Raw genomic sequence first — 55830 nt, 5'->3', positions numbered from 1 at the left:
AAGCGCTAACTTTTACGTATCCTCCGACTTGGGAGAATTCGATGATGATTCCTTTTTCAGCTCTGCTCATTACATACTGCCATAAAACAAGAAGACCCCTGCAAAATAGCAGAGGTCCTAGTATACTCAATAAGTATTTTAGAAACTAAAGTATTGCTATTCAGCTGCAGGATTAATACCACCCATCGGCATTGGCGATGACCAAAATAGTTGTAAACGATGTAGGGTGGCAGTTGTGACCTTAAGATCGTCTTCCGTAACGACGCCGCCACTTATGTGGGCAGCATGGGCATCGAAAAGAGTAGAAATTGCATTGAATATCTCTAAACCACTTTCAGAAGCACGAACATGAAAAGACCTGCGATCGTGTGGTGAACGTTCCTGATTGAGATAGCCGTTTTCGACCATTTTCTTAACATTATAGGAAACGTTGGATCCCAGGTAATATCCACGATGTGTTAGTTCTCCTACAGAGAGTTCTTCATCGCCAATATTATATAGGATAAGTGCTTGAATGTTGTTCAGGTCCCGGATGCCGCGGCGATCTAGTTCACCCTTCACGACTTCAAGGCACTGACGATGCAAGCGCTCTACGAGAGAAATAGTTTGTAGATATGCAGCTTTCACGATGTCCTCACAATAACAATAGCTTTTAATAAATTTCGATTTATTTTATGCAATAGGCGTTAACGCCGAATTAACTTAGAATCTAGTTATTCAAAATAAAATCATGAAACACGATTGAAATTGTAGGTTTTTTTAGGTTTCTTATATATGAGTCAGTATTAATTTACTTGCTCTGATTGTATCCCCCTCCTAAAGTGAATTCATTCAGCGCTGATTTGAATCTCAAATTGCGGGCGCTTAAAAAATGCAGCTAAATAGAGGGAAAATCGCCCAGCTATGCTGCGGCGTTTTTTTTATGCCCGCGTAAATCAGCAAGAAAAGAGAATAATTCATACAATTTCCCAAAATGGGAACCACACATAAACGGGTGAAGCACATGACAATTGAGACAAAAAATCCGGAAACTCTCGTCTTGCACGCAGGTTATCGAAACGACCCTGAAACAGGTGCTGTCGCTGTTCCGATCTACCAAACGACATCCTATCAATTTGATAGTGCCGAACATGCTGCAAACCTCTTTGCGCTTAAAGAGTTTGGGAACATCTATACCCGTATCATGAATCCTACGACGGCGGTATTGGAAGAGCGTATCACGGCTCTTGAAGGCGCTGCCGCATCGCTCGCAGTAAGTTCGGGACAGGCAGCCAGTACACTAGCTATTCAAAACGTCGCCAAAGCAGGTGATAACATCGTTAGTACAACCGAGCTCTATGGTGGAACCTACAACCTTTTTGCCAATACTCTTCCTAATATGGGGATCGAAGTTCGTTTTGTAGATCCATCAGATCCGGAAAATTTCCGGCGTGCTGCGGATGAAAATACCAAGGCCTTTTACGCAGAAACACTTCCAAACCCAAGCCTGCGTGTTTTCCCGATCAAAGAAGTTGCAGATATTGCAAATGAAGTAGGTGTCCCTTTGATTATGGATAACACTGCTGCGCCGATCCTGTGTCGTCCTATCGAACACGGTGCCCATGTGGTGGTTTATTCTACCACCAAGTATATTGGTGGGCACGGCACATCCATTGGTGGGATGATTGTTGATGGCGGTAACTTTGACTGGGAAGCAAATGCTGATCGGTTCCCCCTCCTCACTCAGCCGGACCCAAGTTATCACGGGGCAGTTTGGACGGAGGCAGTTAAGCCCCTTGGACCTATTGCCTATATCATCCGTGCAAGGGTTGTTCTTCTGCGTGATCTTGGCTGTGCAATGTCACCAATGAATGCCTTCCAGTTTATCCAGGGCATGGAAACACTTCCGCTCAGAATGAGAGAGCATTGCCGTAATGCAACTGCCGCGGCTGATTTCCTGGCAAAGCACCCATCCGTTGAGCGTGTAATACATCCAAGTCAAATGCAAGGAACTGAGCGCGATCTGGCAGATAAGTATCTATCTGGTGGCCATGGTGCTTTGCTTGGATTTGAGCTCAAAGGCGGAAAAGAAGCAGGTCGTAAGTTTATCGACAGCCTGAAGATGTTCTTCCATGTTGCCAATATTGGTGATGCCCGCAGCTTGGCCATTCATCCTGCAACGACAACACATTCACAGCTAAGTGCTGAAGAACAAATCCTTACAGGTATTTCAGAAAGCTATGTCAGGCTTTCAATTGGTATTGAACACATTGACGATATCATTGCCGACCTATCCCAGGCACTGGAAGCTTCAAACAACTAGAGTTTAAAGCCTAATAAAAAAAGGGATCAGAATGTTACGACTTCTGATCCCTTTTTGATTTGATTATATGAAGTAACAGAATTACTTAAAAGTAACCTGATACTTGCCAAAACCGTCTTTACCTTCACCTAAATAACTGATGGCATCTTTGCTTTCCAGAATATCTTTGGCTGCGGGCGTTGTCTCAAAAGTAACTTTTACATCTCCCTCAATCGGAGCAAAATGCCAATTGCTGTCGGCGCTTGGGTCAATTTTTTTCTGATCAAAAATGTAATTAGCCAAAACGGTTCTGTTTTCATCCGGAGCTTGGATTATCACCGTCGACCCATCAAGGCCCGGGAAGTTTCCGCCACCATGGGCCCGGTAATTATTGGTCGCAACAATAAACTTGGCAGACATATCAAGGGGTTTTCCCTGGTATGTCATCTGATTTATCCGATGGCTGTTCGGGTTTACGATATCACCTTGTTTGTTGTAACGGGCGGGTTGGGTTAGATCGACGCTGTATTCTACCCCATCAATGACATCAAAATTATAAGAAGGGAAATCAATGTTAAGCAGCGGCTGTTCTTCAGATTTCTTACCATCGATCTGATTAAACGCCCCAGCGGACATCTCTAGCCACTCACGTACCTGAGCTCCATCCAGTAGTACTGCACGAAGAGTATTAGGATATATGTAGAGGTCCGCAACATTTTTTAGAGCAATCTCTCCCGCTGGTATATTGGTGTAATAGTCAGCACCTCCACGACCACCAGCCTTGAAGGGCGCACCTGCTGATAGGACTGGTATTCCGTCGTATTCGGTCCCTTTAATCAATTTTTCAACATACCATTTTTGAGAATTGGTAACGATCTGGATAGATGGGTCGTCCTGTACCAAGGCAAAAAATGAATTGATCGGTGCACCAGTTTGCCCGACGGCTTTGCGCATAAAGCTAATGGTTTCAGCGTGTTCAGTCTCGACGGCTTCAACAATTTGTTGGTCAGCTTCTACAAGGGGAAGCTTCTTTCGCCCATCTCGCTTGTAAATCCCTCGAGTTGAGCCGGAACCCTCGAGAACCGCCCATTTTCCGTTGGCATCCACGTCCAGTTTTAGATCGACCAAACCCAAGTGGCTTCCCCAAAAACCCGGCATTGTTGAGGCAATACCATTTATTGTTCCCTTGGCAATATCTACTCCATCTAGCTCTGCATAGGCGTCAGAGGGGAATACCTTGTGTGCATGACCAAACAGAATTGCATCCAATCCTTCAACTTTCGACAGATAATAAGTGGCATTTTCATCCCGTCCCTTGGCTGTTTCTACGCTCAAACCTGAATGAGGAACGGCAATAACAACATCTGCCCCCTTCTCTCTCATTTCCGGAACATAGCGTTTCGCGGTTTCGACAATATCGTGGGTGATAACTTTACCCTTGAGGTTAGCTTCGTCCCATTGGATGATTTGTGGTGGTAGAAAACCGATAACACCAATTTTTATGGAGTGGCTTTTACCATTCGAATCAATAACTGTTCGATCCAAGATAATATAGGGATCGTACAGTGGCTTGTCGTTTTCAGAAATGTTGTCGCCATCATCAATAAAAACATTTGATGAAACATAGGGAAAGTTTGCGTCATTTAAACTTTCATTCAAAAAATCCAGTCCGTAGTTGAACTCGTGATTTCCCAAGTTACCAGCATCATATTGTAATAAATTCATGGCTTTAAAGACGGGGTGTACTTCCCCCTTTTTTAATCCCCGCTCTTTGGCCATATAATCGCCAAGGGGGTTACCCTGGATCAGGTCCCCGTTATCAATAAGTATAGAGTTGGCCACCTCTTTACGGGCTTGTTTTATCAGTGTCGCAGTCCGGGCCAAGCCAACGGCAACGGATGGTTTGTCCTTGTAATAATCATAGTCGACAACGTTCACATGAATATCTGTTGTTTCCATAATACGGAGTTGGACTTCTGTTGCAGATGCTGTGCTCAATCCGAGCGCCAAAATACCAGCACTTGCGTGTAAATAATTTTTCATAATGCCACCTGTGTGTGTATGCGAGACTGGACAGTCTACTCATGAGATTGCTCAACAGCCAAGGATATATCTATGACAGATTATTTAAATGAAAATGACAACCTGACAGGTTTATAGTTATAATATACTGAAATTATTGATTATTTTTAACGTCTATAAAGAGTACAAAGCGATATAGAATAACCTGTAGTAATAGTGAACGCCCAAGTAACCCTTGCCCGTTTTGCGAAAGGGTAGATTGATCCGTCATCAATATTAGATTTCCCAATTCATTAAAGCCTGGTCCCTCTTTAATGACAATTTGTAGAGGTAGGTCATTGAAAATAATTAGGTAATAAGAATAGTATGCCTGTGGGGAGAGCCAAATGAATAAGTAAATCAGAACAAAACTAGCTATGAGATCTAAAAGTGGGATCGAAATTTTAGGGCTCGGAATTACTTTGCTAAAAGTACATGAGTAACTTGAATTATATAAGAAATGGGACTTGCAGGTTCCCAAGATCAAGAGTGTACCGGAAAGTACTATAGTCAACCCAATGAGCCCAAAACGTTCTGTTGCTCCCAGTGTGTAAAAGCTATCTCCTTCATATCCCTGAATAAGGTAGATCCATAGGTCAGGTGATAAAAGAAAAGCGACAAATATAGAGACCAAAGCTATAAACCAAGGGCTATTGCGGTATTTAATCAAAAGCTTTTCCTGTGTTTTGTATAGTGATGGCAAGGTTTAAAAATTGACGTTCTGATTTCCCGGATCTATTTAGAATATATAGCAATTCGTCGCTAGATAATTATTATTTGTTGAAATCCCCAATACCATTGACAGTTCTTTGCGACGATCTGCCCTACATTATGGTGCTTCCATCGTCTTGCAATTATTGAAAGTTCGGTAGATTGTAGCAAAAAACGAATCTCATCAGGAGCAGATCATTGAGCAGTAACTTTAGGCAGGATCTCGCTGTCCGCCCTCGCCGTATTCGCACGGATGCCTGGACACGTCGCTTGGTTGCAGAAAACCGCCTGTCAGTTGATGATTTAATCTGGCCTATTTTTCTGCAGGAGGATAATGGGACGACAGAAGTACCATCAATGCCTGGCGTAAAAAGATATGGACCAGATTGCCTGATTGAAGCTATTGGAAGCGCAGTTGAACTCGACATTCCTGCGATTGCCTTGTTCCCTTACAATAATCCTGAAACAAAAACTGAGGATTGTCGCGAGGCTTATAATCCAGACAACTTGATTTGCTCCGCGGCAAGATCTATTCGAAAGCACTATAAAGACATTGCCCTTATTGGGGACGTTGCTCTGGATCCCTATAATTCCCTTGGCCACGATGGCATCGTCAAAGATGGAGTTATCCTGAACGATCAGTCTGTCGAGTTACTTTGTAAACAAGCTCTGGTTCAGGTAGAGGCCGGGTGCGATTACGTTGGTCCCTCAGACATGATGGACGGTAGAATTGGTGCAATTCGTGATACTCTGGATGATGCAGGGCATACTTATGCTAAAATCATGTCCTACAGCGCTAAGTATGCCAGTGCTTTTTACGGCCCCTTTAGAGATGCCGTCGGTGCTACAGGTGCCCTTAAGGGTGATAAAAAAACCTACCAGATGGATCCTGGTAACAGCGAAGAAGCGCTTCGAATGGTCGAAAATGATCTGCAACAAGGGGCCGACATGGTTATGGTCAAGCCTGGGATCGCTTATTTAGATATAATCCATCGTATTAAAAGCACATTTGGTGTGCCGACAATGGCTTATCAGGTGAGCGGTGAATATGCGATGATCAAAGCCGCTTCAGCTAATGGGTGGCTGGACCACGATAAGGTGATGATGGAAAGTCTTATGGCATTTAAACGTGCTGGAACAGATGCTGTTCTCAGTTATTTTGCCTTGGAAGCAGCTCGATTATTAAAGTCGTAAATTTTCTTTAGTTTAAAAAAATACCAAGGGCATAGATGATTCTATGCCCTTTCTTGTTTAACGTGATACTGCAGCCCAAATAATACGACAAATATATCAAGAAAAAGTCCGGTAAGAATTCCAGGGTTTTTTGTACTGAATCGTTATTAAAATAAACTCTGAGTAAGAAATATTTATAAACTTAGGCGAACAATTCAGAATAATCCGTTGCTTCTTTTCGTCCGGGTACAAAGAGTAACAAGAGGCTAAATATTCCTCCGACAAATGGTACGAACATCCAAAGAACTGACCAACGCGACCATCCAATATGATTGATTCTATGGACCATCCAGCATGTTTGAAAACAAGCTGTGATGTAGAGCGTCAACCACTTTGTCCGGTTGCGTCAACCACCTTGGCCGCTTTTGATGCGGCTGTGATCTGACGTTTATTTACGATGCTTCAGGCATATTTTTCACCTTTTTGTTTGTGGTTTTCCGCAACATTTTTTTGAGATTTTGGGCGGCTTCCCATTGTCTGTAGCTGTCGATATTCATCTCAAGAATGGTTGAGTGGTGAACAAGACGATCGATTGCTGCAACGGTCATGGCCTTATCTTGAAAAATATTGTCCCATCCGCTAAAAGGTTGATTGGCAGCAATTGCAATACTTCGGTACTCATATCGTCTGGCGATCAATTCAAAGAGCACGGATGTTTCAGATATATCCCTTTGTGCATAGGTAATATCATCGAGAATGATGAGATCAAATTTATCGAGTTTTGCGAGGGCGTTTTCGAGCATAAGTTCACGTCTGGCAGCCTGGAGTTTTTGCACCAGATCACTGGTTTGCGTATAGAGCACACGGTATCCAGCCTCTATAAGAGCATAACCTACGGCGCATAGGAGATGAGTTTTTCCTCCCCCTGAATTTCCAATGGCAATCAGATTTGCTCTTGCGTCAATCCAGTCACCGGCAGACAAGGCTTCGACCTGCGCCTTTTTCACGTTAGGCAGCCGCTTGAAGTTAAAAGTGGCCAGAGTTTTTCCGCCCAGCAGGTTTGATGCGTTGAGATGGCGTTGAATGCGTCGCGTGTCCCTTTCGGCCAATTCATATTCGGCCAAAACGGCAAGGAACCTGGCTGCTGACCAGCCCTCCTTGTCGGATTGGATTGCGATATCTTGCCAGTGTTTGTGAAAGCTGGGTAATCGTAAGTCAGTTAGCATAAGAGGCAGCTTGTGCTGATCCACTTCAATGTTTGTCATGCCCGATCCTCCAACAGAGTATCAAAGACTGATAATGAAGGTTGAACCACGGGAATATCAGGAGGTAAATCCGTGTTCTTTTTTGTGATATTCAGCTTAAGTTTTTTTGCGCAAGGTAGCCTTCCTGCATTGATTTCTCTCGAAATCAGGTGCGCGACTTCGGCCTCACAAGCCTCTTCGTGCGCAAGGAAAAGTATCCCAACCATCTGACGACACGCATCTCTGCGGGACAACTTTTTCTGAAACAATGTCCAGGCCAGGGAGTACTCGGTTCTTGGAAAAATACTGTCACGATAAATAGAATTGGCGAGTGCCTGAGGTTTACGTTTGAGAGCATGAATGACGTGATGATAATTGATAACATGAATGCGGGGGCCTTTGCCGTGCCCCCGCTCACGAGAATGGCTGACGACATGAGTGCTGCCTAGATAGGCTTCTATCCGGTTATCGTAAATATGGACACGCAAGCGTTGACCAATTAGGCGAGAAGGGGCGCTATAAAAAACCTGCTTAACTAAAAAACCACTTGTTTTGGTAACTCTCGACACGACTTCAGTGTAATCTGTTGTTCGCCGAGGAGGTAACGCCTTGAGAGATTTCAACTCTGTTTGGATATCTTGGTCACGATGTTTGTTCCGTCTAGCAATCAGCTCGTCCAAAAATCGCCGATACTCATCCAAAGTGTCAAAGTCATTACTGCCACGCAAAATCAGGGCCTGCTTTATCGCAGTCTTAAGGTGACCGTGGTGAGATTCAATGGCACCGTTCTCGTGTGATTCCCCTCTGTTATTTCGACTGGCCTCCATACCGTAGTGCTCAACAAAAGCAGAATAACGTTTGGTAATGTCCTCCTTTTCCTCAACGCTCAAATTCCGAAAGGCCGCAGACAGGCTGTCGGTCCGGTGGTTTTCAGGAGCGCCCCCCAAGGACCAAAGCGCATTTTGTAAGTTCTCCGCAAGGGCTGTAAAACTCTCACCGCCAAGTACGACCCCAACATGTTCCCATCGGCTATATACCAGAACAAAATGATAGAGCCGATGCACCAAAGGATCTCCTGCAATGGTAATACTTAAGTCGGCTGCATCCGTGAAATCTGATTGGCCCATGTAACCCGGCTCAGGTGTTTGCCTGAAAATGATATCCTTTTCAGGGCCATTCAGAGCCCGCCATCCCCGAACTCGGCGCTCTAACGTGCGCTTGACACGGTCATCGGGAAAACGGAGCGGATAGAGGCTCTGTATGTGGCGCAACAAAGTAATGGGTTTGACCGAGTTGTCTTTATCCAAAATGGGAAGGATGTCCTTATCCCAGATATCTTCAAGCGGATCAGAAACTGTTCGCCCTCGCTTTATATTGCGTTGTGACGGTAAAGTCGCATCAACGTCAAATCGGCGGGCCGTGCGTTCGCTAAACCCTGCGCGGGCAGCGGCGGTTCGTTGACCATGAGTTTTTCTATCTGTCATGTAAAGTCTCAGTTGTTCATCTGTGATAAATTTATACGGCAAACAGGTTCCTCCAATTACATCTAGAGGTTCCTAATTTATCAACTCACAGCAGCTTGTAACTAACACCAAATTAAGCCTTGGCCGGTGGATCTGATTATCAAACGGGCACGCCCTTTTTAATGATCAGATCCACCGGCCAAGGTGGTTGTCGCAACCGGCCAAGGTTATTGTCGCTGAACACTGTGAAGACTAAAACGAATAAAATAACCCAGCTTCCTCCTAAGAATGCATTATTTTCGGGCGCCTTTAGAATGTTAAAGAAATCCTCGTTGGAGGCATACTGTTCAGCGTTAATAAATACCAGGGCAAGGCATATGAATCCCAGAAGGGTAGATCGGAAAAAGTAGGCCAATCGGCCAATTGTTTTTTCGTCACTAGTTACATAGATAACAGTTGGCAAAAGAAAAATGATTAAAGTTATTGTAAGCAATCCGATCATATCATCCCCCTAATTTTGATCGTGGCTTCTGTGTGGAAACTACCAATGAGGTATTAATTATGGGTGAAGTATACTTAAAATTGTATATGAATTAATAAGCAAAATATCTCATCAATTTTATTCATCTCTCTTACTGTAATTTAGTAACATATTGAGAAATATATAAATAAATACCGTTATTGACATGCAGTTTATTTTAGAACTATCATTTTAAAACAATTAATATAAAAATTTAAGCGATTATTTATGGGTAGAAACCTTAGTTTTGATGAAAAAGAAATCTTATCGGCGATAACGAATACTTTTCGCCAAAATGGATACGAAGCCACGTCGATTAAAGACCTGGAAAAGGCAACAGGACTGACATCTGGAAGTCTTTATAACTCTTTTGGTGGAAAGGAGGCCCTCTTTGATGCGGCCCTGAGCCACTACAATGACTTTGTTGTTAGACACCGTATTAGTCTTTATCTGGATAAAACTGAAGACCCCTTACAGGGTTTGAAGGATCTGTTCCATTCTCTTTTAAAAGAACCGGACGGGGAGTGTAACGGATGCTTGCTAACAAATACGGCTGTAGAATTTAATAATCGGTTACGCCACATTACTCAAGATTTGGATACAGGGTTTTCTTTGTTGGAAGCTGGTTTCAAAAGACAAATTGAAAAATGTAGTACGACTGGACAAATTCCAAAGCATTCTTCCCCGCACCAAGCTTCCATTCGGTTGTTACTTCTCTATCAAGGTATATTGGTCTTTGTCCGGGCGGGGCTTCGATTGCAAGAAGTAGAGCAAACTCTCGATCAAGAAATTGATACCATTATCAGAGGAGATTTTGCGCAAAAATGAGCTCCAAAAGCGAATATTCAGAATATATACTTGATGTGCTTTCTCCCTTGGGAGAAGTCAGCTTGGGACGATTTTTTGGCGGTACTTCTCTAAAATGTAACGGTAAACAGTTTTGTATGATTATGAAGAGCAGTCTTTATTTTCGTGTGAACGACATAAACCTAAATGCCTACCTTGAATACAAAGCCGATCCGTTTAGTTACCTCACCAAGAACGGATGGGTTTACGTTAGGAGCTATTATGAAGTTCCAGCAGAGGTAATTGACGATGAAGCCATGTTGTTATCCTGGGCTGAATTAGCCTTAGATGCCGCTCGGGATAAAAAATAGATTCATTTTATCGTCTATGCATCTGTATTTCCACTAAAGGTCCGGCGTAATTTTTGAAGGGTGCTTTCTTTTCCAAGCGCCCCGCCCAACTGTTTAAGATACGACTTGACCTGAGAGCTCATTGCCACCCTTCCGTCGTTAATGAAGCGTTCGTGGTTTTTCTCTATTTCACTGAGATCATAACGATAATTGACCATGATCCCTCCTGCTTGACTTATGCCCTTATCTGAACGATCCCCTAACCAATTAATTTGATTAAGTTGGGCGCCATTTTTCAAATGAAAACGTGCGACTGGATCTAAAGCACGACCTTTGGAATCTTTTTCTAAGAAATAGGCGACGCAAAGCCGGGATAGTGGACCGCGCAGTAGTTCGGAAAGCTCTTTGTTTTCGAACCATTCCAAATCCTGAAAGCAAAGAAAAATTGCAGTTTTAGCATCCTCTGCGCCCGTTTTATATTTTAGTTGCTGCATTTCTTCTTTAGTAACGCCATCTTGGAATAAATTGCTTTCCAAATCAGCTAACCAGGATCTAAATCCGGGTACGGGAGACAAAGTGGCAAAACTTGTTATCCAGGGCATTTCATGAGAAAGGTGCTGAACAACTTGTTTAATTAAGTGTTCGCCAAAACTAATACCCCTCAGCCCTTTTTGAGTGTTGGTAATTGAATAAAAAATAGCTGTATCTGCGTCCCGGGGATCCCCTAACGGAGCGTCTTCATCCAATATTTTCTGAACATTGCTAGCTAATCCTTTAACCAAGGCAACTTCAACAAATGCAAGAGGCTCATCTGGCATTCTGGGGTGAAAGAGTGCGTAACAGCGCCGATCAGAATCAAGGCGGTTCCTCAGATCTCCCCATGAGGTGATTTGGTGAACAGCCTCATAGGTGATCAATTTTTCCAGCAAGGCGGCCGATGTGTTCCAGGTCATTTCGACAAAATCAAGAAAGCCTGTATCGAACCAAGAGTTCAGTAACTGTTGTAAATCTCGATCAAGAGCTTCCAGGTAAGGATCCTTGTCCTTGAACTTTAAAAGATCTGTTCGAAGATCCACTAAAAACTTAACACCATTTGGTAAGGCATTGAATTGAGTGAGGAGTTTTAGTCTTTCAGGAGAGGAGGATTGACGTAGATGGTAAGCGGCGATAACACGTTCGGCGTCATTTTTTGCAGACAAGTATTCATCTGCTGCCTGACGGATACTGTCTTCATTGGCGCAGAAATCTTCAGCTAAAAGTTTCAGGAAGCTTTTTTTACCGCCAATATCCAGTTCAAGATATGTGCGCCCCAATTCAGCTGTTCGCATTCGGGCAGAGACATCCCCTCCTCGACCACTCAAACAGTCACTCATCATGTGTTTTAAGTTTTTAGGGCTTACAGACGTATCTGAACGATTGAGACCAAGGCTTCGCGCCGCACTCTGAGCAATATCCCGCCAAGCGCTTGAAATTTGAGACAAAGCACTTTCTTCCGGCGGGGTTGTATCCGTCATAATTCACCTCCAATGGCTGATATCCATTAAATACCTTTGATACCAGCCATTATTATTCAAGCGAATTGTTTAAAATATATCAAGACTTACGCAATTTCGTCACAATAGTTTCACATCTGTTACGACAGTATCGGCTTCATCTTAACCCTGATATTTAATTCACTATGATGGAGTCAACTCTGGAAGTCCTATTGTGACGTTCTCTTTTATAACCTCTGGGTCGTAAGCTTTTCGAGAAAAGACCTCTTTTACCATGGGTGTAAAGAACTCCAGAGTTTCTGTGGGGTAATCCGGATCAAATGAACTTTGATCCCAACGTTCACAAAAATCAGCGCATGCCTGAAAGCTTGGGTGATCCTTAAATTCTTCCCGGGCATTCTTGTCCCAACCATAATGGTGTCCGTAAAAGAACATTTGGAAAATGCCGTGATGTTCGACAACCCAGGATACTTCTTCTCGTACAAATGGTCGGATTACTTCAGCTGAAAACCGGTCATGATTTTGGGGTGCTAAACCATCTCCGACATCATGGAGTAGAGCGCCAACAACCCAATCAATGTCTGCGCCTTCTCTGTAAGCACGCGTTGCTGATTGCAAACCATGTTCAAGGCGTGTGATTTTATAACCCGTAAGCGAATCTTCACCTTGGCTTTTTAATTCAGAGAGTACTCTGTCAGCCGTTAGGGCGAGGTATGGTTTTTCCATTTCTGCTAGGAAGTCATATTCTTCCTTGGTGCCGTCTATCATTTGGGTAAAGTTGATCGTTTTCATAATTAAACACTCGCCATTTCATTCGCGATTTCATTGGTAGGGTCATAGAGGTTAACCGTTTGCTCTGCGCCTTCTGTCAAGGCTGCTGATTGAGCGACCAGTATTTCGTTATAGAGTTTCATTTCTTCGACCCCAAACAGGTTCGACGGGGCAGATATGTTAATCCAGTTCTGAGCACGGTCAGCGCCGCGTACAAGCATGGCATAGTCCCGTTCCCCGATAACCTGTTGTACTTTGGGTGTCACAAACCGTATGGCCATGCCTATGCGTCGGTCGCTACTGTTGTTCGGGCCAGATGCGTGGAACAACCGTCCGTGATGGAGGGACATTTGTCCTGGTTTTAACTCATTATAGACCGCTTCTTCTTCGTTCACATCAACGGCGACTTCCTGACCTCTGGAGAGTAAGTTGTCTTCACCAAATGTATCACTATGCGGAACCAGGTTTTGTTTGTGTGATCCTGGAATAAATTTCATGCATCCGGCTTGTTTGGAAACATCAGAAAAGGCGATCCAGGCCGTAACTTCATCATCCGTTTCACCAAGCCCCCAATAAGTTAGGTCCTGATGCCAGCTGACCACTTTTTCAGTCTCAGCTTCTTTAATGAATAGCTCGCATGACCAGACCATAAGGTCTGGACCCAAAATATCTTCGACAGCATCAAGAAGTTCAGGCGTTTTTGCAATTTCAGCCAAAAGCGGAATAACGACTTGCCCATTAATACGAAAATATTGATTTAAGTCGTGGCCTCCAAAACCCTGCTCATGAGTTTTTTCAAGATTTTCTATGCTATCTCTGACATGTTGAGCTTTTTCAGCGTTAAAGAGATCTAGGGGCATCAAATATCCATATTTTTGGTATTGATTAACCTGATCAACTGTTAGCGATTTTGTCATAGCTAATTGCTCCACTTTTCGAATTGTTATCAATTTCATCAAAAAGCAGGAACAAAGATAGTAAATAATATTGCATTTCAGAGAAAGCTCAGATTATCCTAAAATATGGCTTTTAGACGTATTCCATCACTTAACTGGGTTCGCGTTTTTGAAACGGCGGCCCGAACAGAAAGTTTTGCCCAAGCGGCGAAGCTTTTGAACATGAGCGCGCCTGCTGTTAGTCAGCAGATCAAGTCACTGGAGGGGTATCTCGGCAGAGAATTATTTTCACGCGGCGCTCACCACGTTGTTCTTACTGATGAAGGCCGTGCTTTTTTACCCGCTGTGCAGCAATCGTTATCTTCTTTGGAAGCCACTGCCGCAGCCCTGTTTGGTCCTCGTGAATCAGAACATTTGACCGTACAAGTTCTCTTTTTGTTGTCCTGTAGTTGGTTACCGGAAAGACTTGCTGATTTCGAAAAAAAGCATCCACATATTCATCTGCAGGTGACTTGTGGCAACACTCCTAATGATTTTCAGAATGATATCCGTGGTTTTTTTCGGGGCCATAAACCCGACCTTCAAATTGGCTTCGGATCTGCGACTGATTTTCCTGAAAATGCAGAGCGTTTGTTTGGAGAAACCGTCATTCCTGTGGCACGGCCCGAAGTCGCAGAAATGATCCATCAACCTCAGGATTTGTTGCAACATCGCCTCATTGAAGTCTCTACTCACCAAAGCGGTTGGTTACAAGTCCTGGGTGCCAGTGTGGAGGGTGATTTGTCTGATGCGAACTACAGCTTCACAGATAATACGGTAACCGCTATGGCGATGGCAGCAACAGGGTACGGCATTGCGCTTGCCCGTTCGCCTGTCAGTGACACCCTGGTCGATACACACGGGCTTGTTCCTTGTATCGATGATCTAAAAGTAAAAGGGCTACAACATTTCTATCTGTTCAGCCCTCTTGCTCATCCCGCCAAATCAGCTGCAAGTGATTTTAGAACATGGTTACTTAAACAAATAACTTAATTCGTTTTCATCAATTAAAACTAGTTTCCGTTAGCCGCCCGGTTATGAGAACGCCAACTTTGTGCCTCGATAAATACTTTGCGGATATCCGGTTGTGCGGTACGGATTTGTTTTTCCATTTTTGAAATCGCACTTTCGATCTCTTGTGAGAGAATGCCATCTTTGAAATCCAAAGACAGGGTGATCAGAATATCCATAGGGCCATTTTGAAGTGACAGGATTTCATTAACCCGCAGAACTTCGGGGTGTTTTACAATGATGCGCCGGATAGTTTTTTCAACCTCGGGATCTGCTCCCTCTCCAATGAGAAGCCCTTTGGTTTCATAGGCGAGTACCCAGGCAATTGCAGCCAGCAAAATACCAATAAGAACAGAAGCAAGGCCATCTAGTTCGGGGATATCCAGTAAAATGCCAAGTCCTAGACCTGCAATCGCAATTAATAGACCCAGCATTGCTGCCGTATCTTCCAATAGAACCGCAAAAATTGACGGGTCTTTACTTGCCGCTACTGCAGCAAAATAAGCACGTCCTTTAACTTTTGTCTTAAACTCTTTAAAGGCGATATACCAAGCTGCGCCCTCAAATATCAGTGCTGCACCGAGTACTGCAAAGTTGATCATTGGGTTTTCAATCGGTTGGGGGTCCATGATTTTATGGATGCCTTCATAAATGGAAACCCCGGAGCCGATAGCGAAAATCAGTAAGGCAACAACAAAAGCCCAAAAATAGAGTTCCCGGCCGTACCCATAGGGATGGCGGGCATCAGCAGGTCTTGTTGACCTGTGTAGTCCATACAGCAACAGGCCCTGATTTCCCGTATCTACTGCGGAGTGAATAGCCTCACTAAACATTGCAGAGCTGCCTGTGTAGGCTGCCGCTACTGCTTTGGTGATTGCGATTAAACCGTTTCCTGCCAATGCAGCGAAGATTACTACTCTGGACGAATGCCCGGCCATATTTATTTCTCCAGTTGCAACGTTTAAGGGTAATTTGTGTTGCTGAATTTCATAAATGAAGCGACATAATAAGGAACATATGAGAAGGTTCAATCACCTTCTTCCAATCTATTCATTTATAAATCGTATTTTCATGAACCGAATTGCAAAAATAACCATAAAAATCCTCTCCCTTTTACTTGTCCTGATCTTGTTTGTGGGTACTGGAGGCTATGTTTGGCTGAGATCTTCTCTGCCTCAACTTGATGGTCAGGTTCAACTCGCAGGATTGGAAGCTACGACTGAAATATTAAGGTCAGAATCTGGTCTGGTCACGATTAAAGCGGAAAATGAAAGCGACGCTTACAGGGCACTAGGTTTTGCTCATGCCCAAGATCGCTTGTGGCAGATGGATTTTATGCGACGGGCTGGATCCGGTCGCCTATCTGAAGTCAGCGGTAAAGCTACTTTGGGCATCGATCGTTTTATGCGGACACTTGGTCTCAAAAACCTTGCTGATGCTAATTATGAACTTCTGCCAACCGAAACAAAAAGAGTATTTGAGGCCTACAGCAAGGGGGTCAACGATTATCTCAATACTCATACAGGTACACTATCCCCTGAATTTCATATCTTGAACTATGTCCCTGAACCTTGGTTGCCTGATGATTCTCTGTTGTGGGGACGGTTAATGGCACTTCAGTTGTCTGATAATTTCAACAAAGAATTGCTGCGGCAAAGATTGTTAAATAACATACCATTAGAGGATATTGATAATCTATGGCCTCAAGACAAAAACGATCCGTTTATCGTTTCAAACAACGATGATTTTGTATCTCCCCATATCAAAGCATCCTCTGGCCCGCACCCTCTTCCTTGGCCCCTGGCACCTAAAGATGCTTCCAATGCCTGGGTTTTATCGGGTGATAAAACGACGACTGGCGGGCCAATTCTGGCTAACGACCCTCATCTTGCATTGGATGCGCCAGGCCCTTGGTATCTGGTTCGTATCGAAACACCTGATTATACTTGGGCAGGGGCGACTTCTCCCGGTGTACCTCTGATTGTTCTCGGCCATAATAGTCATATTGCGTGGGGATTTACGACAACCCACAGTGATACGCAGGATCTGTTTATTGAAAAGATTAACCCTGAAAATCCCGAGCAGTATCTTACGCCACAGGGCTATAGAGAATTTGAGACACATACTGAGATCATTCGGGTTAAAGATGCTCCGGACGAAGAAATTGTCATCCGAAAAAGCAACCATGGTCCGCTAATTTCATCTGTAATCGGCCGCCAAGAAACAACCAGTGATTTGCATAAACTGTCCCTTGGATGGGCTGCTCTAAAAAAGGACGATCTTACTGCCCAAGCTATGTTCGAGGTTAACAGGGCCAACAACTGGGAGGACTTTGAAAGTGCCGTTAGGAACTTTCACTCTCCCCAGCAAACCCTATTGATGGCGGATATGAAGGGTAACATAGCACTGGCAGCCTCAGGACGTATTCCTGTTCGGAAGTTCGGAGATGGAAGGCAACCTGTTCCGGGGTGGACAGGGTTACATGATTGGCAAAGCTTTATTGCTGCTGAAGAATTGCCCAAAAGTATTAATCCGGAAAATGGTAAACTCGTTTCTGCTAATAACAGGCTGGTTGGTCCCGACTATCCTTATCTGATAACGAAAGATTGGCCAAACTCTTATCGCGCGAGAAGAATACATCAGCTTATTGATAATAAAGATAAATTATCAGTAGAAGATAATATTGAAATCCAGCAGGATACATTGTCTTTGGCGGCGTTAGAATTCCTCCCCCTGCTGCTCCAAACCAAAACGAATAATGCTGCTGCTGAAAAGTTGCTTAATCTTCTCAGTCAGTGGGATGGGAAAATGGATCGTAAGTCTATCGAGCCTGTTCTTTTCCACAGTTGGCTCTATTGGCTTAATAGGGCAGCGTTTGGTGGCCTTCCCAGTGATGCTGCATCTTTTCAGTCTCCGAACATTCTTCGTCTCAAGGCATTAATCGCGAAGGATCCTGAAAATTGGTGCAAGTATGGGGAAAGACTCGTAATTGAAGGGAACTGTGTCGCACAGATGACAGAAAGCCTGAACAGGGTGATTTCTAATTCAAATGACTTAAGTGTTATTCCAAATTGGGGAGAATTGCATAAAGCTCACTTTGAGCATCCGATATTTGATAAGATTCCTCTTTTAAATCAACTCTTAAAGCTTGAGATATCATCATCAGGAGGAAACGATACTATCAACCGTGGAACGCCATCTTTGAGGAAAGGTGACAAGTTACTGTTTCCGAACTTCCATGGGCCTTCATATCGGGCAGTTTATGACTTGACCAATCTCAACAATTCCCGCTTTCTGTTAGCAACCGGACAGTCGGGGAACCCTCTATCAAGATTTTATGGAAACTTCCTGTCAAATTGGCGTGACGGAAAATATATAAAGCTTGATAACAACACCTCTCTGGCGGCCAAACATCGTTTGGTTCTATCCCGGAAAACAAAATAAATGAACAACAATAACCAAATAAAAAAAGACAAATAGGATTGATAGGGTGACAATAACAATTGAAGATATCCGCAAAGCAGCGGGTGAAATCAAAGGGGATGTCGTTAGAACACCTTTTGTTCATGCAAAACGCTTATCTAAAATTCTTGGCTGCGAACTCTATTTAAAGTTGGAAAGTCAGCAATTCAGCGGTTCCTTTAAAGACCGTGGCGCTCTTTACAGGATCAAAAACCTGACAGAAGAGCAAAAAGCCAAAGGCGTAATTGCCATGTCAGCGGGCAATCACGCTCAAGGTGTTGCTTTACATGCCCAACGTTTAGTAATTGCTGCCACGATCGTAATGCCGGAAACGGCCCCTTTTAGTAAGATTGAACGCACGCGTGCCTTAGGTGCCAAAGTAATCCTTTCAGGCGAAACTCTGGATGATTCTCGTAAGGTCGTGGATGAAATGGTTGCCAAAGACGGCCTCACTTTTGTGCATCCGTACGACGATGAATATGTCATTGCAGGTCAAGGTACAATTGGCTTGGAAATGCTGGAAGAACAACCTGACCTTGACGCTATTATTGTGCCTATTGGTGGTGGCGGTATTCTATCAGGCATTTCCCTTGCCGCCGAAGCGATCAATCCTAAGATAAAATTATATGGTGTCGAGGCCAACCTCTTCCCCTCAATGTCTCAGACGCTAAAGCATCAACCTGCGACTTCTGGCGGCTCTACAATGGCCGATGGTATTGCGGTAAAAGAGCCGGGAAAAATTACCAGGGAAATTATCGACAAACTTGTTGATGAAATATTCTTGGTTGATGAAAGTCAGATAGAAACGGCAATCCTTACCTTGGTTGAAGAACAAAAGGTGGTTTCAGAAGGAGCTGGTGCAACGGGTGTTGCTGCGATCTTGAATAATCCTGACAAGTTTAAGGGCAAGAAAATTGCGACGGTAATCTGTGGCGGTAATATTGATGCCCGTATGCTTTCCGGGTTGCTGATGCGTGGTTTGATGCGTGATGGCCGTCTTGTTCGTCTACGTACTGAAATGGTTGATCAACCGGGCCTTTTGGCAAAAATTTCTAACATTATTGGAAAGTCCCGCGGCAACATCATTGATGTGATGCACCAACGGCATTTTTATGATGTGCCGGCAAAAATGGTCGAGATCGATTTTATTATTGAAACCCGTGACAGTGACCATGTCAGTGAAATCATTGAAAAGCTCGAAGAAGGTGGCATCAATAGCCGTGTACTTTCCAGCCGTTCTTGTGATTAATATTAATATTTAAATGCTTATGGGGAGAGTTTGACGCTCTCCCTTAGCTTATTCCAACGTAATAATACTTCATCAGTTTACTGTCAGCTAAATAGCCTAAAGGGATCTTTCTATAGATTTATTTTTAGGAAAGATCACCTATGCGACACTACCTGATTGATTTCCTCCTTATTACAACGCTTGTCTTTACCATCAATATAAAATCAGTGCTTTCAGCGGAACCAGATATAAGACAGATAAGATGTATCGACGTTGAAGACGAGGTTGATCTGGCAAACTTTGCATTTTGGCTGGATGGTTTTATCTCTGGATTGGGTGAAAGACCCTTCGCCGAACCAGATCACATTGAACTTCTGATAGAACAAACCCTTAAAACTTGTAATGAATTTCCGAACGAGGCAGTGTTTGAGATCGTTAAAAGGTTAAAACAATAAATAGCGAGAACACCTTAATGTCAGAAAACCAGTCCGGTAAGTCTCATCGTTCCAATCGTCTATCCTTTGCTACCCGTACGATCCATGCAGGACAGCATCCTGATCCTTCAACAGGTGCTATCATGCAACCAATATACGCAACTTCAACCTATGTTCAGGATGGGTTGGGTGCAAACAAAGGTTACATGTATAGTCGTACGGAAAACCCCACTCGCCAAGCTTATGAACGCTGTATTGCAGATTTAGAAGGTGGAACGCTTGGATTGGCATTTGCTTCGGGGCTTGCGGCAATTAGTACGACACTCGATTTGCTGGAAAGTGGATCCCACGTCATTGCCATGCACGATCTTTATGGGGGAACACATCGGTTGTTTAAGGATGTTCGCCCCCGGTCTGCCGGGTTGGATATTGAATTTGTCGATCTAACCAAGCTTGAAGCCTTTGACAAAGCCATCCGCCCCGAGACAAAATTGATCTGGATTGAAACGCCGACCAACCCTCTTCTCCAGCTGGTTGATCTCGAAGCTATTGCCAGGATCGCCAAGTCCAAGGGAATAATCACCTGTGTCGACAATACCTTTTGTTCGCCGTGGGTTCAGCGCCCCCTCGAGCTGGGCATAGATATGGTGATGCATTCCGCAACCAAGTACCTCAACGGCCACTCTGATATCATTGGTGGCATACTTGTGGTGGGAGAAAATCAGGAACTTTGTGAACGCATTAAGTATTTGCAAAACGCAGTTGGTGCCATTCAGGGCCCGTTTGATTCATTTCTCGCCTTACGTGGCCTGAAAACCCTGGCATTACGAATGGAGCGTCATTGCTCAAACGCGTTGGCCATCGCCAAATTTCTTCAAGAGCAAGAGAGCATTGATGATGTTTGGTATCCTGGATTACCCAGTCACCCTCAGCACGAGCTATACAAAAGGCAAATGAAAGCTGGTGGAGGTATCGTGACTTTTACGGTTAAGGGAGGTCTTGAGCAAACTAAGCGTCTATTGGAACGGGTAGAGATATTTGCTCTTGCGGTAAGTCTTGGCGGGGTCGAAAGCCTTATCGAACACCCTGCAAGCATGACGCATGCGGCAGTACCCGCAGAACACAGAGACGCGATCGGGATTAAAGATAACCTGGTTAGGCTATCTGTGGGGGTGGAAGATGTTGATGATCTGATTAACGATTTGCGTTCAGCATTAATTTAAAAAGAAAACAATTCGTCTTTGTTTGTAAAGGGGCCAGGTGCCCCTTTATTAATTTCTTTGGTTGCGATTACTCTATATGAACGCCCCGGTACATACCGCGGAAATAAAGTAAGGGATCACCCTCTTCTTTCAGTTGAATGTCTTCAACCTTACCGATGACAATAATATGGTCTCCCGCATCGTGCTGGGCGTACATCGAGCAATCCAAATTTGCAAGACAGTCTTCAAGTACCGGTACGCCTGTGACCAGGGTCTTTGTCTTGACCCCATCCCATCGCTCTTCTGAAAAGGCAAAACGGTTCGAAATGTCTTTTTGCACATCCGTTAGGACGTTGATGGCAAATCCTTCGCTTTCCTGAAATGCAGGAAGGCAGTTGGACCGCTTATCAATACAAAAGAGAACCAGCGGGGGATTTAGAGATACAGATGAAAAAGAATTCGCCGTTAAACCGTGCGGAATTCCTTTCTTATCGCGTGTAGTTACAATGGTGACACCCGTTGCAAAACTACCGAGTACTTTTCTGAACTCGTCAGAGTTAAAAGCCATTACCAGCACTATTCCCAAGATATCATTGTTGTTTACCAACAACCTTTTATTGGCACACTAGATAAAGAAGATAAAAAAACAACACAATAATTTTTTGCTCTTTGTTTTATAGCATTTTTTGCTAAAAATATCCTGAAAACGACCTAAAATTTACAGCTAATTTTGTTAATCCCGCCAAAAATTCTCCTAAAAGAAACTATCCTTGTTCTTCTTCTTCAAAGTGGATAAGAGCAATCTTGTGCGTCAGATCTATTTTTTGTTACTGTTAGGATTAAATTCATGTCACGGGTGCAAGCTAATTTACTATTGCTTATTGCCGCAGGTATTTGGGGATCAACGTTTGTTATCCAGCAAGTATCAATGGATTTGGTTGGACCTATGACCTTTACTGCCGGGCGATTTTTCCTTGGGTTTCTTATTGTTGCGCCACTGGCAATTCGGGAATGGAATAAACAAAAACTTGCTTCTGGAAATTTAAAACGGCGTCCACTTACAAACAATGATCTGTTGTTAATGCTGTTAATCGGTGTCGTGCTTTTCACTGGTACGATCATTCAGCAAATCGGTATTATTCATACAAGTGTCACCAACGCTGGTTTTTTGACCGCCTTATATGTTCCGTTGGTTCCTTTGCTCGGGATCATCATATTTCGAAAAAAACCGCATTGGGGCGTATGGATTGCAATAGCCCTATCATTTGCAGGGACGACCTTGATAAGTGGAGTAGATACTTCGCTTGAGCTTGGATATGGGGACGCCTTGGTCCTTACATCTTCTTTTTTCTGGGGATTACATGTCCTTCTTGTCGGGGTAATAGCGGCCAAGACTTCAATGCCTCTAACTTTGGCTGCAATACAATTTGCAATCGTTACTGTGATCGCAACTATCTGGGCATTTATGAGCGAAACAATAACCCTGGATATCTTGCTATCTGCCTTCTGGTACATGGCCTACGCAGGATTTATCTCTGTTGGCATTGCATTTACTCTACAAGTCGTTGGGCAATCCCATACTCAACCAGCAGATGCCGCCTTAATCCTGAGCTTAGAGACTGTTTTTGCTGCGATTGCCGGAGTTATCTTTTTAAATGAACGAATTGGTGACACCGAGATGATTGGTTGTGCAATGATACTTAGCGCGATTTTAATGGTGGAAGTTTTACCAATGATTTTAAGAAAACGTCGTCGCATGAGTTGATCATTTAGCAACAATATAAAATTCAAGGTTTATTTAACCTGTTTATTCAGATAATTACGACTTGTTAACCTTATTCGCTGATTATGCCAAAGTAGGATTTTTAACAGGAAACGAAATTAAGTCATGACAGTTATTTTAGGCCTCGTTGTTGTTATTGCTTCCGTTATTGGCGGCTATATGGCTGCTGGAGGGCATGTTGGCATACTCTGGCAGCCTTATGAGTTCGTAATCATTCTTGGTGCGGGTATTGGAGCAACAATTTGCGCCAATTCAATGGTCTCCCTAAAAAAACTCGGTGGTTCCGTTGGCAAGATGATTAAAGGTCCTAGTTACAAAAAAGAAGATTTCCTCGAAGTCCTTTGCCTGCAATACCAAATTTTTAAACTTGCAAAAACCAAGGGTATGCTGGCCCTGGAAGCGCATGTCGAAAACCCTGAAGAATCAGCTCTGTTTTCTCAATTCCCCAAGTTTCATGGTGATCACCATGCGGTTTCTTTTGTCTGTGATTATTTACGGATGATGAGCCTTGGTGCCGATGTTCCTCACGAAGTTGAAGCCTTGATGGATCAGTAACTGGAAGTTCACCATATGGAAGAACATAACGTCGAAGCCGCCCTTGGGGGGCTTGGTGAAGGCCTGCCTGCTCTTGGTATTGTTGCTGCGGTTCTTGGGGTGATCCACACGATGGGTTCTATTAGCGAGCCACCAGAAATTCTTGGTAAGCTTATTGGTGCAGCTTTGGTGGGAACATTTTTTGGTATTTTTATGTCTTATGGTGTTGTCGGTCCTATGGCATCAGCCTTTGCAAAGGTAAATGAAGAAGATGCCCGTTACTACGACTGTTTAAAAGCTGGCATCCTTGCTCATATGGCGGGAAATGCGCCTACGGTATCTGTCGAATATGCGCGTAAAACCTTGATGTCACATGTGCGACCCAGTTTCTATGAACTTGAAGAAGCTGCCAATGAATTACCTGCCCCAGGTTAATCGGTATAAGAGTCATTCAACATCATATTTAAAACATGATTATTCTTTAGTTTAGTTAAAAGTACGTGATCCTGGAAAGCCAGCATGAGTGACGAGCAACAAGGCCAAATAATAATTAAAAGGATTAAGAAGGCTGGCCATGCTGCGCATGGTGGTGCCTGGAAAGTGGCCTATGCCGACTTTGTGACTGCCATGATGGCCTTCTTTCTTCTTATGTGGTTATTGAATGCAACAACAGAAGAACAAAAAACAGGTATTGCTGATTACTTTGCCCCCTCCTCTAATATTTCAAAATCAACGAGTGGTTCTGATGGCCTTCTAGGGGGGCGCTCAATTTCTCAAAAAGGGGCCTTGGTTTCTGAATTTTCCAGTATTGGAGTTCAGATGCAACTCCCGCCTGAAGAAGAAAGTGAAGAAACAGACCCTGACGCTGAAAAAGGCACTTCTCCGCTTTGTTGAGTAGATTTAGGATTTCAAATAGAGCATAGATTGATTATCTGGAATGGATGATTGTCTAATTTTGAGTTTGAAGTATTCGGTATCCTTGATGCCTCTGGCTCGCTTACGGATCATTCCTATACTGACATTACCAGCCTCTATCCTGGCGCTTGTGAGCTTGTGTTTGGCGTAGTTGCAGATGCCCACACAATGTTTCCGTAGGGATTTCGCGAACTTTTTTAGATAGAGCATCTGTGACTGATCTGCTATCAGGCACCAACGTTCCAGTTGCTCCGCCATCGCCTCAAATGAAGCGGCACTCCACAGCAGCTGAAGCTGTTCTTTCAAGACGTAAAGTGCATTCAGGTTGCTATTGCTCTCCAGCAACCTTTGCAGCTTGTCACTTTGTTTTTCACTCAACTTATCCGCATTTTTGAGCAACAGATAATGTGTCCCTTTCATCAACTCTTTACCACTTGGATCGGCCTTTCTGAACTCAAGTCGACGCTGATTATGGATAGCTTTGCTGTAGTTTTTCATGACGTGGAAACGGTCAAATACTATGTCGGCCAACGGCAAGGACTCTCTGACAGCCTTTTGGTAGGCAGGCCCCATATCCATCGCTACGGCCTTTATTTTGCAGGCTGTATCTGGTTGCAGTTGTTTCAAAAACCTTGAAAAAACCTCGGCAGTTCGGCCTGCTTCAACCCAGATCAGATGACCGCCAACCATATCGTAGACCACCGTCATGTAGTCATGACCTTTCGCCCGGGCAACTTCATCTACACCAATATATTCCAAGCCAGTTAGCTCTGCAGGATCAAGCGTAGGGAGAGTTTCAATAAGGTATGCCCTGTCGATATTCTTGACCGTTTCCCATCGTATATCCAAATGTCTGGAAACCGCTTGAATAGACATATGCCGACATAATCCACTGATCAGTCGGCAAAATCGGTGAGTGAAACGGCACCCTTTATCAACAAAATCACACCCCTCAATGCGGCGTTCGCCCTTGTTAATATAAACCTGCGCCAGCTCAATCTCGACCACACAAGGATACCCAAAAAGGGGGATGTCGTTTACTTGTCGGCGGACATGCTGGTTGATGCTTCCCTTCTGGCCTGTAGCAGGGTCTATAGCCCTCCTACGCGCGTCTCGGCTGCAGTGAATGACAATCTTAACACCGCCGTCATCCAGTTTAATTTAATCCGGTAAACCCCCGGCTATGCCGGGGGACTCTCAATGGTTTGACCGTTCCCACGGTCTTACATTTCTTTGTTTATTGACCAAAATAACAAAGGAATTAGCCGATGAGAGATTACAAAAGCCTTGCACATACGAGATGGGATTGTAAATACCACGTGGTTTTCATCCCTAAACGCAGGCAAAAAGTTATCTATGGCAACCTACGTCAGTATCTTGGTGAAATTTTCCATGAACTGGCCGGGCATCGCGAAAGTAAGATTGAGGAGGGCCATTTGATGCCGGATCACATTCACATGTGTATCAGCATACCGCCCAAACATGCTGTTTCAAAAGTCGTTGGATACCTAAAAGGAAAAAGCGCGATTGCCATAGCTCGAAAATTCAAAAATAAAGCACGGAATTTCAAGGGTGAAAATTTTTGGGCCCGTGGATATTTCGTCTCAACTGTAGGGCTCGATGAACAGATGGTGAGGGAGTATATCAGAACGCAAGAAGAGCGTGATAAGTACTTTGACCAAATGGATATATTCAATCCATAACCGCTTTAGCGGTTCCCAATTTGCCCCTTTAAGGGGCTCACCCGCTTAAGCCCCCGGCTTTGCCGGGGGTCATTTAACTTCATTTACACGTTGCCCTTTGAGGCCTAAAATATGCTGCGAGATGTTGATTGTCATATACCTGCTCTATGTAAAGTTATCAGAAACCATACATATCAACAGGTTACTTGGCGGTCGGCATCTTTTTCTACTCAACAAAGCGGAGAAGAGCCCTGAAAAAGACCCCTTAAAGGGTGAAGGTAAGGCAGACGAAGAGCAGCTTGAAGAGTTTCGCCGTGAACAGGAACAAAAACAGTTTGAAGAAACAGCCATTGCATTAAAAACAGCGATTGCTGCTAACCCTGATTTAGCTGGATTAGAAGAAAACCTTCTCATAGATAAAACACCGGACGGATTGCGTATCCAGTTGGTGGATCAACACGGCACTTCCATGTTTCCTTCCGGGAACTCAAATATGATGGCGCATACCGAAAAACTTTTGGCTTTGGTGGCTGATGCAATCGGTGACATTGACCAAAAGATTGCGATTAAAGGTCATACAGACGCGACACCTTACAGTACCGCGAATGGTTACAGTAACTGGGAACTCTCTGCTGAACGTGCAAATGCTAGTCGCCGCGCATTGATCAGTGCAGGTTTTAAACCTGATCGTGTTGCTTCTGTAGAAGGCCTAGCGGCAACTGAACCATATGATAAGGAAAATCCGACATCTGAAGTTAATAGAAGAATTTCGATCATCTTATTGCAAGATGAGACGACGTTCCTTCCTAAAAAAGTAGATGACGGCAAAGCCATTAATATAGATACAATATCTTCAGAGCCACAATAAGCTAGCTTGTACTTCAAAAAAGGGTTCCTATCTTTATTCCATGACAGAATTACCTTCTTTGCGTCTAAAAAAACAGAATCCTAACATTAAGCTTGAAATCAACTCTCTTGATATAGAAGGCGTCCCTTTTAAGCGAGTGTTCGCTTATACTCTTGATCTGATTATTCTATCTTTCGTTGGCCTTGCCATCGGTTTTGCAGTTTCTGTTCTTACCTTGATTTCAATTGGGCTGCTTTCACCCCTATTTGTATTACTTTCTCTGCTGCCCTTGGCCTATCATAGCTATTTCCTTTCGCAACACGGCGCGACCCCTGGTATGAACGCGATGGGGATAAGGATGGTCACGATGGATGGTGAAAATCCAACATTAGTGCATGCGGGTATTGCGACCATCATATTTTACCTTTCAGTGCCAGCAACAAGCTTTCTAATTCTTATCGTTATGCTGTTTAATAATGAGCGGCGCACACTGCACGACCTCCTCACAAATACAATTGTTGTAAACGATCACAATACGGTTTGATTTGGTATTTACTAAACAAGCTATTGTCAGTCATATTTCTGCCTTACCTCTTCAATAAAAACTCAAATACATTTTCGTCTGGTCTTCTGCGGTTATTCTCGCTAAGAACAAACGATATTTTTTGACGATCAAAATAAAAGAAATCGGTAACATGCAGCGTGATTTAATTGGAACACAATGGCAGCTTAAAAAGCTGACCCTCTCATTTGGCCTGGCAATCATTATCGGCTTATCCTACATCTGGACACCGACAAGTGATCTTTGGGGTGAGATCAGTGAAAAATTCTTCTTTGCTGTAAATGCCTCTCTTCTTTGGGGAGAGCCTTGGCAAGTTTTTTGGGCTGCTGTAAATACGCCTGTTTTTGATAAACTTAACGGCCTAATCATGGCGATCCCATGTATATGGTACGTAGCGACCGATCGCAGCCGGCCTCTTTCCTTAAGGCTTTCCCATATGGTTGTCATGGGTATCGCGATTGTCGTCGGCGTGTATTTTGCCAAGCATGCCTTCAGATCATATGAATCTCTCAGTCCATCACTTGTACTCACCCCTTTCAACGATCTGACCCTACTTGTACCCTGGTTAGAAGCAAAAGTTAGTGCCGATGATAGTTTTCCAGGCAACCATGCTGTTGTGGCTGGTATTTATGGGTTTTTCTTTTACTTTGCAATTGGCAGAAAATACTTCTGGCTAGCATTACCTATTGCATTGTTGGGTGGAACTGCGCGAGCTGTGGCGGGTGCTCATTGGCTTTCCGATCTACTGGTTGGCGGCGCTATACATATACTGCCAATTCTTGCATTGGCTTTTGCAACCCCGGCTATCCGTCAGATGCAGTCCATTCTGGATACCCTGGCTGACGTCCTTGTCTTGAATTTACCAGAATTTATGACTTCGCCTTTCGTCAAAGTAGCTCGTAAAATAAGCTAAATAAGTATATGGGCTTGCAGGAATCTTAATTAATGCAAGCCCATCTGGGATGATATATTTCGCTTAACCATCCTTAATCTATAATAGTAATTTTAGTAACATTGCGACTGAAGTTTATGGTGTATTTAAAGCCACAGCTGTTTTTCACCACTCCTCCTTCCCCCTGTCCCTACAAAGAAGGAGAAGAAGAACGTAAACTTGTTACTGAAATTTCACACGATGAAGCGATACTTCAATACGATCTAATGATTAAGTCTGGGTTCAGGCGTAGTCACACCTATCTCTACCGCCCCCAATATAATCGCCCTGATTACTGTTTATCTGTTCGGGTACGCGTTAAAGACTTTTCCATGAGAAAATCTCAAAGGCGTGTTTGGAATAAAAACAATGATCTAACAGCAAGCGTCTATAATGCCGTGGCTACTGAAGAGCAATATCAACTCTTCAAACCATATGTTGAGGGGCGCCATGGTGACGGGGACATGAGCGATATGAGCTGGTTTGATTACAAGGATATGGTTGATAGCAGCCCAGTTGATACCGAAATTATTGAATTTCGAACGCCTCAGAACGAGCTTGTCGCCGCTTGTATTGTCGATTGGGTTCATGGTGGCGTATCCGCTGTTTATAGCTTTTTTGATGTAATGCACTCTGATCGGGGACTTGGCAGCTATATGATATTGTGGCTGATCGATCAGGCACGAACTAAAAAGCTTGATTACGTTTACCTAGGATATTGGATCAAAGAATCTTCCAAAATGTCTTATAAATCAAAGTATAAACCCATCGAGGGTTTAGTAGATGGTGTTTGGGAAGATATAAGCCAGGATATGTAGATAATGGTGTTTAAATAATCAAAAAACCTGTCGAAAATCAATTTAAACAAGCTATTTATAGTTTATGCCTTTGGTGGGGATTACCTCCACAATACTCCTAGCAACATTGATTATTGTATTTACCCAGATGTCGTAATTGGAAATGCTCAATCGCTTTCACCTAAAATTAAATTATTTAATATTGCAAATTTACTCACTCCACTCTGCATTTTTAAATAGGTATTATTTTTTAGGGTTTTGTTGCACGAGCGAACGAACTTGCTTAGTCTCACTAGGACTTCTTCGTCGATAAATCCAAAAAATCAAAAAACGATATAACAATAATCAACTATATCAATACAGGGAGACAATTCTTATGAATCGTAGAAAGTTTCTAACGGGTACAGCCACGGCTGTTGCCGCGGGTGCGGCGTCAGCTACTCTAAGCGCCCCAGCGATTGCACAAGGCAAACGTGATCTTAAAATGGTGACCACCTGGCCTAAAAACTTCCCAGGTCTGGGTACTGGTGCTCAGCGCGTAGCTGATCGCATCACCGAGGCCAGTGGCGGCAAACTTAACGTTAAGCTTTACGCTGCGGGTGAACTGGTTCCACCTTTCGAATCATTTGATGCCGTATCAAACGGTACTGCCGACATGTACCACGCTGCCGAATACTACTGGCAGGGCAAACACAAGGCGTTCAACTTCTTCACAGCTGTTCCTTTCGGCTTCACAGCCAACGAACTCGACGCATGGGTTCACTACGGCGGCGGCCAGGAGCTTTGGGACAAACTCTCTGCTCAGTACAACCTGAAATCCTTCATGGCGGGTAACACCGGCGTGCAGATGGGTGGTTGGTACAACAAAGAAATCAACACACTGGAAGATTTCAAAGGTCTGAAAATCCGTATGCCAGGTCTTGGTGGTGAAGTGCTGCGTCGTATTGGTGCAGCTGCTGTTACCCTGCCGGGCGGTGAGATCTTCCCATCACTCGAATCAGGTGCAATCGATGCGACTGAGTGGGTTGGTCCCTGGAACGATCTGGCGTTTGGTTTCTACAAAGTCACAAAATACTACTACCAGCCAGGTTTCCATGAGCCAGGTTCAGGCCTTGCTTGTGGCATGAACAAAGACGTTTGGGAAAGCTTCTCTCCGGATGAGCAGGCTCTGGTTCAGTCCGCTTGTGCTGCAGAAAACAACATGATGCTTTCCGAGTACAACGCCAAAAACGGTGACTCCCTCGACGTTCTGCTCAACAAGCACAACGTTGAACTGCGCTCTTTCTCTCAAGACATCATGGATGCTCTTGGGGCGAAATCGGAAGAAGTTGTTGCTGAAGTTGGTCAGACTGACGACATTTCCAAGGAAATCTACAACAGCTACACCGATTTCCGTCGCAAGGTTGCCCGTTGGACCACGCTTTCAGAGTCCGACTACACAGCCGCACGTGGTGCAGCGCTTAAAATCTAATCATTACCTCCGTAGTGATTTAAATGCGAAAGGGGCTGGCTCTGTGCTAGCCTCTTTTCGTAACATATAATCAATAATAACTAATCGATAGGGAGACTACTGTGGCAGGGTTTCTTTCCCTCGCAAAAGCCATCGATAGTCTGAATAATAAAATAGGGCACAGCGTAGCCTGGCTCGCCCTCTTTATGGTTCTGGTTCAGTTCGTCGTGGTTCTGTTGCGATATGTTTTTGGCATTGGTTCCATCTTCATGCAGGAATCAATTATCTATATGCATGGTTTCCTCTTTATGCTTGGCGCAGGCTATACCTTGCTCCACGGCGGTCACGTTCGCGTTGATATCTTCTATGGTGCGGCCAGTGAAAGAAAGCAGGCCATCGTTGATTTCTTTGGCGTGATTTTCCTACTGTTCCCCGTGTTAACTCTCATTATGATTTACGCTCTACCCTATGTGGCGAGCTCCTGGGAGATCTTGGAATCTTCCAAGGAAACCAGCGGTATTCCCGCGGTTTACATTCTCAAAAGCTCAATCATCGTCTTTTGTGTCCTAATGGGAATTCAAGGGCTTTCCATGGCCATTCATTCACTTGCCATTATCAAGGGCATCGAACACAAGGCCGCCGACGACGGTCCGGGGGCAATCTAAAATGCATTTAGCTGAAACTCTTGACCTCCTCATGTTTGGGGCGGCCTGCCTGTTTTTGATGGCTGGCTTTCCTGTCGCTTTCACCCTCGCCGGTGTTGCGATCGTCTTTGCCCTGATTGGCTATAACCTCGGGGTGTTTGATCTCTCTTTCTTTGGCGCGCTGCCTTCTCGTATCTACGGCAACGCCATGACCAACGAAATCCTGATCGCGGTGCCGCTGTTTGTCTTTATGGGCGTGATGCTCGAGAAATCAAAAGTCGCGGAGGAACTTCTCGATACCATGGGCCAGTTGTTTGGCTCCGTCCGGGGCGGCCTTGGTATCTCTGTGACCATCGTGGGCGCCCTGCTCGCGGCCTCAACGGGTATTGTCGGTGCAACTGTTGTTACCATGGGCCTGCTTTCGCTCCCAACCATGCTGCGTCGCGGTTACGACCCATCCCTGGCTTGTGGGTCGATCTGTGCATCTGGAACCCTCGGACAGATTATTCCGCCGTCTATCGTGCTGGTTATTCTGGGAGACCAGATCTCCAACGCCTATTCCGATGCCCAGCGGGCAATTGGCAACTGGTCTCCGGACCCGGTATCGGTTGGTGATCTTTTTGCCGGGGCCCTTATTCCCGGCCTGATGCTGGTGTTTATGTACATGGGCTATCAGCTCCTGGTCGCCATCATCAAACCGGAAAGCTCCCCGCCGATCCCACGCGACGAAGGTCAGACAAGTACCGGTGATTTTATCAGTAAAATCCTGCACGCTCTTGTGCCACCCGTTGCGTTGATCGTCTCCGTTCTGGGATCAATCCTGACCGGGATCGCTACGCCGACAGAAGCAGCTGCGGTTGGCGCCATTGGTTCCTTGTTACTTGCGGGCATGCGTACGCAAGAGCTGGGCATGTTGGAAAAATCCGATCGCAAGTCTCCATTCGATTTTATGGATTTTGGCAGCCGTCGTCCGACCATCGTCGCCACGCTCTGCCTATTGTTCATGCTGGTTCTGATTTCGTTCTTTGATCTCAGGGTATCCAGAAACGAAATTCCAACGGTTGATATGATTGCCATTGGTGCAGCTGTGATCGCCTCTATCGGTCTGACCTGGGGCATCCTGGTTTCTCTCGGACGGGTTTGGCGCACCGATATTCTGCGCCCGATCATGCGGTCAACCATGGAAATCTCCTCCATGGTGTTTGTGATCCTGATCGGCGCTTCGGTGTTCTCTCTGGTTTTCCGGGGGCTTGGCGGTGATGAAATGGTTGAAGAGTTCCTGCTCAATATGCCGGGCGGAAATACGGGCGCATTGATCACCGTGATGCTGGTGATGTTTGTCCTCGGCTTCTTCCTCGACTTTATCGAGATCACCTTTGTGGTGGTGCCGATTGTGGCGCCGATCCTCTTAATGAGTGATATCAGCCCGGTGTGGCTCGGTGTGATGATGGCGATGAACCTGCAGACCTCGTTCCTGACCCCTCCTTTTGGTTTTGCCCTGTTCTACTTACGCGGGGTCGCGCCAAAGGAAGTGACCACTATGCAGATCTACAAAGGGGTTATTCCCTTTGTGTTTATTCAGATCATCGCGCTGTGTATCCTTGCGCTGTTCCCTGAACTCGCAACATGGCTGCCGAAAGTTATCTTTGGATAGCAGGGTAACACTGTAGTCGGGGTGACCTGCCTCTCATATAAAAGCCGTCGGGGATAACCGCCCGACGGCTTTTTTATATCTAAAAAAACATTGTTAATTTTAAATTGTATTATGTAATTATTTCGATATGGTTGTATAATGCAACTATATCGAAATAGGAGGTTTAACTAATGTCAGACAATGCTCAAGAGTTCATAAATGACATACGTAAAGCCTCACGAAATTTAGTTAAATGACCCCCGGCAAAGCCGGGGGCTTAAGCGGGTGAGCCCCTTAAAGGGGCAAATTGGGAACCGCTAAAGCGGTTATGGATTGAATATATCCATTTGGTCAAAGTACTTATCACGCTCTTCTTGCGTTCTGATATACTCCCTCACCATCTGTTCATCGAGCCCTACAGTTGAGACGAAATATCCACGGGCCCAAAAATTTTCACCCTTGAAATTCCGTGCTTTATTTTTGAATTTTCGAGCTATGGCAATCGCGCTTTTTCCTTTTAGGTATCCAACGACTTTTGAAACAGCATGTTTGGGCGGTATGCTGATACACATGTGAATGTGATCCGGCATCAAATGGCCCTCCTCAATCTTACTTTCGCGATGCCCGGCCAGTTCATGGAAAATTTCACCAAGATACTGACGTAGGTTGCCATAGATAACTTTTTGCCTGCGTTTAGGGATGAAAACCACGTGGTATTTACAATCCCATCTCGTATGTGCAAGGCTTTTGTAATCTCTCATCGGCTAATTCCTTTGTTATTTTGGTCAATAAACAAAGAAATGTAAGACCGTGGGAACGGTCAAACCATTGAGAGTCCCCCGGCATAGCCGGGGGTTTACCGGATTAAATTAGAGAGTTTGGTCTATTAAATAAAACCCTGGCAGGTACAGATCTTTCAGCATCATTTGTGCATGCACTGATAGACATCGGGAATGCCGGAAGCCTTACTGCCAAAGAATTATCTGAAAATTTATTACTCGAAAAATCGACAATAAGTCGGTTGGTAAGAAAACTAATCTCTCGTGGTGAGATCATTGAAACAACGTCTCTAAAAGACAGCCGTCAAAAAGATCTTAAACTGACTATCCAAGGTCAAAAAACGATGGAAGAAGTTTCAAAATTTGCAGAAATTCAGGTTAAAAATGCTATTTCACCCTTACGAAATTCTACGAAACGAGATGTACTAAACGGACTGGAGACTTACAGCGAAGCATTAAAGAAAAGTCGTCTATATGGCGATTTTAATGTGAGCGTGACGTTAACCGCACCTATTTTTGCATGATGTAAGGTGTTACGTTGTTTCTGTTGACGTTCCAGGGCAGCAGAGCTTCAAAGTCTTCGACGGTTTTTGCTTTAGGTAATTGGGTAAAAATGTGTCGAAGATATGAATATGGCTCGATCCCGTTAGCCTTGGCGGTCTCGACGATAGAGTAAAGATTTGCACTGGCCTTGGCACCATTTTGGGATTTTGAGAACAGCCAATTTTTCCTTCCTATTACAAACGGCTTAATTACGCGCTCCATTTCATTGTTATCAATTGGCAAGCGGCCATCATCAAGGTAGCGAATGAGCCGAGGCCACTGCTTATCAATGTAGTGCAAAGCCTTGCCAAGTAACGATGTCGGCGGCACCGACGATTTGACCTTGGTAATCCACTCTCTCAAGTCTTTAAGGATTGGTTTGGCCTTTTCCTTGCGTAATAGCCGACGTTCGTTATCGCTCATGTTTTTTGCGAGCTTTTCAATGCGGTACAAAGCTCTGATGGCCTCCATGGCATGATCGGCAAGGCCGGGTTTTCGCCTTTTGGACTTCTTCCGTGCCTTGATGACATCATTGAACTTACGCCGGGCGTGAGCCATGCATCCGACGCCGATGATTGTGCTGTCGGATGTCACATTCAGATAGACCTGATATCCATCACTAACAAGATACCCAGTGTAACCTTCCAACAATCGCCTTGCCACATCCTCCGCCCTGGAGGGATCGTAGTGGAACAGGATCACTGGCTGGTCCGGAGGGCCTCCTTTTTGCCCCCACATGTAGGATTTGCTTTGAGGTTTTTTCCCAGGTTCTTTCAAGAACCTGAACGCCAGTCTCATCCATGGCAATGATATCGTAGTTTAGGAGATGGTCGGTAAACAGATTAATCAGGGGCTGAACAAGATCACCACATTTGATCACCCACCGCGAGAGTAATGTACGGTTAAACTCCACACCGGAGCGGTTCAGAACAGGTACCATACGATAGAGAGGCAGGCCATCCACATACTTTCCCGTTACCACATAAGCAAGAAGTCCAGCAGAAGCGATGCTTTTGGGGATGGGCTGTGGTGGCAAGGGCGCGATTGTTACGCCTTCTTCGCATGATTTACAGGCGTATTTGAAACGCACATGCTGAAGAACCTGCATTTTAGCCGGAATTATATCCAATTGTTCGGTGACTTCTTCCCCAATTCTGGCCATAAGACCACATCCGCAAGCGCAAATCTTTTCTTCTTCGGGGATATCGTGTTCAATCCGCACACGGGGCAAGTCTTTTGACAAAGAGCGGCGTCCACCCCTTTTACGGGTATGAGCTGGAACTTTGATCTCTTTATCATCGTCTTCTGCCCCTGTGTCGTCCTCAGCCGCTTCCTCTGCTTCATCAAACAAGAGACCTTGCTCTTGCGGGGATGTCTTCTCACTGGAAGCGGCAAACTGCTGATGACGCAATAATCTGTTTTGCTCTTCAAGAATATCAATACGCGCATGAAGACCACCTATTAAAATACGTGATTCTTCAAGGCTTTCAGGGAAAGAAATGGGCGCTTTTGACATAGCCGAAGTATACCAAATTTATACTCTTCAAAACAGTATAAAGTGCTGTAAATATTTAATATATCTCCGAATAATTTACAGGCTTATGCTCTTTCACATGACGGAGGTCAACACCATCCAGCAACCAGTTCAATTGGCGACCACTGAGCTCTATACGGGCTCCTTTGCTCAAGTGTCGTGGCCAATGAAACCGATCTTTTTCAAGGCTCTTTTGCCACAAACAAAATCCGTTTTTCTCCCAGTAAAGTAACTTGACCTTGTTGCTTAGACGATTAGAAAAAACAAAGAGGTAGCCAGAGAATGGATCAAGGCTGAGGATGTCGTCAACAAGCATCGACAAACCATTTATGCCGCGACGAAAATCAACGGGATTTGCGCAAAGATAAATGACGGGCAAAGCATCTGAAGGCCGCCGCATCACAGACCTTCAAGTGCATCTACAATAGATGTTAAATCCGATGTTCTCCCCGAAACAGGCCATTTGACTTCTAGCCCGTTACGAAGGCAAACCTGACAATACAATAAGCCTGGGCCATCAGCTGAACCATTTACAATCTTGTGTAAATTTTCATCTCGACTAGAAACAACAAAAAGACCCCGCTTAACAAGCTCCCCCTTTTGATGATAAAAATCCTTCAGGTCAAGATCGTGTGCCTCGGCATAAGCTTTCATGCCCACCCCGTTTAACTCACACGAACGCGCATGCTCAAGCCAATGGAATTCTGTTCGCGATAAATCGTTCTCAATTGCTGACATTAAACGCTCCATTCAAAAGAAAAATGAAGCATAACCATTATTCATTAGCTCAAACAGATGCGGTTAACGTCACGCTCACATTTTAATGAAGACAGTATTTCGTCAGATAAATGTAAGGTGATAGAAGGATACTCGCCGGGATTAGTCGGACGTATTGTTGAAATGCATGCAACCTATTACAGCGATTTCGCAAACTTTGATGCTGTATTTGAAACAACAGTAGCAAGAGGCCTGTCTGATTTTATCCCCAGGATCAATCGCGCACAAAATTTTATATGTTATGCAGTGAATAGAAATAAAGTCGTGGGAAGTATTGCAATAGACGGGGAAGATCTTGAAGGCAACATTGCACATTTAAGGTGGTTTATTGTCGATGAAGAAGCTCGAGGCACAGGTGTCGGGAAAGAGATGTTTTTAAAGGCAATTAATTTTTGTGATGATAATGGGTTTGAGGAAATACATCTATGGACATTTAAGGGATTAGATGCAGCCCGAAAAATGTATGAAAAATTTGGCTTTGTCCTTACTGAAGAATATCTAGGTGATCAATGGGGTAAGCAAGTCTTGGAGCAAAAATTTGTACGGATTTTGCCTCCTTCTTAAATCTGGATCACGACATACCTGATTTTAAAATTTATCCATAAAAGTGATTTTCCCAATGAAAGTATTCCGAGATTTTTCCCTTCAAAGTACCTTTATGGGGGTACTTATCGCATTCGTGGGCTTTGCAAGTTCATTTGCTGTTGTGTTGCAGGGTCTTAAAGCTGTGGGTGCCACCGAAGAACAAGCCGCGACTGCCCTTATGGTTCTATCAATTTCCATGGGATTAAGTGCGGTTGTTTTGAGTCTATATACTAAAATTCCGATTAGTGTTGCTTGGTCGACACCTGGCGCAGCCTTGCTCGCGACTTCTGGAGCTGTTCCGGGTGGATTTTCTGTCGCTGTCGGTGCTTTCGTTCTTTGCGCAGGTTTATTTATTCTCTCTGGTCTTTGGAAGCCTTTGGGGCGAGCGGTAAATCTAATTCCAGCACCTTTGGCTAACGCCATGCTTGCGGGAATACTACTTGGGCTTTGTTTGGCACCTGTCAGGGCGATATCTGTTGATCCCATTCCGGCAATGATAATTGCAGTAGCATGGATCATTGGGGGGCGGATAAACCGTTTATTTGCAGTACCGTCAGCTCTCCTAGCCCTTGTATTGATCATGAGCTACACACTAGAGATCTCACAAGAGAGTTCCGAGCTTCTTTTAGATAATGTTGTGGCACCTTTTACCTTCGTGACACCAGTGTTCACGCTCTCAGGGTTTATAGGAATTGCCCTCCCCTTGTTTATCGTGACCATGGCATCACAAAATGTTCCGGGGATCGCAATTCTTCGCGCGCACGATTATGAACCCAAAACAGGTATGCTGTTTTCGGCCACGGGTATTTTTTCTGCATGTAGTGCATTTTTCGGGGGACACGCCGTTAATTTAGCTGCGATTACTGCTGCGATGTGTGCAAATGAAGGCTCTTCTCCGCTTTGTTGAGTAGAAAAAGATGCCGACCGCCAAGTAACCTGTTGATATGTATGGTTTCTGATAACTTTACATAGAGCAGGTATATGACAATCAACATCTCGCAGCATATTTTAGGCCTCAAAGGGCAACGTGTAAATGAAATTAAACTGGATGACGGCGGTGTTAAGATTGTCATTCACTGCAGCCGAGACGCGCGTAGGAGGGCTATAGACCCTGCTACAGGCCAGAAGGGAAGCATCAACCAGCATGTCCGCCGACAAGTAAACGACATCCCCCTTTTTGGGTATCCTTGTGTGGTCGAGATTGAGCTGGCGCAGGTTTATATTAACAAGGGCGAACGCCGCATTGAGGGGTGTGATTTTGTTGATAAAGGGTGCCGTTTCACTCACCGATTTTGCCGACTGATCAGTGGATTATGTCGGCATATGTCTATTCAAGCGGTTTCCAGACATTTGGATATACGATGGGAAACGGTCAAGAATATCGACAGGGCATACCTTATTGAAACTCTCCCTACGCTTGATCCTGCAGAGCTAACTGGCTTGGAATATATTGGTGTAGATGAAGTTGCCCGGGCGAAAGGTCATGACTACATGACGGTGGTCTACGATATGGTTGGCGGTCATCTGATCTGGGTTGAAGCAGGCCGAACTGCCGAGGTTTTTTCAAGGTTTTTGAAACAACTGCAACCAGATACAGCCTGCAAAATAAAGGCCGTAGCGATGGATATGGGGCCTGCCTACCAAAAGGCTGTCAGAGAGTCCTTGCCGTTGGCCGACATAGTATTTGACCGTTTCCACGTCATGAAAAACTACAGCAAAGCTATCCATAATCAGCGTCGACTTGAGTTCAGAAAGGCCGATCCAAGTGGTAAAGAGTTGATGAAAGGGACACATTATCTGTTGCTCAAAAATGCGGATAAGTTGAGTGAAAAACAAAGTGACAAGCTGCAAAGGTTGCTGGAGAGCAATAGCAACCTGAATGCACTTTACGTCTTGAAAGAACAGCTTCAGCTGCTGTGGAGTGCCGCTTCATTTGAGGCGATGGCGGAGCAACTGGAACGTTGGTGCCTGATAGCAGATCAGTCACAGATGCTCTATCTAAAAAAGTTCGCGAAATCCCTACGGAAACATTGTGTGGGCATCTGCAACTACGCCAAACACAAGCTCACAAGCGCCAGGATAGAGGCTGGTAATGTCAGTATAGGAATGATCCGTAAGCGAGCCAGAGGCATCAAGGATACCGAATACTTCAAACTCAAAATTAGACAATCATCCATTCCAGATAATCAATCTATGCTCTATTTGAAATCCTAAATCTACTCAACAAAGCGGAGAAGTGCCCAAATGAAGATGCTCATCCTGACAAAGGAAAGCGTTATTGGGCTGCTATTGTTAGTGGTATCGGCTATATATTGTTTGGATTAATCTCGGGACTGATTACTGCTTTTGTTGCGATAGCTCCGGGTGTTTTAATCGAGTCAGTTGCAGGCCTTGCCCTTATCGGTGCTTTCTCTAATTCAGCCGTCTCTGCTTTTCGAGATCAGGAAAAAAGAGAGGCTTCAGCTGTCACCTTTCTCGTTACCGCCTCTGGCGTTACCTTTTTTGGTGTTTCTGGTGCCTTTTGGGGATTATTAGCCGGCGGCATAATTTTAATCATTACTCACTTATTGGGCCTTAAAAAAGGTCTGCCTTCTGCGCATAAAACAGAATCCCAATAAGTATTCATATAAAAACGGGGATCAAAAGATCCCCGTTTATCGGAACGCGCCGTAAAACCTCGTCCTTCAGGGCGGGGATATAAGGCGCAACCGCGCTAGCGCGGTTTTTTGTTGGCTCGCTGCGTTTCGACATATTTGCGGATAATATCGAGCGGCGCACCACCACATGAAGCGGCAAAATAAGACGGCGACCAAAGGACACCTTTGCGATACCTACCCGTAATTTCAGGGCGAAAGTTTCGCAAACGGCGACTGGATACACCCTTGAGACTGTTGACCAGCTTAGAGAGGGATATTTTGGGCGGATAATTGATAAGCAGATGCACATGGTCGTCTTCCCCGTCACACTCGACGAGTTGCGCCTCAAAGTCGTTGCAGACCTTGGCAAAGATGTGCCGCAAGTCCTGTATAGCCAGTTCTGACAGCACATCTCTGCGGTATTTGGTAATAAATACCAAGTGTACGTGTAGCGCAAAAACACAATGTCTGCCTGTGCGATATTCATTTGAGTTGTCCATAGACCAATGGTAGAGTCGAGATATGCTAAAGGCAACCAAAGTCCGATTGTATCCCACTGTTGACCAGAGGAAGGCGTTTGCCTTTCAATTTGGCGCGATGCGGTGGGCGTATAATTTTACTTTGGGCTGGCGTAGCTCCGCTTGGAAAGAGCGCGGCGAAAGCATCAGCAAGCGCCAGACCTTGGACAAGCTCGTTGAACTGAAAGCCACGGAAGAAACAGGCTGGCTAAAGGAAGCCGATAGCCAAGCCTTGCAACAATCGGTGATGCATTTGGATGATGCCTTTAAGCGATTTTTTAGAAAACAGGGCCGCTATCCCCGCTTTAAGAGCAAACACGGCAAACAAGCCATGTCCTACCCGCAACGGGTCAAAATTGTAAATGGTGTCAGTCTGTACTTGCCCAAAGTCGGCACGGTCAAAGCAGTTCTGCACCGTGAGATTGTAGGTAAGATTAAGACCGTCACCATCTCGCGCACTCAAACAGGTAAGTACTATGCGTCAATCTTGTGTGATGATGGGCTGGAGGTTCCAGCCCTCTTAAAAACGATTGAAGCGGACGCGGTGACGGGTATTGATTTGGGCATAACGCATTTAGCGATTGCCAGCACGGGTGAAAAACAAAAGAACCCCCGTATTTTGAAACGTGCGGCGGCCAATTTGCGCCGCAAGCAAAAAACACTGTCACGAAAGAAGAAAGGGTCGGCAAACCGCAACAAGGCGCGTGTACTTGTTGCCAAGGCTCACGAAAGAACTGCCAACACGCGCAATGACTTTCAACATAAATTGTCAAAACGACTGGTTGACGAAAATCAAGCAATCTGCGTGGAGACGTTGAAAGTCAAAAACATGCTCAAGAATAGGAAGCTTGCCAAACATATTGCTGACGCGGCATGGGGCGAATTGCTCCGAAAGCTGACCTACAAAACAGCTTGGTCAGGTAAGCACCTCGTGCAAATTGACCAGTGGTTTGCATCCAGTAAGACCTGTTCTGATTGCGGCACTAAGGTTGATGCTATGCCGCTGTCGGTGCGGCAATGGACGTGCCAGACCTGCGACCAAGAGCATGACCGCGATATTAACGCTGCCATCAATATTCGGCAGCAAGGTATCCTGAAACTAAAGGCGGAAGGGCTATCCGTCTCTGCTTGTGGAGGCTCGCGTAATTCTGGCACACTGCCAGTTGCAGCCTGAGAAACAAGAAGCCTCGTCCTTTAGGGCGAGGAGTAGTCACCGTGTGTAAGCGTTTCAATACTTAGCTAAATTTATTTGTACGCGGGAAACCCGTAGGGGGTAATCGTCCAGCGCTTGCTCTTCGACCTTGCCAATCTAGGGTTTCATTTCGTGTCCAGGTCCGACCTGATGTATCATTCCAGGTCAGTCCTTCACCTTTTTCAGTTCCTGATTTAAAGGTTTTAATATCTGAGAGGCCACCATCTTTATACTTTTGTAGGATGACGCCTCTGCCACGTGCCATTTCGGGGAGTTCCTCCAGCTTGAAAACGAGTAACTTTCTGTTTTCACCGATAACAGCAATAGAATCGTGATTTTCACCTATTTGGTAACAGATAAAAGCTTCAGCGCCTTGAGCAATATTAAGTACCTGTTTACCCGATCGGGTTTGGGCAATCACGTCGTCTTCGTTAATCTGGAACCCGCGGCCATCGGTTGAGGCTAGCAGTAATTGTTGTCCGGGACGATAGACAAGTATATCGACGATATCCTGATCATTTGGCAGGTCGATGATAAGCCGTAAAGGTTCACCAAATCCACGCCCCCCCGGTAACTTATCGGCTCCCAGGGTATAGAAACGGCCATTACTTGCAAAAATAAGGAGTCTGTCGGTTGTCTGCGCAAGGATGGAGAAACGACCGCTATCACCTTCTTTGTATTTGGCGTCCCCAGTGTCTTCCTGATGGCCTTTCATCGCACGGATCCAACCCTTTTCAGAGCACAGTATCGTTAAAGGTTCTTTTTCGATGACGGCCTCAAGCGGAACAAAGACGTCGGTTGGAGCATCTGATACTTCTGTACGACGTAGACCGAGCTTTGTTTTTTGGCCATAAGACTTCCTGAGAGCTTTAATTTGATTGCCGACAATTTCCCACCGGCGTTCTTCGCGTGCGAGAATATCTTCGAGATCAATTTTTTCAGCAGTCAGTGCGGCGTGCTCATCCTTGATGGCAATTTCTTCAAGTTTGCGTAAAGAACGCAACCGCATATTCAGGATGGCTTCCGCTTGATTCTCGGTCAGGGAAAACCGCTTCATTAGGGCTTGTTTCGGTTTATCCTCTTCGCGGATAATTTTGATAACTTCATCCAAATTCAGATAAGCGATCAAATAACCTTCGAGAACTTCCAGTCGGATTGCAATTTTACCCAATCGGAATTTGCTGGCCCGAATAAGTATTTCATGTCGGTGGTCAAGAAAAGCCTGAAGAACTTCGCGTAAGTTCATGACTCGTGGAACTTGGTCAGCGCCTAGAACGTTCATGTTCAAGCTAGCTTTACTTTCAAGCTCGGTTAATTTGAACAGAGATTCCATTAAGACCACAGGATCAACATTCCTGCTTTTGGGCTCAAGAACAACGCGAATGTCTTCTGCAGATTCATCTCTTACATCGTTGAGTAAGAAGAGTTTTTTATTGTTAATAAGTTCTGCAATTTTTTCTATCAGTTTAGATTTTTGAACCTGAAAAGGGATTTCAGTAACAATAATCTGATACTGACCGCCTTTTAAATCTTCCGTTTCCCATTTAGCGCGAACCCTGAAAGAACCACGGCCTGTCGAATAAGCCTGTAGGACAGCATCCCGTCCCTCAACCATAACGCCCCCAGTCGGAAAATCGGGGCCCGGCATGAAATCAACGAGTTTGTCAAAGCCGATATTGGGCGTCTTGATCATATAGAGCAGTGCATCGCAAATCTCGCCGACGTTGTGTGGCGGGATCGAGGTTGCCATGCCAACAGCAATCCCTTGAGCGCCATTCGCGAGCAGATTTGGAAAGGCTGATGGGAGTACGCAAGGCTCTTCTGATTCGCCGTCGTATGTCGGGCGCATATCAACTGTATCTTGATCGATACCATTTAACAATTCGCCAGCAATTTCAGTCAGGCGTGCCTCGGTATAACGCATCGCAGCAGCGTTATCACCGTCAATGTTACCGAAATTTCCTTGCCCGTCGATAAGAGGAAATCTTAGGGAGAATTCTTGTGCCAATCGTACCAAAGCATCATAGATGGATTGATCACCATGGGGGTGGAACTTACCCATGACATCACCAACAACACGGGCAGATTTTTTAAAGCCGGACCCAGGATCCAGCTTGAGTTGGCGCATTGCAAAAAGCAGGCGACGATGAACGGGTTTTAACCCATCGCGTACGTCCGGCAAAGATCTGGACATGATTGTAGAAAGTGCATAACTGAGGTAACGGTCAGACAATGCATCGACAAAACGAATATCACGGATTTCCTCAGAAGGAACTCTTTTAGAAGAACTACTCATATACCCCTCACAAACTCAGAAACATTGTACTCACAAGATCGGCTGAAGCAACCGTTTGGCGCTTAAGAATTTTGAATAAGAGGTTGTGAGATATATCTATTCGTCAGTTTGTTGCTGTGTTGGAGGTCCTTAACAGTGTCTCCCAGACACCATGATTTTTTATTTTCAGAAGTACTTCGTCGAATTCTTCTAAAAACTTAACTCCATAAGGCGAGTTTTTGGATACCAGTAGAGGGAATTTAGGGCTTGAACTCATGACAATAGGAAGAATGGTTACTTTGTCAGAAACGTTTAATTTTCTGATAAAACTGTCAGCAACCGGGGTGGCGTGAATAATGATATCAATTTGGTTATGAATAAGATGTTTTAAACAGATATCGAGAGTTGGTACAACTTGGAACGAAATGCCTTTTTCATCAAAGAAACGTTTGGCCCAGCCATTTCCCAACACATCACAATATCTTTTGTCTGAAAGAATATTCGTTATGTCTGCTTCGGATTTGAGGAGCTTTTCTTCTTCAGATCCTAATCTGACAATTGGTTGAAACCTAAGCGGAAAGACAATCCCTTCTGAAGCTCTTGCGAATGCCAACCTCTCCTGAGTTGGTGTGGTGATAAAGGCGTCGACCTCTCCCGTCTTTACAGCTCGTTGTGCCCGAGCCCAAGGAAGTCCTCGGTGCTCAATCGTTATATCCATTTGATTATGAATAATCTCATCCATTAATGCGGGAAGTATTCCAGAAACACTTTCCATTGATCCAACAGATATGGGTGCCCAGGATTCTGCATAAGCGACTTTAAATACAGGATCGTTAATTTCACCTGCATTTAATGAAAAGGGAATAATCAGTATGCTTGCTATGGTTAATATTTTAAAGCAACGTAACACCTTAGGCTCCATGACCTTAAATCGATAGCATACTATAGTATGATAAAATGGTTCATCAATTATTAGTACGAAATAAATAATATCGCGTTATAAAAAATTCTCTAATAAACGATCGCGAACACTTGGTAGAGATTTATCATGTGGGTGAAAAAGGTGGCGTTCAATAAAGTGGCCTGAAATTTTCAATCCCTGAGCTATTTCTTCGGGACCGCCTGTACCTTGTCCTGTCAAAAATAGAGGGAGAATAAATAGCTTGTCTTTGTAAGGCTCTCCGGCAGCAAGAGAAACGGCCCGACCTGATTTCGGGCTTATGTAAGCCAATTGATCATTGCGCCCACCACCGGCGCAAGCTGTTAGATCAATTCCAAACCCAAGGGCAGATAATTGAGCGAGTTCCCAGCGAACATATACTTCGCCCCAAAAATCTCCTTCAAGATACTCAAGCAGAGCCAGTAAACCTTCGTAGAAGGATGAGTTGGCTTCTCTTTCGGGAACCGCCTGCTCACAGATGGAAGCGGCTGATAATAATGCGGCCAGTCGACCGGGCTCATCAAATAGTCGGCCCGAAATATTATCTAATACTTCAGCATCATAATGTCCCAGGTGCTCGGGAAGTCGTCCTCCCCAGCGAACGTGAAGTTTATTTCCTGGCTCATAAGTCGAACGTTTCTTTTGACTAAGGCCGCCACGTACAAGACCTGCATGTCGACCATGTTCTTTCGTCAGAACCTGAGCAACAATATCATTCTCTCCAAAGGGGCGCGCAGAAAGAAGAATACCTTCGTCTTCCCAGTGAATCATCGATCAAAGGCCTTCTGAATGAGCGTGAACATTAGGTGAACAAGGTATCAGAGTTATCAATAGAATACTATTTAAATAATAAGGGTTAAGCGAAAGAATTAACTATCGAAATCTAAGCCCATTTCTCTATAGCGTGCAGGATCATCTGCCCACTTTTCTCGAACCTTTACATACAAGAAGAGGTGAACTTTTCGTTCCAGTGATTCTTCGAGATCTTTCTGAGACTTGGATCGTACCAATTTAATGGTCCTACCGCCTTTCCCAAGACACATGGCTTTATGAATATCTCTTTGAACGTAGATAGTTTGTGAAATTTTGACGCTGCCATCATCAAAATCTTCCCAGCTATCTGTTTCAACAGTCAGATTATAGGGCAATTCATCGTGTAAATTCAAAAACAGTTTTTCGCGGGTAACTTCCGCAGCAATCGACCGCATTGGGTGGTCGGAAAGCTGGTCTTCAGGGTAGAGCCAAATCCCTGCTGGAACTTCTTTGGCTAAGTGATCCATAAGATCATTTACACCATCCCCTTCTTGGGCGGAAATCATGAAGATTTCAGAAAATACGCCCATTGCCATAAACTCTTGCGCAAGAGCCAGCAATTTTTCGGGTTTTATTGAATCTATTTTGTTCAGTGCGAGAATGGCTTGTCGTTCTTGTTTTTGTAATCCTGCTATTATCGCACGCGTATCTTCACCAATTTTCTTACGGCAGGCATCATGCAGTACCACAACAATTTCAGCATCCCCTGCCCCTTTCCACGCCGAAGAAACCATTGCGCGTTCAAGGCGTTTTTTGGGAAGAAATATACCTGGAGTATCCACAAAGATAAGTTGAGATTTTTCGTGTATGGCAATGCCGCGGATCTGCGATCTGGTGGTCTGAACTTTATGGGTGACAATAGATACTTTGCCGCCGACCATTCTATTCATCAAAGTTGATTTACCGGCATTCGGAGCGCCGATAAGGGCTATAAAGCCGCAGCGCATATCTGAAACATTTCCATTTTCATCTGGCTGTTGTGTATCTTGATCGGTCATCAGATTAATTGCCATTCTTCTTAATAGATTTTAACAACTCGTTAGCAGCTTCTTGCTCGCCTTTACGCTTGGAATTACCTTGTCCCACGGCAGGAGCCAGACCTTTAACATTTACTTCAATATCAAAGACAGGTGCGTGTGGTGGGCCAGATCTTCCAACTTCACGATAAGCAGGAAGGGGAAGTCCTCTTCCTTGCGCCCACTCCTGCAGTGTTGTCTTCGCATCTTGCGGTGGAGCAATGTCTTGATTGAGCAAGGGAAGCCAATTTGTTTCAACAAACCTCTGGGCGCAAGCATATCCACCATCTAAATATAATGCACCAATCAAAGCTTCACAAACATCTGCTTGTAAGGCTGGGTTGGCTCGCTCGCCACTTTCTTCTTCACCTTTTGCCAATACAATTGATTTTTCAAGTCCCAAAGAACAAGCCACCAAAGCAAGGGCTTCTCTTCGGACAAGTGCCGTGAAGCGTTTTGCTAGAGAGCCTTCACTTTCATCCGGAAAATGACGTAAAAGCATATCGGCAATAACAAGCCCTAAAACTCGGTCGCCAAGGAATTCCAGGCGTTCATAGCTATCAGAAATGATACGGTTACGCCCACAGGCACTTGGGTGGGTTAAGGCTTGCTGAACTAAATTTAATTTGCTGAATTGGTGATCCAGTTTTACAGCAACAAGCTTTAGCTCAGCGAAACCCTTGGTCTCAATTGATGACATTAAAAATGCGTCCAAATCTAATCATTGTAGGCCACTTCCAAATTTCCCACCAATCGCCAACATTTTCACCATTATCATCGCCACGGTGAGAAAAGAAGAGAACATCTGCGCGGCCAATTAAATTTTCATAAGGAACCGGTCCAACACCGCTAAAACGGCTGTCTTGGCTATTATCACGGTTATCCCCCATAAAGAAGTAATAACCAGCCGGGACAACGTAAGGAGGTGTATTATCAGCACCCTCAGTGTCACTGCGCTCCCAAATCAGGTGTTTAACACCGTTGGGAAGGGTTTCTTCATATTCCTTTTCACCAAGGCGTAGACCGTCGCTACCATCACCGATACGTACGAGTTCACGCGGGGCAACAGTTCCGTTGATATAAAGCTGACCCTGAGATACCTGAATGGTATCGCCAGGCAGACCAACCAGGCGTTTTATGTAATCGATAGATGTATCGGTAGGCTTTCTGAAAACGATGACATCACCGCGTTCAGGTTCAGAACCGAGAATACGACCTTCGAAACTGTCCCCAAAAATTTTATCGCCAAACGGAAAGGAGTAACGCCCTACACCGTATGAAAACTTTGATACAAATAAATAGTCCCCGATCAATAATGTCGGTTTCATTGAACTTGAGGGGATATTGAAGGGTTCAAATAATATTGTTCTAACGGTCAAAGCGATTAACAGGGCGTAACCAACTGTTTTCACCCAACTTTCGTCTTCCGGCTTTGTCACGTTTTCTTCCGATACCTCTATGGCCGTCTCGATAGCTGCTGAAGCAGAATTTTTACTTGTCTCTATGGCTGAATCATCCGAATTAGCACCACTTTCTTCAGCATTCTGCTTACGATCAGACATTAATAAGAAATCCTTTAGGTTAATTTATTGCTCAGGTTCAGCTGATATCAGCACAAAGGCCTGCGCAAGGGGATAATCGTCAGATATAGTGACATGAAGCCTTGCTGTCATCCCCTGAGGTACCATATCACGCAAACGTGCCGCAGCAGCCCCTTTTAAATTGAGCTGGGGTTGGCCGCCTTTTGCATTCGTTACACCGATATCCTTAAAAAGAATACCATGACGCCACAAGCCTGTTCCCAATGCCTTGGCGCAAGCTTCTTTCACCGCAAAACGTTTGGCAAAGGTCGCCGCCGGGTTGGGGCTTGAATTTGCTTTTTCAGTTTCTTGTTCGGTAAATATCCGAGTAATAAAACGATCGCCAAATTTATCGAGAGATTTTTCTATACGCCGGATATCAACAAGATCATTCCCAATACCGAGAATCATGTCTTTACCCTGTTATAAAAAGCTCTGAGCAATTTAATTTCTCGCTCTTTCTACGGAATTGACAACTGACATCGCTCTTAGAGCAGCTGTGATATCTGCAAGATGCTTAACATCGTTTACTTCAACATCAACCATCATCTCAAAGAAATCCATAGAACGATGTACAATTTTAAGGTTGCTTATATTTCCCTGATTCTTACCGATGACTACAGACAAACCGCCAAGGCAGCCGGGTTCATTAGCGACGATTAATTTAAGCCGTCCTGTATGATGAGAGCCTTCAAATTCAGCAGCATCCCAGGCCACATCGATCCAGCGTTCAGGAGTGTCTTGATAATTAACCAGGTTGTCACAGTCGATGGTATGGATGGTAACGCCCTTACCTGTTGTCACGATACCTACGATGCGATCTCCAGGTAGCGGGTGGCAACAGCGTGCGTAATGTACGGCCATTCCCGGAATCAAGCCCTTGATAGGAAGAGCATTTTCCTTGTTGCCCGAAGGTTTTGTTTTCTTACGAGGGGAAGCAATATTCGATTTTGGTAACACCCGGGCGCCAGGATAGACTGCAACCAGGACTTCTCTGGCGGTATGGTGCCCCTGCCCCACACTAAAGTAGAGATCATCTGTATGATCCATGTGGAATTTACCAAGGATGCCTTCGATGCCTTTTTCAGTAAATTCATAACCTTCTTGGCGGAAGATTTTTTGGACCATCTGTTGACCGAGTGAACAGTACTGGTCTCGTTCTTGTAGTCTTATATAACGACGAATACAGGCTTTAGCTTTACCTGAGACGACAAACTTTTCCCAATCAGGTGACGGTTTCTGATTTTTTGAGGTTAGGATCTCGACCTGATCGCCATTATGAAGGATTGACCTGAAGGGAACCATTCGGCCGTTTACCTTGGCACCGACACAGGTATTACCAACCTCGGTATGAACCGCATAGGCAAAATCGATTGGGGTCGAACCACTTGGCAGAGATAAAAGAGCACCTTTAGGCGTGAAACAGAATACCTGGTCCTGGAACATTTCCATTTTGGTATGTTCAAGAAACTCTTCTGGGTTCGAGGCGTGATCTAGGATATCAAGGAGTTCGCGAAGCCAACGGTATTGGCGCCCCTCCATATGTTCACCGCCCTGCTTGTAAGACCAGTGAGCGGCAACACCCATCTCCGCAATATCGTGCATTTCCTGGGTACGGATTTGAACTTCAATCTTGTGACGTTCCGGGCCGATTATGCAGGTGTGAATGGATTTGTATCCATTTGGCTTGGGCGTCGATATGTAATCTTTAAAACGGCCGGGAACAACAGGATAACCACCATGAAGGACGCCAAGTGCTTGATAACAAGATCCAATATCTTTTACGATCAGACGAAAAGCCATAATATCAGAAAGCTGTTCGAAGGTAACAGCTTTGCGTTGCATCTTGCGCCAAATAGAATATGGGGCCTTTAATCTGCCAGATACTTCGCCTTCAATACCGTTTTCTTTAATGACTTTATTCAGTTGATCGATGATCTTCTTTGCAAGATTGTCTTCATCTTCACCCTTAAGAAAATCCAGCCGTTTAACAATGGATTCTCGTGCTTCAGGGTTTAATTGTGCAAATGACAGATCTTCTAACTGATCTTTAAATCGGTGCATACCAATTCGTTCAGCCAGTGGAGCATAAATGTCCATGGTTTCACGAGCGATACGACGTCGTTTTTCTTCTTTTTTGATAAAATGCAGAGTTTGCATGTTGTGCAAACGGTCAGCCAATTTGACCAAAAGAACTCTGATATCATCAGACATCGCAAGAACAAGCTTGCGAAAGTTCTCGGCATATTTACTTTCTTCGGATTGAAGCTCTAACCGGGTTAGTTTTGTCACGCCATCCACAAGACGTGCGATGTGGGTGCCAAAGGCTTTTTCAACAGTCTCTAAACTAGCTTCTGTATCTTCTACGACATCGTGAAGTAAGGCAGTTATGATGGAGTTGTGATCCAGCTTTAAGTCAGTAAGGATACCTGCGACTTCGACGGGATGGGAAAAATAGGGATCGCCAGACGCACGTTTTTGCGATCCATGGTATTTGGTCGCAAAAACATATGCTCTGTTAATCGCATCTTCGTCAGCGTCAACATCATAGGATTTGACGCGTTCAACCAGCTCAAACTGACGAATCATTGTAGATCAAACAGCCCTCTAAAAAATACAGCCTTCCAAAGAATGATACGCCGTGAATTGACGTAGGCCAAGCTCTGGAAGGCTGAATTTATTTGAAATCAACCGTCAAATGCAGACGGATTATTCAGATTCCTGTTCTAGATCGGTAGGAGTGTCTTCAACAGACATACCTTCTGCGTTGGCAAATTGTTCGCCAGCATCCGATGTAAGTAGAGCTTCTGGGCCAATCGCATCAAACTCTGGTTCGTCTTCATCGACTTCAGAGAAAGCGGCTTGTTTTTGCAGACCCTGAACCAAAGATGCCTTAACGGTATTAAGGTCAATTGTTTCTTCAGCAATCTCACGGAGAGAAACAACAGCGTTTTTATCGTTATCACGCTCTACCGTTAAAGGAGCACCTGATACGATTTCTCGTGCACGCTGAGCTGATAGCATTACGAGCTCAAAGCGATTAGGGACTTTTTCAACACAATCTTCGACTGTGACGCGTGCCATATGTGATAACTCCAGTATCGTATTAAACCCATGAACGGGCAATTGAATCGGGGCAATATATGAATCAGCTTAGCATATAGCAAGAATAATCAACAATTTATTAGAAAATAACAGAATTTATTGATTTATTCAGAGGAGAATTCCATGGTTTCTTGTTCTGTCGGTATTGTTTCGGCTAATTCTTTAGCCGTTTTCCCCAGAACTGGATGCTTCCATTCCTCATTAATATCCATTAAGGGCAACAGTACAAATGCCCTCTCATGCATTCTGGGATGGGGCAAAACAAGATCGTCATTTGGGTGACTGATGACGTCATGATAAGCGATCAAATCTAAATCGAGAATTCTTGGGGCATTTGGCACAGTTCTTATCCGACCAAACTCCTCTTCAACCCGGTGAAGCAGAGAGAGTAATTCATCGGGAGAAAGTTCAGTTTCAACTTCAGCAACTCCATTTACATACCAAGGGTCATCTGAAATGGGAACCGGGGCTGACTTTAACCATCTGGAGCACTGAGTGATTTTCAAACCAAGCTCTGCCAGCCTTGATAGTGCTGCCTGACAGGTTTGCAACGGCAGGCCGTATTTTGGACTTTCAAGGTTTGCGCCAAGGGCGATAATAATCACTTTTAATAGCCTTTTAATACTTTTTTACTTAAATTTGACTATTCATGACCCGTCAAAAAAGGGTAAATTATGATTAATGGAAACATTAGGATAAAGCGTTTACACTTATCATATTCATGGTGTCCAGAGTATAACCGAACAAGATCTGTATAATATCGACCTTATTTTTTATAAATTCATTTTTAAAAAGGTATTTCTATTATGAAATTTTATCAAGAAGAGCGTGTCGCCCTGTTCATTGATGGCTCGAACTTATACGCAACGGCACGCGCACTAGGTTTTGATATTGATTACAAGCGCCTCCTGTCTCTCTTTGCTGAACAATGTAAACTCATTCGGGCATATTATTATACAGCCCTGATTGAAGATCAGGAATACTCCCCTATCCGTCCCCTTGTTGATTGGCTTGATTACAATGGCTACAACATGATTACAAAACCCGCCAAGGAGTTTACGGACGCGACGGGAAGACGCAAAGTCAAAGGAAACATGGACATTGAACTGGCAATCGATGTCATGGAAATGTCTGATAACCTAGAGCATATCGTACTTTTTTCCGGAGATGGCGATTTTCGCCGATTGATCGAAGCCGTCCAACGTAAGGGCGTTCGGGTTACTGTTGTCTCAACTGTTCGCAGCCAACCGTCCATGATTGCGGATGAGCTTCGTCGCCAGGCTGATGTCTTTCTTGATTTGGTTGAACTCAAGGGCGAAATCGGCAGAAAAGTATCTGACAATCGTCCCTCTCCTCATTCAGCGCCACAAGCTCCGCCCGTCATTCAGGCTATTGATGATGATGATTATGATGGTGATGAGTATTATGACGACGAAGACGATGATGATTACGAAGACGATGAAGACTAGAAACTGACCAGTTTAATCAAAATAAAGGCCGCTTCTAAAGCGGCCTTTATTTTTGGATTAGCGTACTCGATTGGCTTTGATATCCTATCTCAATAAATGAGACAGTCAGCCATGGTCTTTAAGAATACGTGATTGTTGGCGTTTCCAATCGCGTTCTTTTTCAGTATTCCGTTTATCCACGGCTTTTTTACCGCGGGCAAATCCCAGGCTTATTTTCGCGATCCCGCGATCATTAAAATAAAGAGAAAGCGGTACGATTGTAAATCCATCACGACGACACATACCAATCATTTTTGCCAGTTCCTTTTTGTGGACCAGCAACTTTCGATGTCGTTTAGGTTCGTGATTAAAACGATTAGCCGCTTGCTCATATATTGGGATGTTGGCGTTAATCAAAAAGAATTCACCGTTCTCCTCGCTGGCATAGGCCTCCAAAATAGAGGCCTTGCCAGATCGGAGTGATTTGACTTCTGTTCCAACTAACATCAAGCCAGCTTCAAGCGTGTCTTCTATCTGATAATCGTACCGGGCACGGCGATTAACAGCGACAGTTTTTCCTTTACCTGTATCCGCTTTTTTCTTTTTGGCCTTGCCCATAAGATTAACCGTCAATCAATCCGGCATGAGCCATAGCAGAACGAACGCGATCCTCGGTTTCTTTACTGACTGTCAGTAGAGGTAGACGCAATCTGTTCGCACCCCAGCCCAAAAGATGCATGCCGTATTTTACTGGACCTGGGCTAGATTCGATAAACAGTACTTCATGGAGCGGCGTAAGAAGATCGTTGATCTTACTTACCTTCTCATAATCACCAGCCCACCAAGCTTCGTGAAGATCAGCACAGAGTTTTGGTGCAATGTTGGCTGTTACCGAAATACAACCATGACCGCCAAGCGAAAGGAAAGGTACGATTGTTGCGTCTTCACCGCTCAATAGGGTGAAGTCTTCGCCACAAGCAAGTCTGGTACGCACAGGAAGGGCTAGATCAGCTGTCGCATCTTTAACGCCTCGAATACGAGGCAGTTCAGAAAGCCTTTTTAGAGTATCGACGTCAACGTTTACGATACTGCGACCAGGGACATCATAAACAATGATCGGAATGTCTGAATTATCGTGGATCGCTTTAAAGTGCTGATAGAGACCTTCTTGTGAAGGCTTGTTGTAATAGGGTGTAACAACCAAAGCAGCATCGGCACCAACTTCTTGTGCGTGCTGTGTAAAATCAATGGCTTCACGTGTAGAGTTAGATCCGGCACCTGCAATTACAGGTACCCTTCCCTTTGCGACTTCAAGACAAAGTTCTGTTACACGTTTATGTTCGTCGTGACCTAGGGTTGGCGATTCCCCCGTAGTTCCGACGGGGCATACCGCGTGGCTCCCTTGATCGATCTGCCATTCAACGAAGTTCTGAAACCGCTTCTCATCAACATCACCATTATCGAACATGGGTGTTGCGAGCGCGGGAAAAGAGCCTCTAAAAAGCGGTCCGGTCATAGCGATACCTCAAAATATCATCGTTAAGTGCTCAAAAGGGCCGAATGCCTTAATGAAAGGCGGAGAATAGCGAGTGATTTGCGATGCGAAAAGACAAAATAATGCCTGTAGTACAATTTCTTTTTATAAAGTGGGTTTATCGGTCAAAAAATTCAGTAAAAATTCATTCAGAATGGCTAATAGCTATTTTGTGATCGCCTACAGGTGGCATGAAGGTCATTGGGCTGATAGACTTTGCGTCATGAAATTATTAATGCGCCGGCTTCGGAAAATAAATTTACCTAAAACATTCTTAGTTATTGGAATTATTTCTTTTTTCCATAATGCTCCCCTGAAATTAAATTTTGTTACCTTTATAAATACGGCGAACGCTGCAGTGTCCTCTGGTACACAGGATTTTGCAAAAGACAGGACTTTATTTAAATCTGTGAGGCAGCACGTAATACAAAAGCAATATTCTCGCGCTTTGAGCCAGGCCAAGAAAATTAATGACTCCCTTTTAAAGGAGATTGGCCTATGGGTTGTTCTGTCCAGTAATGTCGGTGTTGGTGACTACGATCAATTAGGACGTTTTATTGCTGATCCTACAAATTGGCCTCGCCAAAGTGTCCTGAGGCGCAGTGCGGAAAAGAAATTACCCGCAAATATGTCTGCTTCAGAAACTTTTGAATGGTTTGAAGAACAAAAACCAACAAGCCTTGAAGGTCTTATCAGGTATGTATTTGCCTTGGAACAATCTGGTAGATCTAATCATGCCGAGGAATCAATACGCGAGTTTTGGCGATTTAACTATCTCGGCAAGACTGATGAAAAAAAGTTCCTAAAAAAATACAGTAAAATCGTTCAAAATGATGATCATATAAAACGTCTTGATATCTTGATTTGGAATAAACATTTCGTTGCTGCCAATAGACAACTGCCAAGAGTTTCAAAAGAATATCAAGCTTTAGGAAACGCACGGATCGCCCTACTTAAACGAAAAGGGAATGTCGATGGTCTCCTTCGAAAAGTACCCGCAAATTTGCAAAAGGATCCCGGCCTTATTTTTGCCAGGGCAAAGTGGCGTTTAAAGGCAAACAGAAATCAAGACGCGATAGATCTTCTTGATCCTCCTTTAAAAGACCCTGTGGAGCCGGATAAATGGTGGTCGTTAAAACACTGGGCTGCAAGAAAGCTCCTTGTTAACAATGAATTTGAAAAAGCTTATCGGATTTCTTCTTCTCATGGGCTAACACAAGGAGTTGGTTTTGCTGAGGGAGAGTGGCTAACAGGTTGGATTGCTTTGCGAAAACTTGGTATGCCACGTAGAGCTTATACTCATTTTCATCAATTATATAACGGTGTGAAGTCCCCTATTAGTAAAGCCAGAGCTGCCTATTGGTCTGGAAGAGCCGCCAAAGAAATTGGTCATGACGATTGGGCAAAAAGGTGGTTCACGATTGCTGCGGCCCATAAAACGACTTTCTATGGCCAACAGGCTGGATACGAACTAGGTGACCGCCCTGCTATAAACAATAGCGATGCATTAAACGTTACAAATGAGCAGAAACTCTCTTTTAACGACAAAAAGATCGTAAGATCTATTCTACTGCTTAATAAGTTGGGCGAGGATAAGCTTGTTACGATTTATTTAACGCGGTTACGATTAGATTCTAAAACGAAAGAAGATC

61 protein-coding genes (2 of these 61 running past the window's edge) are annotated in these 55830 nt (G+C 44.5%); 29 read left to right on the top strand and 32 right to left on the bottom strand.

The annotated features are described in order from the left end of the window. Positions 1–70 carry the 5' portion of a DUF6898 family protein gene (locus ACOGW3_RS17390; RefSeq protein ID WP_419904165.1) on the bottom strand. The gene continues 188 nt to the left of window position 1, outside the view, so 70 of the gene's 258 nt are visible here — the first part of the coding sequence; it begins with the start codon at positions 68–70; its stop codon lies off the left edge, out of view. A gap of 86 nt (positions 71–156) precedes the next feature. Then, complete coding sequence (locus ACOGW3_RS17385) at positions 157–627, bottom strand: MarR family winged helix-turn-helix transcriptional regulator (RefSeq protein WP_419904164.1); 471 nt, start codon at positions 625–627, stop codon at positions 157–159. A 376-nt stretch (positions 628–1003) separates the two neighbouring features. On the opposite strand from ACOGW3_RS17385, the gene ACOGW3_RS17380 reads away from it, so the two are divergent. Continuing rightward, on the top strand, positions 1004–2302 hold the full coding sequence (locus ACOGW3_RS17380) for an O-acetylhomoserine aminocarboxypropyltransferase/cysteine synthase family protein (RefSeq protein ID WP_419904163.1): 1299 nt from the start codon (positions 1004–1006) through the stop codon (positions 2300–2302). 81 nt (positions 2303–2383) lie between these two features. On the opposite strand, the gene ACOGW3_RS17375 is transcribed toward ACOGW3_RS17380, so the two are convergent. After that, positions 2384–4324, bottom strand: a complete 1941-nt coding sequence (locus tag ACOGW3_RS17375; protein ID WP_419904162.1) for a bifunctional 2',3'-cyclic-nucleotide 2'-phosphodiesterase/3'-nucleotidase — start codon at positions 4322–4324, stop codon at positions 2384–2386. Between the two features lie 927 nt (positions 4325–5251). On the opposite strand from ACOGW3_RS17375, the gene hemB reads away from it, so the two are divergent. Then, a complete protein-coding gene (hemB, locus tag ACOGW3_RS17370; RefSeq protein WP_419904161.1) occupies positions 5252–6247 on the top strand; it encodes a porphobilinogen synthase in 996 nt (331 codons plus the stop codon). Between the two features lie 181 nt (positions 6248–6428). On the opposite strand, the gene ACOGW3_RS17365 is transcribed toward hemB, so the two are convergent. From ACOGW3_RS17365 to ACOGW3_RS17350, 4 genes are all read right to left on the bottom strand, one after another. Continuing rightward, positions 6429–6614, bottom strand: a complete 186-nt coding sequence (locus ACOGW3_RS17365) for a DUF805 domain-containing protein (RefSeq protein ID WP_419904160.1) — start codon at positions 6612–6614, stop codon at positions 6429–6431. A gap of 64 nt (positions 6615–6678) precedes the next feature. Then, complete coding sequence (gene istB / locus ACOGW3_RS17360; protein WP_419901088.1) at positions 6679–7491, bottom strand: IS21-like element helper ATPase IstB; 813 nt, start codon at positions 7489–7491, stop codon at positions 6679–6681. After that, a complete protein-coding gene (gene istA / locus ACOGW3_RS17355) occupies positions 7488–8996 on the bottom strand; it encodes an IS21 family transposase (RefSeq protein ID WP_419901087.1) in 1509 nt (502 codons plus the stop codon). Before istA ends, istB begins: the two co-directional genes overlap by 4 nt. A 97-nt stretch (positions 8997–9093) precedes the next feature. Continuing rightward, positions 9094–9435 carry a hypothetical protein gene (locus ACOGW3_RS17350; protein ID WP_419904159.1) on the bottom strand — a complete coding sequence of 114 codons (342 nt, stop codon included), beginning with the start codon at positions 9433–9435 and terminating at the stop codon, positions 9094–9096. Positions 9436–9681: 246 nt separating this feature from the next. On the opposite strand from ACOGW3_RS17350, the gene ACOGW3_RS17345 reads away from it, so the two are divergent. After that, entirely contained in the window at positions 9682–10281 is a 600-nt protein-coding gene (locus tag ACOGW3_RS17345) for a TetR/AcrR family transcriptional regulator (protein WP_419904158.1), read from the top strand. Then, positions 10278–10610 (top strand): TfoX/Sxy family protein, encoded by a 333-nt coding sequence (locus ACOGW3_RS17340; protein WP_419904157.1) that lies wholly within the window; start codon positions 10278–10280, stop codon positions 10608–10610. The genes ACOGW3_RS17345 and ACOGW3_RS17340 overlap by 4 nt, the downstream gene beginning before the upstream one ends. A gap of 14 nt (positions 10611–10624) precedes the next feature. Here ACOGW3_RS17340 and ACOGW3_RS17335 read toward each other — a convergent pair whose 3' ends face one another. From ACOGW3_RS17335 to ACOGW3_RS17325, 3 genes are all read right to left on the bottom strand, one after another. Continuing rightward, entirely contained in the window at positions 10625–12103 is a 1479-nt protein-coding gene (locus ACOGW3_RS17335) for a malonyl-CoA decarboxylase (RefSeq protein ID WP_419904156.1), read from the bottom strand. Positions 12104–12265: 162 nt separating this feature from the next. Further along, positions 12266–12874 (bottom strand): HD domain-containing protein, encoded by a 609-nt coding sequence (locus tag ACOGW3_RS17330; protein WP_419904155.1) that lies wholly within the window; start codon positions 12872–12874, stop codon positions 12266–12268. Positions 12875–12876: 2 nt separating this feature from the next. After that, positions 12877–13770, bottom strand: a complete 894-nt coding sequence (locus tag ACOGW3_RS17325; RefSeq protein WP_419904154.1) for a phytanoyl-CoA dioxygenase family protein — start codon at positions 13768–13770, stop codon at positions 12877–12879. A 105-nt stretch (positions 13771–13875) separates the two neighbouring features. Here ACOGW3_RS17325 and ACOGW3_RS17320 point away from each other — a divergent pair, with 105 nt between their 5' ends. Then, complete coding sequence (locus ACOGW3_RS17320; protein WP_419904153.1) at positions 13876–14781, top strand: LysR family transcriptional regulator; 906 nt, start codon at positions 13876–13878, stop codon at positions 14779–14781. 20 nt (positions 14782–14801) lie between these two features. On the opposite strand, the gene ACOGW3_RS17315 is transcribed toward ACOGW3_RS17320, so the two are convergent. Beyond that, positions 14802–15737: a cation diffusion facilitator family transporter gene (locus ACOGW3_RS17315; RefSeq protein WP_419904152.1), complete on the bottom strand. Its 936-nt coding sequence runs from the start codon at positions 15735–15737 to the stop codon at positions 14802–14804. Between the two features lie 133 nt (positions 15738–15870). On the opposite strand from ACOGW3_RS17315, the gene ACOGW3_RS17310 reads away from it, so the two are divergent. The 4 genes from ACOGW3_RS17310 to ACOGW3_RS17295 all read left to right on the top strand — a co-directional run bounded on the left by ACOGW3_RS17310 (position 15871) and on the right by ACOGW3_RS17295 (position 21146). After that, positions 15871–18243 (top strand): penicillin acylase family protein, encoded by a 2373-nt coding sequence (locus ACOGW3_RS17310; protein WP_419904151.1) that lies wholly within the window; start codon positions 15871–15873, stop codon positions 18241–18243. Between the two features lie 46 nt (positions 18244–18289). Next, positions 18290–19510 carry a threonine ammonia-lyase gene (locus ACOGW3_RS17305; protein ID WP_419904150.1) on the top strand — a complete coding sequence of 407 codons (1221 nt, stop codon included), beginning with the start codon at positions 18290–18292 and terminating at the stop codon, positions 19508–19510. Positions 19511–19650: 140 nt separating this feature from the next. After that, positions 19651–19944, top strand: coding sequence for a hypothetical protein (locus tag ACOGW3_RS17300; RefSeq protein ID WP_419904149.1), 294 nt, complete (start codon positions 19651–19653; stop codon positions 19942–19944). 17 nt (positions 19945–19961) lie between these two features. Then, positions 19962–21146 (top strand): trans-sulfuration enzyme family protein, encoded by a 1185-nt coding sequence (locus ACOGW3_RS17295; RefSeq protein ID WP_419904148.1) that lies wholly within the window; start codon positions 19962–19964, stop codon positions 21144–21146. A 67-nt stretch (positions 21147–21213) separates the two neighbouring features. Here ACOGW3_RS17295 and ACOGW3_RS17290 read toward each other — a convergent pair whose 3' ends face one another. Further along, positions 21214–21693 (bottom strand): flavin reductase family protein, encoded by a 480-nt coding sequence (locus ACOGW3_RS17290; protein WP_419904147.1) that lies wholly within the window; start codon positions 21691–21693, stop codon positions 21214–21216. A gap of 279 nt (positions 21694–21972) precedes the next feature. Between ACOGW3_RS17290 and ACOGW3_RS17285 the strand changes: the two genes are divergently transcribed. The 4 genes from ACOGW3_RS17285 (at position 21973) to ACOGW3_RS17270 (ending at position 24336) form a co-directional block, all read left to right on the top strand. Continuing rightward, positions 21973–22890: a DMT family transporter gene (locus ACOGW3_RS17285; protein ID WP_419904146.1), complete on the top strand. Its 918-nt coding sequence runs from the start codon at positions 21973–21975 to the stop codon at positions 22888–22890. A 123-nt stretch (positions 22891–23013) separates the two neighbouring features. Beyond that, a complete protein-coding gene (locus ACOGW3_RS17280; protein WP_419904145.1) occupies positions 23014–23463 on the top strand; it encodes a motility-associated protein in 450 nt (149 codons plus the stop codon). Positions 23464–23478: 15 nt separating this feature from the next. After that, entirely contained in the window at positions 23479–23877 is a 399-nt protein-coding gene (locus ACOGW3_RS17275) for a MotA/TolQ/ExbB proton channel family protein (protein ID WP_419904144.1), read from the top strand. Between the two features lie 84 nt (positions 23878–23961). Next, the gene (locus ACOGW3_RS17270; protein ID WP_419904143.1) at positions 23962–24336 is read left to right on the top strand and encodes a flagellar motor protein MotB; all 375 of its coding nucleotides are present in this window, start codon (positions 23962–23964) and stop codon (positions 24334–24336) included. Positions 24337–24342: 6 nt separating this feature from the next. On the opposite strand, the gene ACOGW3_RS17265 is transcribed toward ACOGW3_RS17270, so the two are convergent. Continuing rightward, a complete protein-coding gene (locus ACOGW3_RS17265; RefSeq protein WP_419902857.1) occupies positions 24343–25518 on the bottom strand; it encodes an ISL3 family transposase in 1176 nt (391 codons plus the stop codon). Between the two features lie 107 nt (positions 25519–25625). Here ACOGW3_RS17265 and tnpA (ACOGW3_RS17260) point away from each other — a divergent pair, with 107 nt between their 5' ends. From tnpA (ACOGW3_RS17260) to ACOGW3_RS17225, 8 genes are all read left to right on the top strand, one after another. Then, positions 25626–26060, top strand: coding sequence for an IS200/IS605 family transposase (gene tnpA / locus ACOGW3_RS17260; protein ID WP_419901154.1), 435 nt, complete (start codon positions 25626–25628; stop codon positions 26058–26060). A gap of 121 nt (positions 26061–26181) precedes the next feature. Continuing rightward, positions 26182–26907 carry an OmpA family protein gene (locus ACOGW3_RS17255; RefSeq protein WP_419904142.1) on the top strand — a complete coding sequence of 242 codons (726 nt, stop codon included), beginning with the start codon at positions 26182–26184 and terminating at the stop codon, positions 26905–26907. Between the two features lie 40 nt (positions 26908–26947). Then, on the top strand, positions 26948–27430 hold the full coding sequence (locus ACOGW3_RS17250; protein ID WP_419904141.1) for an RDD family protein: 483 nt from the start codon (positions 26948–26950) through the stop codon (positions 27428–27430). A 121-nt stretch (positions 27431–27551) separates the two neighbouring features. Then, on the top strand, positions 27552–28361 hold the full coding sequence (locus tag ACOGW3_RS17245; RefSeq protein WP_419904140.1) for a phosphatase PAP2 family protein: 810 nt from the start codon (positions 27552–27554) through the stop codon (positions 28359–28361). A gap of 116 nt (positions 28362–28477) precedes the next feature. After that, positions 28478–29197: an arginyltransferase gene (locus tag ACOGW3_RS17240; RefSeq protein WP_419904139.1), complete on the top strand. Its 720-nt coding sequence runs from the start codon at positions 28478–28480 to the stop codon at positions 29195–29197. 355 nt (positions 29198–29552) lie between these two features. Next, positions 29553–30647, top strand: coding sequence for a TRAP transporter substrate-binding protein (locus ACOGW3_RS17235; RefSeq protein ID WP_419903972.1), 1095 nt, complete (start codon positions 29553–29555; stop codon positions 30645–30647). A 101-nt stretch (positions 30648–30748) separates the two neighbouring features. Continuing rightward, positions 30749–31291 (top strand): TRAP transporter small permease subunit, encoded by a 543-nt coding sequence (locus ACOGW3_RS17230; RefSeq protein ID WP_419903971.1) that lies wholly within the window; start codon positions 30749–30751, stop codon positions 31289–31291. A gap of 1 nt (position 31292) precedes the next feature. Beyond that, on the top strand, positions 31293–32924 hold the full coding sequence (locus ACOGW3_RS17225) for a TRAP transporter large permease (RefSeq protein WP_419904138.1): 1632 nt from the start codon (positions 31293–31295) through the stop codon (positions 32922–32924). 305 nt (positions 32925–33229) lie between these two features. Here the strand turns inward: ACOGW3_RS17225 and tnpA (ACOGW3_RS17220) are convergent, their stop codons facing one another. Continuing rightward, positions 33230–33664: an IS200/IS605 family transposase gene (gene tnpA / locus ACOGW3_RS17220; protein ID WP_419901154.1), complete on the bottom strand. Its 435-nt coding sequence runs from the start codon at positions 33662–33664 to the stop codon at positions 33230–33232. Between the two features lie 167 nt (positions 33665–33831). Here tnpA (ACOGW3_RS17220) and ACOGW3_RS17215 point away from each other — a divergent pair, with 167 nt between their 5' ends. Continuing rightward, positions 33832–34206, top strand: a complete 375-nt coding sequence (locus ACOGW3_RS17215) for a MarR family winged helix-turn-helix transcriptional regulator (protein ID WP_419904137.1) — start codon at positions 33832–33834, stop codon at positions 34204–34206. Here the strand turns inward: ACOGW3_RS17215 and tnpC are convergent. Genes tnpC through ACOGW3_RS17195 form a run of 4 tightly spaced genes read right to left on the bottom strand, consistent with a single transcriptional unit; the run spans position 34193 to position 36497 of the window. Then, entirely contained in the window at positions 34193–34963 is a 771-nt protein-coding gene (gene tnpC, locus ACOGW3_RS17210) for an IS66 family transposase (protein WP_419904136.1), read from the bottom strand. The two genes, ACOGW3_RS17215 and tnpC, sit on opposite strands and share 14 nt — an antisense overlap. Next, on the bottom strand, positions 34845–35741 hold the full coding sequence (locus tag ACOGW3_RS17205) for a transposase (protein ID WP_419904135.1): 897 nt from the start codon (positions 35739–35741) through the stop codon (positions 34845–34847). Before ACOGW3_RS17205 ends, tnpC begins: the two co-directional genes overlap by 119 nt. A gap of 55 nt (positions 35742–35796) precedes the next feature. Next, positions 35797–36159, bottom strand: a complete 363-nt coding sequence (tnpB, locus tag ACOGW3_RS17200) for an IS66 family insertion sequence element accessory protein TnpB (protein ID WP_419901111.1) — start codon at positions 36157–36159, stop codon at positions 35797–35799. Beyond that, positions 36159–36497: a hypothetical protein gene (locus tag ACOGW3_RS17195; RefSeq protein ID WP_419901112.1), complete on the bottom strand. Its 339-nt coding sequence runs from the start codon at positions 36495–36497 to the stop codon at positions 36159–36161. The genes tnpB and ACOGW3_RS17195 overlap by 1 nt, the downstream gene beginning before the upstream one ends. A gap of 57 nt (positions 36498–36554) precedes the next feature. Here ACOGW3_RS17195 and ACOGW3_RS17190 point away from each other — a divergent pair, with 57 nt between their 5' ends. Then, positions 36555–37100, top strand: a complete 546-nt coding sequence (locus ACOGW3_RS17190; RefSeq protein WP_419904134.1) for a GNAT family N-acetyltransferase — start codon at positions 36555–36557, stop codon at positions 37098–37100. Positions 37101–37155: 55 nt separating this feature from the next. Next, entirely contained in the window at positions 37156–38028 is an 873-nt protein-coding gene (locus ACOGW3_RS17185) for a benzoate/H(+) symporter BenE family transporter (RefSeq protein WP_419904133.1), read from the top strand. Here ACOGW3_RS17185 and ACOGW3_RS17180 read toward each other — a convergent pair. After that, complete coding sequence (locus tag ACOGW3_RS17180) at positions 37982–38116, bottom strand: hypothetical protein (RefSeq protein ID WP_419904132.1); 135 nt, start codon at positions 38114–38116, stop codon at positions 37982–37984. The genes ACOGW3_RS17185 and ACOGW3_RS17180 overlap by 47 nt on opposite strands. Here ACOGW3_RS17180 and ACOGW3_RS17175 point away from each other — a divergent pair. Both ACOGW3_RS17175 and ACOGW3_RS17170 read left to right on the top strand, forming a co-directional pair. Continuing rightward, positions 38103–39335: an ISL3 family transposase gene (locus ACOGW3_RS17175; protein WP_419901077.1), complete on the top strand. Its 1233-nt coding sequence runs from the start codon at positions 38103–38105 to the stop codon at positions 39333–39335. The two genes, ACOGW3_RS17180 and ACOGW3_RS17175, sit on opposite strands and share 14 nt — an antisense overlap. Further along, positions 39311–39739: a benzoate/H(+) symporter BenE family transporter gene (locus ACOGW3_RS17170; RefSeq protein ID WP_419905945.1), complete on the top strand. Its 429-nt coding sequence runs from the start codon at positions 39311–39313 to the stop codon at positions 39737–39739. Before ACOGW3_RS17175 ends, ACOGW3_RS17170 begins: the two co-directional genes overlap by 25 nt. Positions 39740–39834: 95 nt before the next feature. Here ACOGW3_RS17170 and tnpA (ACOGW3_RS17165) read toward each other — a convergent pair whose 3' ends face one another. Further along, positions 39835–40257, bottom strand: a complete 423-nt coding sequence (gene tnpA / locus ACOGW3_RS17165; RefSeq protein ID WP_419904131.1) for an IS200/IS605 family transposase — start codon at positions 40255–40257, stop codon at positions 39835–39837. 22 nt (positions 40258–40279) lie between these two features. On the opposite strand from tnpA (ACOGW3_RS17165), the gene ACOGW3_RS17160 reads away from it, so the two are divergent. After that, complete coding sequence (locus ACOGW3_RS17160) at positions 40280–41449, top strand: RNA-guided endonuclease TnpB family protein (RefSeq protein ID WP_419901410.1); 1170 nt, start codon at positions 40280–40282, stop codon at positions 41447–41449. Positions 41450–41510: 61 nt separating this feature from the next. Here the strand turns inward: ACOGW3_RS17160 and parC are convergent, their stop codons facing one another. From parC to folK, 10 genes are all read right to left on the bottom strand, one after another. Continuing rightward, positions 41511–43763: a DNA topoisomerase IV subunit A gene (gene parC / locus ACOGW3_RS17155; protein ID WP_419904130.1), complete on the bottom strand. Its 2253-nt coding sequence runs from the start codon at positions 43761–43763 to the stop codon at positions 41511–41513. A 103-nt stretch (positions 43764–43866) separates the two neighbouring features. Continuing rightward, positions 43867–44652, bottom strand: coding sequence for a substrate-binding periplasmic protein (locus ACOGW3_RS17150; RefSeq protein ID WP_419904129.1), 786 nt, complete (start codon positions 44650–44652; stop codon positions 43867–43869). Between the two features lie 87 nt (positions 44653–44739). Continuing rightward, the gene (gene recO / locus ACOGW3_RS17145; protein ID WP_419904128.1) at positions 44740–45453 is read right to left on the bottom strand and encodes a DNA repair protein RecO; all 714 of its coding nucleotides are present in this window, start codon (positions 45451–45453) and stop codon (positions 44740–44742) included. A 98-nt stretch (positions 45454–45551) separates the two neighbouring features. After that, positions 45552–46493: a GTPase Era gene (era, locus tag ACOGW3_RS17140; protein WP_419904127.1), complete on the bottom strand. Its 942-nt coding sequence runs from the start codon at positions 46491–46493 to the stop codon at positions 45552–45554. Between the two features lie 4 nt (positions 46494–46497). Beyond that, positions 46498–47211: a ribonuclease III gene (gene rnc, locus ACOGW3_RS17135; protein WP_419904126.1), complete on the bottom strand. Its 714-nt coding sequence runs from the start codon at positions 47209–47211 to the stop codon at positions 46498–46500. Then, a complete protein-coding gene (lepB, locus tag ACOGW3_RS17130) occupies positions 47198–48073 on the bottom strand; it encodes a signal peptidase I (protein WP_419904125.1) in 876 nt (291 codons plus the stop codon). The genes rnc and lepB overlap by 14 nt, the downstream gene beginning before the upstream one ends. A gap of 24 nt (positions 48074–48097) precedes the next feature. Then, positions 48098–48502: a holo-ACP synthase gene (gene acpS, locus ACOGW3_RS17125; protein WP_419904124.1), complete on the bottom strand. Its 405-nt coding sequence runs from the start codon at positions 48500–48502 to the stop codon at positions 48098–48100. A 33-nt stretch (positions 48503–48535) separates the two neighbouring features. After that, positions 48536–50680: a RelA/SpoT family protein gene (locus ACOGW3_RS17120; protein ID WP_419904123.1), complete on the bottom strand. Its 2145-nt coding sequence runs from the start codon at positions 50678–50680 to the stop codon at positions 48536–48538. Positions 50681–50800: 120 nt separating this feature from the next. Beyond that, positions 50801–51175 (bottom strand): DNA-directed RNA polymerase subunit omega, encoded by a 375-nt coding sequence (gene rpoZ / locus ACOGW3_RS17115; RefSeq protein ID WP_419904122.1) that lies wholly within the window; start codon positions 51173–51175, stop codon positions 50801–50803. Between the two features lie 125 nt (positions 51176–51300). Continuing rightward, positions 51301–51801: a 2-amino-4-hydroxy-6-hydroxymethyldihydropteridine diphosphokinase gene (gene folK / locus ACOGW3_RS17110; RefSeq protein ID WP_419904121.1), complete on the bottom strand. Its 501-nt coding sequence runs from the start codon at positions 51799–51801 to the stop codon at positions 51301–51303. 201 nt (positions 51802–52002) lie between these two features. Here folK and ACOGW3_RS17105 point away from each other — a divergent pair, with 201 nt between their 5' ends. Beyond that, positions 52003–52665 carry an NYN domain-containing protein gene (locus ACOGW3_RS17105; RefSeq protein ID WP_419904120.1) on the top strand — a complete coding sequence of 221 codons (663 nt, stop codon included), beginning with the start codon at positions 52003–52005 and terminating at the stop codon, positions 52663–52665. A 105-nt stretch (positions 52666–52770) separates the two neighbouring features. Here ACOGW3_RS17105 and smpB read toward each other — a convergent pair whose 3' ends face one another. Together smpB and dapA are read right to left on the bottom strand one after the other, a co-directional pair. Next, on the bottom strand, positions 52771–53262 hold the full coding sequence (smpB, locus tag ACOGW3_RS17100; protein WP_419904119.1) for an SsrA-binding protein SmpB: 492 nt from the start codon (positions 53260–53262) through the stop codon (positions 52771–52773). 4 nt (positions 53263–53266) lie between these two features. Continuing rightward, complete coding sequence (gene dapA / locus ACOGW3_RS17095) at positions 53267–54160, bottom strand: 4-hydroxy-tetrahydrodipicolinate synthase (protein WP_419904118.1); 894 nt, start codon at positions 54158–54160, stop codon at positions 53267–53269. Between the two features lie 73 nt (positions 54161–54233). Here dapA and ACOGW3_RS17090 point away from each other — a divergent pair, with 73 nt between their 5' ends. Beyond that, positions 54234–55830 carry the 5' portion of a lytic transglycosylase domain-containing protein gene (locus ACOGW3_RS17090; protein ID WP_419904117.1) on the top strand. Its footprint extends 641 nt past the window's final position, so only the first 1597 of its 2238 coding nucleotides appear in the window; the start codon lies at positions 54234–54236; its stop codon lies off the right edge, out of view.

The organism is Kiloniella sp. (genome assembly GCF_965205715.1).
Classification (GTDB): domain Bacteria; phylum Pseudomonadota; class Alphaproteobacteria; order Kiloniellales; family Kiloniellaceae; genus Kiloniella.
Note: the sequence above shows the minus strand (reverse complement) of the source record. Positions and strands in the feature narration are given on the sequence as shown.

What these genes read in the sequence shown, in the direction of transcription:
- ACOGW3_RS17120 (WP_419904123.1), bottom strand. Translation starts at nt 50,680, where the DNA reads ATGATTCGTCAGTTTGAGCTGGTTGAACGCGTCAAATCCTATGATGTT.
- ACOGW3_RS17345 (WP_419904158.1), top strand. Translation starts at nt 9,682, where the DNA reads ATGGGTAGAAACCTTAGTTTTGATGAAAAAGAAATCTTATCGGCGATA.
- ACOGW3_RS17225 (WP_419904138.1), top strand. Translation starts at nt 31,293, where the DNA reads ATGCATTTAGCTGAAACTCTTGACCTCCTCATGTTTGGGGCGGCCTGC.
- ACOGW3_RS17255 (WP_419904142.1), top strand. Translation starts at nt 26,182, where the DNA reads ATGTTGATTGTCATATACCTGCTCTATGTAAAGTTATCAGAAACCATA.
- ACOGW3_RS17335 (WP_419904156.1), bottom strand. Translation starts at nt 12,103, where the DNA reads ATGACGGATACAACCCCGCCGGAAGAAAGTGCTTTGTCTCAAATTTCA.
- tnpC (WP_419904136.1), bottom strand. Translation starts at nt 34,963, where the DNA reads ATGTGGGGGCAAAAAGGAGGCCCTCCGGACCAGCCAGTGATCCTGTTC.
- ACOGW3_RS17195 (WP_419901112.1), bottom strand. Translation starts at nt 36,497, where the DNA reads ATGTCAGCAATTGAGAACGATTTATCGCGAACAGAATTCCATTGGCTT.
- rpoZ (WP_419904122.1), bottom strand. Translation starts at nt 51,175, where the DNA reads ATGGCACGCGTCACAGTCGAAGATTGTGTTGAAAAAGTCCCTAATCGC.
- ACOGW3_RS17250 (WP_419904141.1), top strand. Translation starts at nt 26,948, where the DNA reads ATGACAGAATTACCTTCTTTGCGTCTAAAAAAACAGAATCCTAACATT.
- ACOGW3_RS17235 (WP_419903972.1), top strand. Translation starts at nt 29,553, where the DNA reads ATGAATCGTAGAAAGTTTCTAACGGGTACAGCCACGGCTGTTGCCGCG.
- recO (WP_419904128.1), bottom strand. Translation starts at nt 45,453, where the DNA reads ATGATTCACTGGGAAGACGAAGGTATTCTTCTTTCTGCGCGCCCCTTT.
- ACOGW3_RS17375 (WP_419904162.1), bottom strand. Translation starts at nt 4,324, where the DNA reads ATGAAAAATTATTTACACGCAAGTGCTGGTATTTTGGCGCTCGGATTG.
- ACOGW3_RS17240 (WP_419904139.1), top strand. Translation starts at nt 28,478, where the DNA reads ATGGTGTATTTAAAGCCACAGCTGTTTTTCACCACTCCTCCTTCCCCC.
- lepB (WP_419904125.1), bottom strand. Translation starts at nt 48,073, where the DNA reads ATGTCTGATCGTAAGCAGAATGCTGAAGAAAGTGGTGCTAATTCGGAT.
- dapA (WP_419904118.1), bottom strand. Translation starts at nt 54,160, where the DNA reads ATGACCGGACCGCTTTTTAGAGGCTCTTTTCCCGCGCTCGCAACACCC.
- parC (WP_419904130.1), bottom strand. Translation starts at nt 43,763, where the DNA reads ATGAGTAGTTCTTCTAAAAGAGTTCCTTCTGAGGAAATCCGTGATATT.
- ACOGW3_RS17285 (WP_419904146.1), top strand. Translation starts at nt 21,973, where the DNA reads ATGTCACGGGTGCAAGCTAATTTACTATTGCTTATTGCCGCAGGTATT.
- ACOGW3_RS17300 (WP_419904149.1), top strand. Translation starts at nt 19,651, where the DNA reads ATGCGACACTACCTGATTGATTTCCTCCTTATTACAACGCTTGTCTTT.
- istB (WP_419901088.1), bottom strand. Translation starts at nt 7,491, where the DNA reads ATGACAAACATTGAAGTGGATCAGCACAAGCTGCCTCTTATGCTAACT.
- ACOGW3_RS17205 (WP_419904135.1), bottom strand. Translation starts at nt 35,741, where the DNA reads ATGTCAAAAGCGCCCATTTCTTTCCCTGAAAGCCTTGAAGAATCACGT.
- ACOGW3_RS17295 (WP_419904148.1), top strand. Translation starts at nt 19,962, where the DNA reads ATGTCAGAAAACCAGTCCGGTAAGTCTCATCGTTCCAATCGTCTATCC.
- ACOGW3_RS17175 (WP_419901077.1), top strand. Translation starts at nt 38,103, where the DNA reads ATGACAATCAACATCTCGCAGCATATTTTAGGCCTCAAAGGGCAACGT.
- acpS (WP_419904124.1), bottom strand. Translation starts at nt 48,502, where the DNA reads ATGATTCTCGGTATTGGGAATGATCTTGTTGATATCCGGCGTATAGAA.
- ACOGW3_RS17275 (WP_419904144.1), top strand. Translation starts at nt 23,479, where the DNA reads ATGGAAGAACATAACGTCGAAGCCGCCCTTGGGGGGCTTGGTGAAGGC.
- ACOGW3_RS17320 (WP_419904153.1), top strand. Translation starts at nt 13,876, where the DNA reads ATGGCTTTTAGACGTATTCCATCACTTAACTGGGTTCGCGTTTTTGAA.
- tnpA (WP_419901154.1), top strand. Translation starts at nt 25,626, where the DNA reads ATGAGAGATTACAAAAGCCTTGCACATACGAGATGGGATTGTAAATAC.
- ACOGW3_RS17325 (WP_419904154.1), bottom strand. Translation starts at nt 13,770, where the DNA reads ATGACAAAATCGCTAACAGTTGATCAGGTTAATCAATACCAAAAATAT.
- tnpA (WP_419904131.1), bottom strand. Translation starts at nt 40,257, where the DNA reads ATGGACAACTCAAATGAATATCGCACAGGCAGACATTGTGTTTTTGCG.
- tnpA (WP_419901154.1), bottom strand. Translation starts at nt 33,664, where the DNA reads ATGAGAGATTACAAAAGCCTTGCACATACGAGATGGGATTGTAAATAC.
- tnpB (WP_419901111.1), bottom strand. Translation starts at nt 36,159, where the DNA reads ATGCGGCGGCCTTCAGATGCTTTGCCCGTCATTTATCTTTGCGCAAAT.
- ACOGW3_RS17315 (WP_419904152.1), bottom strand. Translation starts at nt 15,737, where the DNA reads ATGGCCGGGCATTCGTCCAGAGTAGTAATCTTCGCTGCATTGGCAGGA.
- rnc (WP_419904126.1), bottom strand. Translation starts at nt 47,211, where the DNA reads ATGTCATCAATTGAGACCAAGGGTTTCGCTGAGCTAAAGCTTGTTGCT.
- ACOGW3_RS17280 (WP_419904145.1), top strand. Translation starts at nt 23,014, where the DNA reads ATGACAGTTATTTTAGGCCTCGTTGTTGTTATTGCTTCCGTTATTGGC.
- ACOGW3_RS17290 (WP_419904147.1), bottom strand. Translation starts at nt 21,693, where the DNA reads ATGGCTTTTAACTCTGACGAGTTCAGAAAAGTACTCGGTAGTTTTGCA.
- ACOGW3_RS17380 (WP_419904163.1), top strand. Translation starts at nt 1,004, where the DNA reads ATGACAATTGAGACAAAAAATCCGGAAACTCTCGTCTTGCACGCAGGT.
- ACOGW3_RS17330 (WP_419904155.1), bottom strand. Translation starts at nt 12,874, where the DNA reads ATGAAAACGATCAACTTTACCCAAATGATAGACGGCACCAAGGAAGAA.
- ACOGW3_RS17340 (WP_419904157.1), top strand. Translation starts at nt 10,278, where the DNA reads ATGAGCTCCAAAAGCGAATATTCAGAATATATACTTGATGTGCTTTCT.
- era (WP_419904127.1), bottom strand. Translation starts at nt 46,493, where the DNA reads ATGACCGATCAAGATACACAACAGCCAGATGAAAATGGAAATGTTTCA.
- ACOGW3_RS17270 (WP_419904143.1), top strand. Translation starts at nt 23,962, where the DNA reads ATGAGTGACGAGCAACAAGGCCAAATAATAATTAAAAGGATTAAGAAG.
- ACOGW3_RS17160 (WP_419901410.1), top strand. Translation starts at nt 40,280, where the DNA reads ATGCTAAAGGCAACCAAAGTCCGATTGTATCCCACTGTTGACCAGAGG.
- ACOGW3_RS17350 (WP_419904159.1), bottom strand. Translation starts at nt 9,435, where the DNA reads ATGATCGGATTGCTTACAATAACTTTAATCATTTTTCTTTTGCCAACT.
- ACOGW3_RS17180 (WP_419904132.1), bottom strand. Translation starts at nt 38,116, where the DNA reads ATGTTGATTGTCATATACCTGCTCTATGTAAAGTTATCAGAAACCATA.
- smpB (WP_419904119.1), bottom strand. Translation starts at nt 53,262, where the DNA reads ATGGGCAAGGCCAAAAAGAAAAAAGCGGATACAGGTAAAGGAAAAACT.
- ACOGW3_RS17310 (WP_419904151.1), top strand. Translation starts at nt 15,871, where the DNA reads ATGAACCGAATTGCAAAAATAACCATAAAAATCCTCTCCCTTTTACTT.
- ACOGW3_RS17185 (WP_419904133.1), top strand. Translation starts at nt 37,156, where the DNA reads ATGAAAGTATTCCGAGATTTTTCCCTTCAAAGTACCTTTATGGGGGTA.
- ACOGW3_RS17190 (WP_419904134.1), top strand. Translation starts at nt 36,555, where the DNA reads ATGCGGTTAACGTCACGCTCACATTTTAATGAAGACAGTATTTCGTCA.
- ACOGW3_RS17105 (WP_419904120.1), top strand. Translation starts at nt 52,003, where the DNA reads ATGAAATTTTATCAAGAAGAGCGTGTCGCCCTGTTCATTGATGGCTCG.